The organism is Streptomyces sp. NPDC058576, assembly GCF_042718715.1.
Taxonomy (GTDB): Bacteria; Actinomycetota; Actinomycetes; order Streptomycetales; family Streptomycetaceae; genus Streptomyces.
Genome location: NZ_JBHXPF010000008.1, coordinates 152,063 through 206,255, shown reverse-complemented (window position 1 = coordinate 206,255; position 54,193 = coordinate 152,063). Strand labels below are relative to the sequence as shown.

The window sequence follows — 54,193 nt, the reverse complement described above, 5'->3', positions numbered from 1 at the left end:
GGCTTGTCGGTGGGGGCCGCACGGCCTCCGGCCGGTGGGGCCCGCTCCGGAGCTCTTCCTACCCCAGGACTAGGCGGGCACGCTCGCCACACCCTGCGCGAGGAACGGCTTCCCGTTCACCCGCTGCGAGACGCCCTCGCGGTCCAGGTACGGCGTGATGCCGCCCAGGTGGAAGGGCCAGCCCGCACCGGTGATCAGGCACAGGTCGATGTCCTGGGCCTCGGCGACGACGCCCTCGTCCAGCATCAGGCCGATCTCCTGCGCCACCGCGTCGAGCACGCGGTCACGGGTCTGCTCCTCGGTGAGGACGGTGTCGCCCTGCTTGAGGAGGGCGGCGACCTCGGGGTCGAGGACCGGCGCTCCGGAGTCGTAGACGTAGAAGCCGCGCTTGCCCGCCTTGACGACGGCCGCGAGGTTCTGCGAGACGGTGAAGCGCTCCGGGAAGGAGCGGTTCAGGGTCTCGGAGACGTGCAGGCCGATGGCCGGGCCCACCAGCTCCAGGAGCACCAGCGGGGACATCGGCAGGCCGAGCGGCTCGACGGCCTTCTCCGCGACCTCGACCGGGGTGCCCTCGTCGATGACGTTCTGGATCTCGCCCATGAAGCGGGTGAGGATGCGGTTGACGACGAACGCCGGGGCGTCCTTCACCAGGACCGCGGTCTTCTTCAGCTTGCGGGCCACACCGAACGCGGTGGCCAGCGAGGCGTCGTCCGTCTGCTCGCCGCGCACGATCTCCAGGAGCGGCAGGATCGCGACCGGGTTGAAGAAGTGGAAGCCGACGACCCGCTCGGGGTTCTTCAGCTTCGACGCCATCTCGGTCACCGACAGCGAGGAGGTGTTGGTGGCGAGGATCGCGTGCGCCGGGGCGACCGCCTCGACCTCCGCGAACACCTGCTGCTTGACGCCGATCTCCTCGAAGACGGCCTCGATGATGAAGTCCGCGTCCGCGAAGCCCTCGGCCTTGTCGAGGACACCGGAGACCAGGCCCTTGAGGCGGTTGGCCTTGTCCTGGTTGATGCGGCCCTTGCCGAGCAGCTTCTCGATCTCGGCGTGGACGTAGCCCACACCCTTGTCGACGCGCGCCTGGTCGATGTCCGTGAGGACGACCGGGACCTCCAGGCGGCGCAGGAACAGCAGCGCCAGCTGCGAGGCCATCAGGCCCGCGCCGACGACGCCGACCTTGGTGACCGGGCGGGCCAGGTTCTTGTCCGGGGCGCCGGCCGGGCGCTTGGCGCGCTTCTGGACCAGGTTGAAGGCGTAGATGCCGCTGCGCAGCTCGCCGCCCATGATCAGGTCCGCCAGCGCCTGGTCCTCGGCGTCGAAGCCGGCGGACAGGTCGCCGTCCTTCGCCGCAGCGATGATGTCCAGCGCGCGGTACGCGGCCGGGGCCGCACCGTGCACCTTGGAGTCGGCGATGGCCCGGCCCCGGGCGACGGCCTGGTCCCAGGCGTCGCCGCGGTCGACCTCGGCGCGCTGGACCGCGACCGTGCCCTTGAGGACGTTCGCGGTCCAGATCAGCGACTGCTCCAGGAAGTCCGCACCCTCGAAGATCGCGTCCGCGATGCCGAGTTCGAAGACCTGCTTGCCCTTGAGCTGACGGTTCTGGTTGAGCGAGTTCTCGATGATCACCGAGACCGCGCGGTCCGCGCCGATCAGGTTCGGGAGCAGCGCGCAGCCGCCCCAGCCGGGGACCAGACCGAGGAAGACCTCGGGCAGCGAGAACGCCGGGAGCGCCTTGGAGACGGTGCGGTAGGTGCAGTGCAGACCGACCTCGACACCGCCGCCCATGGCCGCGCCGTTGTAGTACGCGAAGGTGGGGACCGCGAGGCCGGAGAGGCGGCGGAAGACGTCGTGGCCGCCCTTGCCGATGGCCAGCGCGTCCTCGTGACGGCTCAGCAGCTCGACGCCCTTGAGGTCGGCGCCGACCGCGAAGATGAACGGCTTGCCGGTGATGCCGACACCGGTGATGGTGCCCTCGGACGCCTCCTTCTCGACCTGGTCGATCGCGGCGTTCAGGTTCGCCAGCGACTGCGGTCCGAAGGTGGTCGGCTTGGTGTGGTCCAGGCCGTTGTCCAGCGTGATGAGCGCGAACCGCCCGGCACCGGACGGCAGGTCCAGGTGGCGTACGTGCGCCTGCGTGACGACCTCGCCGGGGAACAGCTCGGCCGCACCCTTCAGAAGCTCAGTGGTGGAGCTCACTTGTTGCCTCCGTCAGCGTTGAAGTGCGGGTTCTCCCAGACGACCGTCGCGCCCATGCCGAAGCCGACGCACATCGTCGTCAGGCCGTAGCGGACCTCGGGCTGCTCCTCGAACTGCCGGGCCAGCTGCGTCATGAGCCGGACACCGGAGGAGGCCAGCGGGTGGCCGTAGGCGATCGCGCCGCCGTACTGGTTGACGCGGGCGTCGTCGTCGGCGATGCCGTAGTGCTCCAGGAAGGCGAGCACCTGCACGGCGAACGCCTCGTTGATCTCGAAGAGACCGATGTCGGAGATGGAGAGGCCGGCCTGGGCCAGCGCCTTCTCGGTCGCCGGGATCGGGCCATAGCCCATGACCTCCGGCTCGACGCCCGCGAAGGCGTAGGAGACGAGGCGCATCTTGACCGGGAGGCCCAGCTCGCGGGCGACGTCCTCGGCGGCGAGCAGGGAGGCGGTGGCGCCGTCGTTGAGACCCGCGGCGTTACCGGCCGTGACCCGGCCGTGGGCACGGAAGGGGGTCTTCAGACCGGCCAGGGACTCCAGCGTGGTGCCGGGGCGCATCGGCTCGTCGGCGGTGACCAGGCCCCAGCCCGTCTCGCCCGCCTCGGCGTTGGTGCGGCGCACCGACACCGGTACCAGGTCCTGCTGGATCTTGCCGTTGGCGTACGCCTTGGCGGCCTTCTCCTGCGAACGCACCGCGTACGCGTCGGCGCGCTGCTTGGTGATCGTGGGGTAGCGGTCGTGCAGGTTCTCCGCCGTCATGCCCATGAACAGGGCGGACTCGTCGACCAGCTTCTCCGACACGAAGCGCGGGTTCGGGTCGACGCCCTCGCCCATCGGGTGGCGGCCCATGTGCTCGACGCCACCGGCCACGACGACGTCGTACGCGCCGAAGGCGATCGAACCGGCCGTCGAGGTGACGGCGGTCAGCGCGCCCGCGCACATGCGGTCGATCGAGTAGCCGGGGACGGACTGCGGCAGACCGGCCAGGATTCCGGCGGTGCGGCCCAGCGTGAGGCCCTGGTCCCCGATCTGCGTGGTCGCGGCGATGGCGACCTCGTCGATCTTCTTGGGGTCCAGGTCCGGGTTGCGGCGCAGCAGCTCCCGGATGGCCTTCACGACGAGGTCGTCGGCGCGGGTCTCGTGGTAAATGCCCTTCGGGCCCGCTTTGCCGAACGGGGTGCGGACGCCGTCGACGAAGACGACGTCCCGGATGGTACGAGGCACGGTGGCTCTCCTCCAGGGTGCGGGATGGCACTGCTGCGGGGCGCGCCACGGGGGTGCGCCGCCTGCCCATCATGCTACTTGCGGGTAACCAGACTGCCCACCCCCCACGGCCGGAGCGTCGAAGGTCACACCGGTCCGGCGGGCGGCACAGGGCTCCCCGGACGCCCCGGCCGTACGTTCCCGACCGGGCCCCTCACCGCATGGTCGCAGCGATCGGCCCGGAGGACCGCACCACCTCCGCGACGAACCGGCCCCGCCCGATGCCCAGCCGCCGCAACGCCGGACCATGGTCCACCGCCACCACCAGCGAGGCCACGGCCAGGGCGGCACGCCACCCGGAGGTCACCAGAACCCGTACCGGCGGCGGCAGCGGGCGCAGGCCCCGGCGCAGGCGGTGGCAGTGGAAGGGCACGTGCCGCTCCTCGTCGGCCAGGATCCGCCCCGCCACCTCCCGGGTCAGCGCGTCCTCGCCGCCCTCCCGCAGGGCCCGGTAGTACCGCAGCGCGATCACCTCCGCGATCATGAGGACCAGCAGTTCGAGGCGGAGTCCCAGGGCTCGGCGCAGCGCCACGAAAACCCGGTCGCTCCAGTGCGAGGCGATCACGGGCGCGCCGCCCGAGGCCAGCAGGAGCGCCAGCAACCTGGCGTGATTTCGCTCCTCCGCGACGAACATCCGCACCGCCGACGCGTACTCCGCGTCACCGGCCGCCTCCGCTTCGGTGATCAGCCCGGCCCCGTCGCCGTCCTCGCCGACCTGGAAACGCTGCAGACTGCGCCGGATCGCGGGGTGCGGCGGCACGCCGGTCTGCCAGTCCGGATCGCCTCGTTCCGCCCGGTCAAGCCGCGCTTCCTCGAAGGCGCGTATCCATTCGCCGTACGCCGTGGTGTCCATGTCCGTCCCCCGTGACTCCGATGAATCCTCTGGCTCCGATGGCTCCGATGGTTCTTGTGGTTCCCGCGGTTCCTGCCGGGCAGGGAAAACCCCCCGGCCGACGGCCGAGGGGTGTTCGCGAGTGCCGGCGTGGGGTCAGGCGGTGGCGTCCAGCGCCCGGACCAGGAGCGGGGCGACCTGCTGGATCTGCCAGTTCCGTGCCCCGTATCCGGCGAGGGTGTCCTCGACGGCGCCCGGGGTCGGGTTCTTCGGCGGCTCCCAGCAGACCCGGCGCACGGTGTCCGGCGTGATCAGGTTCTCCTGGGGCATGTGGAGGCGCTCGGCCAGCTCGGAGACGGCGGTGCGGGCGGCCGAGAGCCGGGCGGCGGCGGCCGGGTCCTTGTCGGCCCAGGAGCGCGGGGGAGGCGGTCCGGCCGGCTGCTGGCCGGGCTGCGGGAGCGCCGACTCGGGCAGCGCCTTGGCCCGCTCCACGGCAGCCTGCCACTGCTCCAGCTGACGCCGGCCCATGCGGTGGCCGAATCCCGGCAGCGCGGTCAGGGCCTGCACATCGACCGGCAGCGCGAGCGCGGCCTCGACGATCGCGGCGTCGCCGAGCACCTTGCCCGGCGAGACGTCGCGGCGCTGGGCGACCTGGTCACGGGTGGTCCACAGTTCCCGGACGACGGCCATCTGACGGCGGCGGCGCACCTTGTGCATGCCCGAGGTGCGGCGCCAGGGGTCCTTGCGGGGCGGGGCCGGCGGCGCGGAGGCGATGGCGTCGAACTCCTCCCGGGCCCACTCCAGCTTGCCCTGCCGCTCCAGCTCCTCCTCCAGCGCGTCGCGCAGGTCGATCAGGAGCTCCACGTCGAGTGCGGCGTAGCGCAGCCAGGGCTCGGGCAGCGGACGGGTGGACCAGTCGACCGCGGAGTGGCCCTTCTCCAGGGCGTACCCGAGGACGTTCTCCACCATCGCGCCGAGGCCGACGCGCGGGAAGCCCGCGAGCCGTCCCGCCAGCTCGGTGTCGAAGAGCGAGGTGGGGGTCATGCCTATGTCGCGCAGGCACGGCAGGTCCTGGGTCGCCGCGTGCAGGATCCACTCCGTGCCGCCCAGGGCGGAGCCGAGGCCGGAGAGGTCGGGGCAGCCGACCGGGTCGACCAGGGCGCTGCCCGCGCCCTCGCGGCGCAGCTGTACGAGGTAGGCGCGCTGGCCGTAGCGGTATCCTGAGGCGCGCTCGGCGTCGACGGCCACCGGGCCGGTGCCCGCGGCGAAGGCCGCGATCACCCGGGCGAGGGCGTCGTCGGACGTCACCACCGGGGGAATGCCCTCGCGCGGCTCCAGCAAGGGGATCGGCGCCGGGGCGACGTCGTCCGGGGGAGCGCCCCCGGTGGTTCGCAGTGAAGTGTCTGCTGCGGTCTCTTGGGCGTCGGTCACGTGTCAAGGGTATCTGTGTATGCAGGGAGCCCGTCGACGGAACGTTCCGTCGACGGGCGGCCATGCGCGTATTCCAGCCGGAGACGCATCGGTGCACGTCCCGGCGGGGTGCGGTCAGTGGATGATGCCCGTCCGCAGGGCGACCGCGACCATGCCGGCCCGGTCTCCGGTGCCGAGCTTGCGGGCGATGCGGGCGAGGTGCGACTTGACGGTCAGGGCGGAGAGGCCCATCGAGACGCCGATGGCCTTGTTGGACTGGCCTTCGGCGACCAGGCGGAGCACCTCCACCTCACGTCCGGACAGTTCGCGGTAGCCGCCCGGGTGGCTCGGGGAACCGGGAGGCCTGCGGTGCATACGGGCCGCGTTGGCGCCGATGGGGGCGACGCCGGGGCGGGTGGGGTGACCGATGTTGGTTCGGGTGCCGGTGACGACGTAGCCCTTCACGCCGCCCGCGAGGGCGTTGCGAACGGCGCCGATGTCGTCGGCGGCGGAGAGGGCGAGACCGTTGGGCCAGCCTGCGGCGCGGGTCTCGGACAGCAGGGTCAGCCCGGAACCGTCGGGCAGGTGGACGTCGGCAATGCAGATGTCGCGCGGGTTGCCGACGCGGGGACGTGCCTCCGCGATGGACGACGCCTCGATGACGTCACGTACTCCGAGGGCCCACAGATGGCGGGTGACGGTGGAACGGACGCGCGGGTCGGCCACGACGACCATGGCCGTCGGCTTGTTCGGGCGGTAGGCGACCAGGCTTGCGGGCTGCTCAAGGAGAACGGACACCAGGCCTCCTGGGGGGAGTGGCGGGACGGGCCGGCTCGGGGGATGAAGCCGGGGGCGAACCGTGCTTGAAGGGTCATTGACCTCTTCGGCAGCGGACCCGTCCTCCTTTAGGGGAAGATCACGATTTGGTGAGTAACAATTCGGGCAAATAGGACGTGCGATCGATTGTACGAAAAGAGAGTCGGCGCTTGTGCGATACGGGTGACGGAGTGTTACGAAACCTGCGGCCCGCGCCGCTGCGGCAGCGTCACCACCGCCGCGTCCGCCGGATCCGACGGCGGCAGTCCCGCGATCTGGCACAGCAGATCGCCCCAGGCCATCAGGTGCGACGCCGCGTCCGGCGCTCCGCCCCGCCCCTCGCGCGGCGTCCACGAGGCGCGGATCTCGATCTGCGTCGCCGGACGGCGCGCGGACAGCGCACCGAAGTAGTGCGATCCGGCGCGTGTCACCGTCCCCCCGGCCTCTCCGTACGACAGGCCCCGCGCGTCCAGCGCACCCGTCAGCCAGGACCAGCACACCTCCGGGAGCAGCGGGTCCGCCGCCATCTCCGGCTCCAGCTCCGCCCGGACCAGCGTCACCAGCCGGAACGTGCCCTGCCAGGCGTCGTGCCCCGCGGGGTCGTGCAGCAGGACCAGTCTGCCGTCCGCGAGATCGTCCTCGCCGTCCACCACCGCCGCCTCCAGGGCGTACGCGTGCGGAGCGAGGCGCTGGGGCGGCCTGGTCGCCTCCACCTCCAACTCCGGGCGCAGCCGCGCGGAGCGCAGCGCGTCGACCGCCGCCAGGAACGCGGGCGGCACGGAAGGACCCTCCGCACGGTCCTCGCTGTCAACGCCGTCGGAATGATCGGAAAACTGTCCCTGAGCCGGAGCCATGCGGGGAAGAGTAGGCGGAAGGCGGGCCTCGCGCAGGGAGAGACACCCGTGCGGGGCCGGGCTCCTACGCATTGCGTGCGAAGATTCTGTGCGTGAGTGCCAACGACAGCCCTTCGGGCCAGCAGACGACGACCTCCGCCAGCCTCGACGCGGTCCGCCACGCCACCCACGACTCGGCGTTCCTGAAGGCCTGCCGGCGCGAACCGGTGCCGCACACGCCGGTCTGGTTCATGCGCCAGGCGGGGCGTTCGCTGCCCGAGTACCTGAAGGTCCGCGAGGGCATCGCGATGCTCGACTCCTGCATGATGCCGGAGCTGGTCACCGAGATCACGCTGCAGCCCGTACGCCGCCACAAGGTCGACGCCGCGATCTACTTCAGCGACATCGTCGTGCCCCTGAAGGCCATCGGCATCGACCTCGACATCAAGCCCGGCGTCGGCCCCGTCATCGCCCAGCCGATCCGCACCCGCGCTGACCTCGCCCGGCTGCGCGACCTCACCCCCGAGGACGTCCCGTACGTCACCGAGGCCATCGGGATGCTCACCGCCGAGCTCGGCGCCACCCCGCTCATCGGCTTCGCCGGAGCCCCCTTCACACTGGCCAGCTACCTCGTCGAGGGCGGCCCCTCGCGCAACCACGAGCGCACCAAGGCCATGATGTACGGCGACCCGCAGCTCTGGGCCGACCTCGTGGACCGGCTCGCGGAGATCACCGGCGCGTTCCTCAAGGTCCAGATCGAGGCCGGCGCCTCCGCCGTCCAGCTCTTCGACTCCTGGGTCGGCGCGCTGGCCCCCGCCGACTACCGCCGCGCGGTGCTCCCCGCCTCCGCGAAGGTCTTCGACGCCATCGCCCCCTACGGCGTCCCCCGCATCCACTTCGGCGTCGGCACCGGCGAACTGCTCGGCCTGATGGGCGAGGCCGGAGCGGACGTCGTCGGCGTCGACTGGCGGGTCCCGCTGGACGAGGCCGCCCGCCGTGTCGGCCCCGGCAAGGCGCTCCAGGGCAACCTCGACCCGGCCGTGCTGTACGCGCCGACCCCGGCCGTCGAGGAGAAGACCCGCGAGGTGCTGGACGCCGCCGCCGGGCTCGAGGGCCACATCTTCAACCTGGGCCACGGCGTCATGCCGACCATGGACCCGGACGCGCTCACCCGCCTCGTGGGTCACGTCCACGAGCAGACCGCGCGCTGAAGCGCCGAGCGCACGGGGGCCGGCCGGGAGAGGCCGGCCCCCGTGCGCTCAGCTCCCCGCGCCCCGCACCGCCGCGACCGTCTTGCGGGCGGCCACCAGCACCGGGTCCCAGACCGGCGAGAACGGCGGGGCGTAGCCGAGGTCGAGCGCCGTCATCTGCTCCACCGTCATCCCGGCCGTCAGCGCCACCGCCGCCACGTCCACCCGCTTCGCCGACCCCTCGCGGCCGACGATCTGCACCCCGAGCAGCCGGCCCGTACGCAGCTCCGCGATCATCTTCACCGTCATCGGCTTCGCCCCCGGGTAGTACCCCGCCCGCTGCGTCGACTCGATCGTCGCCGTGACATAGCGCAGCCCGACCGCGCGGGCGTCCTTCTCCCGCAGCCCGGTCCGGGCGATCTCCAGGTCGCAGACCTTGCTCACCGCCGTACCGACCACGCCCGGGAACGTGCCGTAGCCGCCCCCGACGTTGGAACCGATCACCTGGCCGTGCTTGTTGGCGTGGGTGCCCAGCGCGACGTGCCGGGTGCGGCCCGCCACCAGGTCCAGGACCTCCACGCAGTCGCCGCCCGCCCAGATGTTCTCGTGGCCCACCACCCGCATCGCCAGGTCCGTGAGCAGTCCGCCGTGCGGGCCCACCGGCAGTCCCGCGTCGCGCGCGAGCGCCGTCTCCGGCTCCACGCCGATGCCGAGGACCACCACGTCCGCCGGATACGTCCCCGCGTCCGTCGCCACCTCGCTCACCCGGCCGTCCGGACCGGTGAGGATCTTGGTCACGGCCGCCCCGTTGACCGTGGTGATGCCCAGCCCGTCCATCGCCTCGTGGACGAGCCGCCCCATGTCCGCATCGAGCGTCGCCATCGGCTGCTCGCCCCGGTTGAGGACGGTCACCTCGAAGCCCCGCTTGAGCATCGCCTCGGCCATCTCGACGCCGATGTACCCCGCGCCCACCACGACCGCCCGGCGGGTCTCCCCGGAACCCAGGGCGTCCAGCGAGTCCAGGAGCGCCTGCCCGTCGTCCAGGGTCTGCACCCCGTGCACCCCGGCCGCGTCCATCCCGGGCAGCGCCGGGCGCACCGGACGGGCCCCGGTGGCGATCACCAGCTTGTCGAAGCCCGTCCAGTACGTCTGCCCGCTCTCCCGGTCCAGCGCCTTCACCCGCCGCCCGGCCACGTCCAGCTCGGTCACCTCGGTCCGCATCCGCAGATCGATGTCCCGCTCCCGGTGCTCCTCGGGGGTGCGGGCGATCAGGTCGTCCCTGGCCTCGACGTCGCCGCTCACCCAGTACGGGATGCCGCACGCGGAGTACGAGGTGAAGTGCCCGCGCTCGAAGGCGACGATCTCCAGGTCGTCCGGCCCCTTCAGCCTGCGGGCCTGTGACGCGGCGGACATGCCCGCCGCGTCACCGCCGATGACCACCAGTCGCTCCGCTGCCATGCCGGGTCCCTTTCGCCGGTTCGCCGCATCGGCGAGTCAAGGCCCCACGCTACGACGCCGCAGCGGTTCAGGAGGCCGGGGCGCCGTCCTTCCCGGCCACGGGCGCCGCAACCGCCGGCGCGGTACGACGGGCCGCCGCGCGCTTCCGCAGCACCCTCCAGGCCACCACGGCCAGGGCGGCGGTGAGCAGGAACGGGAACGCGGCCCCGAACGCCACCGCGATCCACCGCAGCATCGTCACGAACGCGTCCCAGCCGCCGCCCAGCGCGTCCAGGAAACCGGGGTCGTCCTCCTTCTCGCCGTCGTCGCCCGGGGCGTCCGGCGGCGTCAGGTCCAGGGTGATCGTCGCCAGCGAGGTGCGGTCCTTCAGGCTCGCCTGCTGCGCCAGCAGCGACTCCAGGTCCGACTGACGGCTGCTCAGCTCGCCCTCCAGAGCGACCACATCGTTGATCTTCTCCGCCTTGTCCATCAGCTCCCGCACCCGCGCCACGCTCGCGCGCTGGGTGGAGATCCGGCTGTCCACGTCGACCACCTGGTCGGTGACGTCCTTCGCGTTCGAGGCACGCGACAGCAGCTTTCCGGAACCTGACAGCTCCCGCAGCACCTCCTGGAACCGCTCCTGCGGCACCCGCAGAACCAGGTGCGAGGTCTCGTAGGTGTCGTCGAGCCGCTCGGTGTTCTCCGACGCCACCAGACCCCCCGCGCCCTCGGCCACGCCGCGCGCGGCGGCCACCGCCTTCGGCACGCTCTTCACCTCGACGGAGAGCGTGGCCGTACGGATGACATGGGTGCCCCCGGGCTTCGGCGCCGCCTTCTTCCCGGCCGCCTTCCCGTCCGCCTGCTGCTCGGCGGCGGAGGCCGCCGCCCCGTTCTCGTCCGCGAACCCCTCGCGCGGCGCGGACTTTCCGTCCGCCGCCTTCGCCCCGTCGCCCGACGCGTCGCCCGCCGCCCCGCAGCCGCCGACGGCGAGCAGGAGGCCGAGCGCCCCGGCGACGAGCGCGGCCCTCCCCCGGACGAAGGATCGATCGATTCTGCTCTCCACACGCATAACTGGTCCCCCCAGGAAGTCGGTTGATGGTGACTGTTCGACGCGGCGGCCTCGCCGCGGGTTGCCGCCCGCCGGTTTCGAAGTGGTCACGGTCGGGCCGCGGTACGGGTTTGAGAGAGTGGACCCATGCAGCGTTCTCAACAGCGTGCGGAAACGCCCCCGGGCCACGTCGTCGTCGTCGGCGGCGGCATCGCCGGCCTGGCGGCCGCCCACCGCCTGGTCGCCACCGGACTGCGGGTCACCCTCCTGGAGGCCACGGACCGGCTCGGCGGCAAGCTCATGACCGGCGAGATCGCGGGCGTCCAGGTCGACCTGGGGGCCGAGTCGATGCTCGCCCGGCGCCCCGAGGCGGTCGCCCTGGCCGAGGCGGTGGGTCTCGCCGACCGCCTCCAGCCGCCCGCCACCGCCACCGCGTCGCTCTGGACGCGCGACGCGCTGCGCCCCATGCCCAAGGGCCACGTCATGGGCGTTCCGGGCGACCCGGCGGTCCTCGGCGAGGTGCTGTCGCCCGAGGGCCTGGCCCGGATCGCCGAGGAGCGCGACCTCACCCCGACGCCCGTCGGCGACGACGTCGCGGTCGGCGCGTACGTCGCCGACCGGCTCGGCCGCGAGGTCGTGGACCGGCTGGTGGAGCCCCTTCTCGGCGGGGTCTACGCGGGCGACGCCTACCGGATCTCGATGCGCGCCGCCGTCCCCCAGCTCTTCGAGGCCGTGAAGGAGGGGGGCCCGCTGCTGGACGCCGTCCGCCGCATCCAGGAACGGGCCGCCGCCCGGCAGCAGACCGGCCCCGTCTTCCAGGGCATCGCGGGCGGCATCGGCACCCTTCCGGCCGCCGTGGGCGACGCCGTCCGGGCCGGCGGCGGCGAGATCCTCGCCGAGACCCCCGTCCTCGGTCTCACCCGTACGGAGACGGGCTGGGCCGTCCGCACCGACACCGGGACCATCGCCGCCGACGGCATCGTCCTGGCCACCCCCGCCTGGTCCGCCGGCACCCTGCTGGCCGCCGAGTCCCCGGCCGCCTCCGCCGAGCTGTCCGGCGTCGAGTACGCCTCGATGGCCCTGGTCACCCTCGCCTTCCGGCGCACCGACATCGAGCGGTACGAGACGTTGCGCGACCGCTCCGGCTTCCTCGTACCGCCGGTCGACGGGCACACGATCAAGGCGTCCACGTTCTCCAGCAACAAGTGGCAGTGGGTCGCCGACGCCGCCCCCGACCTGTTCGTGCTCCGCACCTCCGTCGGCCGGTACGGCGAGGAGGACCACCTCCACCGGGAGGACGAGGAACTCGTCGCCGTCTCCCTGCGCGACCTCGCCGCCGCCACCGGCCTCACCGCCCGGCCCGTCGACACCGAGGTCACCCGCTGGATCGGCGGCCTGCCGCAGTACCCGGTCGGCCACCTCGCCCGGGTCGCCCGTATCCGCGACGAGGTCGCCAAGCTGCCCGCGCTGCGGGTCTGCGGCGCGGTCTACGACGGGGTCGGCATCCCCGCCTGCGTCGCGAGCGCGCATCGCGCGGCCGACGAGATCGCGAGCGAGATCATCGCCACGCCGACCCTGGTTCGGGGCACGGGGAGCGAGGCGGGACAATAGCCGTATGAGTGCTCCTGAGACTGTGACATCAAGCAAGAGTCCGAACGCCGGCAAGAAGGCCAAGGACCTCAACGAGGTCATCCGCTACACCCTGTGGTCGGTCTTCAAACTGCGCGACGTGCTCCCGCTGGACCGCGCGGGACACGCCGACGAGGTCCAGGAGCTGTTCGACCAGCTCGCGGCGAAGGACATCACCGTCCGGGGCACCTACGACCTCTCCGGGCTGCGCGCGGACGCGGACATCATGATCTGGTGGCACGCCGAGACCTCGGACGAGCTCCAGGAGGCGTACAACCTCTTCCGGCGCACCAAGCTCGGCCGCGCGCTCGACCCGGTCTGGTCGAACATGGCGCTGCACCGCCCCGCCGAGTTCAACAAGTCGCACATCCCGGCGTTCCTCGCCGACGAGACGCCGCGCGACTACATCAGCGTCTACCCCTTCGTCCGGTCCTACGACTGGTACCTGCTGCCCGACGAGGACCGCCGCCGCATGCTCGCGGACCACGGCAAGATGGCCCGGGGCTACCCGGACGTCCGCGCCAACACCGTCGCCTCGTTCTCGCTGGGCGACTACGAGTGGATCCTCGCCTTCGAGGCGGACGAGCTGTACCGCATCGTCGACCTGATGCGTCACCTGCGCGCCTCCGAGGCACGGCTCCACGTGCGCGAGGAGGTCCCGTTCTACACGGGCCGCAGGAAGAGCGTCGCAGACCTGGTGGCCGGGCTCGCATAACCAGCGAGTCCCGCACCACCCCAACCCGGAAGATCAGAGGGACGGGCACCGGGCACCGACCGTGCCGCCCGCCTCTCCAGCGACACCGGGTTCGGCTTCGGGGGCCGTCGCACCGTGAAGGTGCGGCGGCCCCCGCTCCGTACGCCCGCGACGTCAGTCCAGCGAGACCGGGTTGGGCTCCGGGTGCGCGGCGCAGTCCGCACCCCGCCCCGGCACCTCGCCGGTCAGCAGGTACCGGCGCAGATGGTCGTCGACGCAGGCGTTCCCGGCCCCGCCGATGCCGTGCGTCCCCGCGTCCCGTTCGGTCACCAGCGAGGACCCGGGCAGCCGCTTCCGCAGCTCCAGCGCCCCCTGGTACGGGGTCGCCGCGTCCCGCTCCGCCGCGAGGATCAGCACCGGCGGCAGTTCGCCCCACCCCACCCGGACGTCCACCGGCCGCTGCCGGGGCGCGGGCCAGAACGCGCACGGCAGATTGGTGAAGGCGTTGTCCCAGGCCTCGAACGGCGCGACGCGCGCCAGCTCCGTGTGGTCGCGGTCCCACACCTCGAAGTCCTCCGGCCAGGACGCGTCGTTGCACTCGACGGCCGTGTACACCGCCTGGGCGTTCTCGTTGTCCTTCGCCGCCACCGCACGCGGGGAGGCCTGCGCGACCAGCGGCTCCGGGTTGCCCCGGACGTACTCCGACAGGGCCGTCGCCCGCATCGCCCAGTAGTCGTCGTAGTACCCCGCCCCCAGGAACGCCGAGTGCAGCTGCCCCGGTCCGACCTTGCCGCCCGCCGGCTTCACCGCCAGCTCGGCGCGCACCTCGTCGTAGGCCTTCTGCACCGCCTCCGGGGTGGTCCCCAGGCGGTACACGTCGTCGTGCTTGGCCACCCAGCGGCGGAAGTCCTCCCAGCGCGCCTCGAAGGCCAGCGACTGGCCCATGTTGGAGCGGTACCAGATCTGCTCCGGGTCCGGATCGACCGCCGAGTCGAAGACCATGCGCCGTACGTGGGAGGGGAACAGCGTCGCGTACAGCGCCCCGAAGTACGTCCCGTACGACGCGCCCATGAACGTCAGGCGCGGCTCACCGAGCGCGGCCCGCAGGACGTCCAGGTCCCGGGCGTTGTTCAGCGAGGTGTAGTGCCGCAGGGTCTCGCCCGCGTGCTCCGCGCACCCCTGCGCGTACGCCTTCGCACGGGCGACGCGCCGCTCCTTGTACTCCCGCGTCGGGTGCGTCGGCGCCTCGGTCGGGCCCTTCGTGTACGCGGCGGGGTCCTGGCAGCTCAGCGGGGCGGAGGAGCCGTTGACGCCGCGCGGGGCGTAGCCGACCAGGTCGTACGCCTCGGCGATCTCCTTCCACTCCGGCAACTCCCCGGCGAGCGGGAAGGTGACGCTGGACGCGCCGGGCCCGCCCGGGTTGTAGACGAAGGCGCCCTGCCGCTCCTCGGCCGGACCGGTGGCGGGCGTGCGGCTGACGGTCAGTTCGAGCTGCCGCCCGTCCGGCTTCGCGTAGTCCAGGGGCACCTTCACCGTGCCGCACTTCAACGAGTCCGGGAGCATCTCCTCCTCGGGGCAGGAGACGAAGTCGATCCCGGCGGCGGTGGCACGCGCGGCGGCGATCGCGGTGCCCCGGTCCTCGGCGGATCCCGGGCGCTCCCAGGCCCCCGCGGGAGCGGCGGCCAAGGCGGACAGGACCAGGGAGCCGATCGATGTGTAGAGCGCAGCAGTTCTCACGCGCGGGGGCCTCTCTGCGGATGCGGAGAGGCATGGTCGGGCGAGCGGGCGCCGATGTCCAGCCCCGCCCCGGCATGTCCGGGAGGACCACCCTGATGGGCGGTCAACCACGGTGCCGCGCAGCCCGGTTCGCTCGGTTCAGGACCCGCCGCCGCAGCCTCCGCCCCCGCCTCCGCCGCCCCCGCCCCCACAGCTGGACCCGCCGCCGCCGCCTCCGCTGCTGCCGCCGCACCCGGAGCCCGAGGAGCACCCGGACCCGCCGCCGCAGCTCGATCCGGAACCGCCCCCGGTCGACCCTCCGCAACTGGAGCCGCCGGGGCCGGAGGCGGCGCACCAGACCGTCGTGGCGGCGAAGGCGGTGGCTCCCGTCGCCATGGACCCGGCGACGGGCGCGGAGGACCGGCGGCGCGGAGCGCTCAGCCGTGCCGCCGCGACCAGTTGCTCCCCGAGCGCCGGGTCCGGCAGGGCGCGCAGTCCCCGGGTGGCGACCAGATGGGAGGGGGTCACCACATGGGCGTAGGCGGTGCGGAAGGCCAGGGCGGCGCGGCGGCCCGACTTCGTGATGCGGCTCGCGGAGGAGGCCGCGACGATCAGCCCGCTGAATCCGCCGATCAGGATCGCGGGCAGCATCTTCACGATGAACGGGACCGGGAAGTCCAGGGAGTCGTCCAGGGCGTACTGGATGAACGTGAGCACCAGGCTCAAGGGCAGCGCTACCAGGCACGCCACCCCCTGGATCAGCCCCCACCTGCGCAGCGGGCGGATCCGATGGGGCGGTACGAGCAGCCCGCGCGCCGCGAGTCCGTCGCCGGTCTCCTGGACCGCCGGGTGCCGCATCACTCTTTCCCGCAGGACGTGCAGGGCGCCGTTCGGCGCGGCGGCCAGCTCCTGGAGCACCGCACGCTCCACCGGGTCGTTCGCCCGCGGATGCCGTACGGAGATGATGCCGGGACCGCCGATGAGCACCCGGCCGTCCGCGTGGAGCGCGGTCAGGGCGGTGTCCACGACCCGGGCCGGACCGCCGTTCAGGAACGCGACCTCGTACAGGTCGTGGAGTTCGGGGCGGGGGCTCGCGGAGGGGCGGCGGGACCGTTCGGCCACCGCCCTGACGACGAGCAGCACCGACGAGAGGACGACCGCGAGGGTCGCCAGCAGAGCGAGAACGTTCACAGCGGTCACTTCCCCACGAGGGCGGCACGGGCCGCCCGGACCAGACGGGTGGTACGGCGTGGCGGCCTGGCGCCCGCCCGGTCCCGCCACCAGTACGTCAGCCGGCGTCGCGCCGCCGGATCGGTGGGCCCGCCCGTGATGAGCACGTGCTCAGCGAAGTCCAGGGCGTCGCGCCGGTAGCCGCCGGACATCGGACGGCTCCCGGCGTACGCCAGGAACGCGGCGCGGTAGCCGTCGCCGAGGATCTCCGGCAGCTCCGGCGCGACCTTCGCGACGACGTCCGCGCGCTTGGCGGCCAACGCCCGGCTCTGCACCCGCAGCCGCCGGTGGTCGAAGCCCTCGGGGGCCGGCGTTCCGGCCACGAGAGCGGAGAGCAGCGCGGTCTGCGCGACGGCGGTACGGTCACGGGTCCCGGCCGGCACGGGGACGGCCGCCGCTGCCTTACGGGGTCCGGCGGCTGCGGCGTCGTCGGGCGCGGGGGCCGGGTCCGCCGGGGGAGCCGCCTGCCGTAGCGTCGCCCGGATCGCGTCCAGTTCGCCCGCCAGCTCCGCGGCCGGCGGGAAGGCGTCGTCCCGCTCCAGCAGCACGCCCGGCGGGTCGACCCGGGAGCGCAGCTCGGCCAGCACCTCCAGGACGGGGGCGGACACCGGGTGGGCGTGCGTGTCGTGCCAGACGCCGTTCTTCTCGACCCCGCCCGCCACATGGACGTACGCGATGGCCTCCACCGGCAGCTCGTCCAGTGCCTTCGCCGGGTCCTGGCCCAGGTTGACGTGGTTGGTGTGCAGATTGGCCACGTCGATCAGCAGCCGCACCCCGGTCCGCTCGACCAGCTCCGCCAGGAACTGCCCCTCGGTCAGCTCCTCGTCCGGCCAGGAGATCAGCGCCGCGATGTTCTCCAGCGCCAGCGGCACCGGCAGTGAGTCCTGCGCGATCCGCACGTTCTCGCACAGCACGTCCAGCGCGTCCCAGGTGCGGGGCACCGGCAGCAGATGCCCCGCCTCCAGCCTCGGCGAGGCGGTCAGCGGCCCCCCGGCCCGTACGAACGCGATGTGCTCGGTCACGAGCGGCGTCCCCAGCAGTTCGGCGCGCGCCGCGAGGCCGGCGAGGCGACCGAGGTCGGGCCGGTCCGCGCCGCCGAGCCCGAGTGCCACCCCGTGCGGCACGACGGTCACGCCGCGCTCCCGGAGCCGTACCAGCGAGTCCGGGAGATGGTCGGCGCAGAGGTTCTCCGCGACCGCCTCGACCCAGTCGATCCCGCTCAGCGCCTCCACCTCGGCCGCGATCTCCGGCCGCCAACCGATACCGATGCCCAGTTCCATGGTGCCCCCCGTCCCCCTGCTCACCTCGTTCTGTCCAGGGGTCATGGCCCCGACGCGCGGCGATGAACCCGACCGGGGGGACGTTCAGAGCTTCATTTGAGGTTCCGTGACCGCCGCCGCCGTTACGGCATCGGCATCATCGTGGGCGGCACCGGGCGTGAGGTGAAGGACTGGTCGCCGGTCGGAGTCGCGGGTACCGGGGCCAGGGGGGCCTGCCCGTCCCGGGGCATCGACGGGCCCGAGGGACTGGCCGTCGACCCGCTCGCCGCCTCGCGCGCCAGCGCGTCGAAGTCGACGAACCCGGTGGCCTCCAGCATGGTGATGTGGTCCAGCACGGTCTGGTTGGCGTCGCTCGCCAGCTGCCGGATCAGCGTGTTCCGGGTGGTGTGGCGGACCTGGCCGATCAGGCCGAAGACCTTGCCGTGGGCGGCCCGCAGGATATTGGCGAACTTCCGCTCGTACGCGTCCCCGCTCGCCGCCGTCAGCTCCCGCAGCCACTCCTGCTGCTGGGCGGTCGGCTGGTTGGGCAGCTCCACCCCGAGCTTCGCGGCCACGTCCCGGGCCCGCCGGTCCAGGTCCGTGTGCCCGACGACCAGATGGTCCCCGGCGGCCTTCGTCGCCTCACTGGGCGCCCGTTCGATCGCCTGCTGCCCGGCGGGCAGCTCCCACAGTCCGGCGAGCCGCACCTTGACCAGGAAGTCCCGGTCGGTCGCGGAGAGCGGGCCCCACTGGGTGGCGACGCTGGAGGCGTTCAGGTTCGCCTCGCCGGTGCCCGAGCGGTCCGCGTAGGACCAGACGGGGAACGCGATCGCGCCGAGTGTGGCGACCAGTGCCGCGATGATGAGGGCCGTTCCGTTGATGCGTCGCAACAAGGTGTCTCCCGGGACGAGGCGTGACAGCGTCGATCGGACGGGCGTCGATCAACCGCCAAGCGACTGGCTGTGCAGGCTACTTGGCGGTAACGCCGGTGGGGCAGTACCGGGAGATACGGAAAGGGAGGCAGAAACACTCAGCGCGCGGGCGATCGGTTCCAGGTCACCTTTCCGGCCGGCGGCGCAGCGCCGGGTGGTCGGCGATCACCGTGCGGGAGCTCGGCGCGATCTCCGTGAACCCCGCGTCGCGCACCACGGGCAGGCCGCTCGCGGTCAGCTCCCGCCAGTGCTCCGGGGCGGCCGTGGCCACGGAGAGCGGGAACCCCGCCTCGCGCCAGGCCTTGCGCTCGGTGTCGGACAGCTCCCACCAGGCCAGCTGGGCGCCGTGGCCGACCTGCGCCATCGTCTTGCCCGCCGACATCTCCAGCTCCGGGCTGAGCCACAGCACCGGGCCCTCCGGGTCCGGGGCGGCGGGCGGCCCGGGGTCGTCCAGCTCGGTGCCCGACACCTGGAGTTTGGCCAGCTCCTTGGGCCAGCCGTCCAGCGGGATCGGCGGGAACACCCGTACCTCCGCGCCGTCCTCGCCCGTCACCGTGATGCCGTCCAGCGCCGCGGCCTTGCGCCACTCCGCGCCGCGCGCCCGGCGCACCACCTTGCGGATCCGGGCGTCCTCCCAGTCCCGCATCGCCCCGGCCCACGCGCCCTCGCCGAGGGACCGCTCGTCGGACAGGATCGTGAGCACCGCGCGGGCGGCGGTGCGCAGGGCGTCCGTTCGGGCGGGCGGGTCCGTCTTCTCCAGGTGCACCACGAGCGGGAGCACGTACTGCGGGGCTTCGTCCCGGTCGGTCGGACCGTTGTGGAAGGGGCTCTGGGGGGTGTCGTCGCTGCTCACCGTCCCAGTCTGCCAGGCGGTGGCTGGTCACCCGCTTGGCGGAACGAACGGGTCCGGGTGAGGATGCTCCCCATGAAGAGCGATCTCTTTTCCAGCGAGCACATGGCCCAGCAGGCAAGCGCCCCCGGCATGTCGCTGCAGAACGCCAAGTCGATCAAGTACGCCGTCAACGGGGAGATGCACGCCCGCCAGGGCTCGATGATCGCCTTCCGCGGCAACCTCCAGTTCGAGCGCAAGGGCCAGGGCATCGGCGGCATGCTCAAGCGTGCCGTCACCGGCGAGGGCCTGGCGCTGATGGCCGTCCGGGGCCAGGGCGAGGCGTGGTTCGCGCATGAGGCGGCGAACTGCTTCATCGTGGAGCTGGACCAGGGTGACTCGATCACCATCAACGGCCGTAACGTCCTGTGCTTCGACCCCACGCTCTCCTACGAGATCAAGACCGTGAAGGGCGCCGGAATGGTCGGCGGCGGCCTCTTCAACAGCGTCTTCACGGGCTACGGCAAGCTCGGCCTGATGTGCGAGGGCACCCCGATCGTGATCCCCGTGACGGCCGCCCAGCCGGTGTCCGTGGACACGGACGCGGTCGTCGGCTGGAGCCAGCAGCTCACGACCAGCCTGAACCGCTCCCAGAGCGTCGGCTCGATGGTGCGCGGCGGATCCGGCGAGGCCGTGCAGCTGGTGCTCCAGGGCGAGGGCTTCGTCATCGTGCGGCCCAGCGAGGCCAGGCCCGAGAAGACCTCCAACTGAGCCCGGACCCGCCGCCCGACGCGGTGAGTAGGCTCGTGGATGTGGAAAAGGACAGGGACGAGGCGTACTGCGCGACCCCGGGGCCGATCGCACCGGCCGGACCGGCGGCGCCGGGCGGCGCGGCCGAGGGGCATTCGTACGCCGAGTGCGTGCTGTGCCGCGAGCCGACCGAGTACCCGGCGGCCACGAAGGGCGCCACGCTCTGTCCGGTCTGCGCCTGGCAGGAGGCGGGCCGCACGGCCTGCTCGGGCTGACGGCCTGCTCCGCGACCGGCCTGCCTGCCTGCCTGTCTGTCTGCTTGCCTGCCGCCCACGCCCGTGCTCAGGCGCTGTCCTCCATCAGCTCCGACACCTTCACCAGGCGGTAGCCGCGCTCGCGCAGCTCCGGCACGATCCGGCGTACCGCGGCCTCGGTGGCGGGGGCGGCGCTGCGGGTGCAGTGCATCACCACGAGCGACCCCGGCCGCACCCCGTCCAGCACCTGCTCGGCCACCGCGTCCGCGTCCGTGGCGAAGGCGTCGCCGCTGACCACGTCCCACTGCACGGCCGTCACGTTCGCCGGGGCCAGCGCACGCAGCGCCGTGTCGTCGTAGCAGCCGCCGGGGAAGCGGAAGTACGGCACCACGTTGCGCACTCCTGCCTTCCGGAACGCCGTGAAGGCACGTTCGACGTCGCGGGTCATCGCGGTCTTCCCGACCACCGGCAGGCCGTAACAGGGGGCGCTGAAGGCGTGGTGGCTGTAGGAGTGGTTGGCGACCTCGAACAGGGGATCGGCGCCGATGGCCTTCGCCTGCGCCGGGTACTCCTCGGCCCAGCGCCCGGTCATGAAGACGGTGGAGGGCACCTTCAGCCGGCGCAGCAGCGCGACCAGTTCCGGGTTGTCGAACCGCTCGCCGGAGGCTGCCCGGGGGCCCTGATCGGCCGTCATGTCCGCGTCGAACGTGAGCGCCACGACCTTCTCCGCGGCGGTGCCCGAGGCGTTCCCGCCCGTCGGTCTCCGCTCGAAGACCGGGGTGCGGCCCGCCGGGCCGGGGGCCATGGTGGGCGGCTTGTCGGGAGCGGCGGAAGCCGAAGCGGGAGCCGTGGGCGGGGGACCGGGTGCGGGGGCGGGGCCCCCGCACCCGGTCAGAGCGCTACCCGTCAGCACCCCCGCCACCGTCAGGGCCGTCGTCGTCCGCCTCGCCCGCATCGTCCGCGCAGTAGTGATCACTCACGGAAAATATCTGACAATACGGTCATATGTGTCGACGGCGCTCCGGCGCCCGTCCCGTGGCGGCGACTACCTCAGCACCACGGCCCCGTCACCGCGAACGTCGTCCCCGGCGTGTAGCAGTTCACGTACATCGTCGAGCCGTCCGGCGAGAACGTGACCCCCGCGAACTCGCCCCACTCCGGCTCCTCGGGCGTCCCGATGTTCTGCCGCCCGCGCGCCATCGTGTACACCTCGCCGCGCCGGGTCACCCCGAGCACGTGCTGCGCGCCGCCGCCGTCCTCGCAGACCATCAGCCCGCCGTCGGCCGCCAGGCAGATGTTGTCGGGGGACTCGCCGGGCAGCTGGATGTCGGTGTCCGGGCCGAAGATCACCACCAGGGTCAGCCGCCGCTTCTTCGGCTCGTAGCGCCACACCTGCCCGTAGTGGTCGGCCGCCGAGCCCTCGTCGCGGTGGGCGAAGCTGGAGACGAAGTAGACGGACGAGCCGCCCCAGTAGCACCCCTCCAGCTTCTGGGCGTGCGTGATGCCCTTCGAGCCGAAGTCCTGGAGCCGGATCGGGGTCTCGGCCGCCAGCGGATCCGGTACGGGCACCCACTCGATCCGGTCGAAGCTCGTGCCGGTCTCCTGGACGACGGAGAGGTCGGGCACGCCCGGCACCCGCATCGCCTCCAGCGCCCCGCCCGCCCGGAGCGAACCGGTGCCGCCGAGCGGCTTCTCGGGCAGGAAGCGGTAGAAGAGCCCGAACGGCTTGTCGAACGCGTCCTCCGTCTCGTACACGATCCCGGACTTCGGGTCGACGGCGATCGCCTCGTGCTGGAAGCGGCCCATCGCGGTGAGCGGGACGGCCCCGGTGCGGCGCGGATCGGCGCCGTCCACCTCGAAGATGAAGCCGTGGTCCTTGGTGTACCCGTTGGTCCCGGCCTTGTCCTCGTTCTCCTCGCAGGTCAGCCAGGTGCGCCAGGGGGTGGGCCCGCCCGCGCAGTTGACCGCCGTGCCGGCGATGGCGACGCGCTCGCCGAGCACCTTGTTGCGGCCGTCCAGCTCCAGCGACGTACAGCCGCCCTTGGCCGCCGGGTCGTACGTCAGCCCCGGAATCGTCGGCACGCCGATCTCGGCCGTGTGCCGGTTCTCGTGATTGCGGACGAGGTGGACCCGGCCGTGGCGGCCGGGCAGAGCGGCCATGCCGTCGTGGTTGCCCGGCACCCGGCCCTCACCGGAGCGCAGCGGCTCGCCCTCCCGGGACAGCACCCGGTAGCGGAATCCTTTCGGCAGGTCGAGCAGACCGTCCGGATCGGGGACGAGGGGGCCGTAGCCGTCGTGGCCGCGCGCGGCTGCCGTGCCCGCGAAGAGTTCGGAGAAGGCCCCCGTGAAGGCGATCGCGGCGGCTGCGCCGCTGCCTGCCAGGACCTGACGTCGGGTTGCGGTGGGGCGGGGTGCGGTTGACATGAGGTGACTCCCTGTTGGCGGACAGGTGAAGTGACCCGCACGTGTGTAGCACGCACAGAGGCGCGGGGGGAACCATGCGCACCCCCCGCGCCTCGTGTTGCTGCTGGGACGTCCCTGTTGGGAGCAGCCGTACGCCGACGGTCAGGCCGGCCGTACGCCGACGGTCAGGCCAGCGAGGCCGACAGCGTGATCGTCGTGCCCGTCAGCGCCTGGCTGACCGGGCAGTTGGCCTTGGCGTCCTCGGCGGCCTTCACGAAGGCATCCTCGTCGAGACCGGGGACCGTGCCCTCGACCGTGAGGTGGATGCCGGTGATGCCGGTGCCGGGCTGGAAGGTGACCTCGGCCTTCGTCTCCAGCTTGGTGGGCGGGGTGCCGGCGCCCGCGAGGCCGTGGGAGAGCGCCATCGAGAAGCAGCTGGAGTGCGCGGCCGCGATCAGCTCCTCCGGGCTGGTCTTGCCGTTCGCCGCCTCGGAGCGGGACGGCCAGGAGACCTGGTACTCACCGATGCCGGAGGAGTCGAGGGAGACGACCCCCTTGCCCTCGATCAGGTTGCCTTCCCAGACCGTGTGCGCCTGACGCGTGGTAGCCATGCTGGATCCCTTCGAACGGTGTGCGCGGTTGTACGGGACAACGGGACGTACGAGGCACGCGCACGCCGTCGTGCGCCGCGCCCCCGGTCGCGTTACGCCCCCGAACCTACTGCGCCACCAGCCCCTTCGCGTCACGTGCCAGCGCCGTCAGCCGGGAGATCGCCCGGAAGTACTTCTTCCGGTACCCCCCGTTCAGCATCTCGTCGCTGAAGAGCTGGTCGAACGGCAGCCCGGAGGCGAGCACCGGGACCTCCCGGTCGTACAGCCGGTCGGCCAGCACCACCAGGCGCAACGCGGTCGACTGGTCGGGCACCGCCGTCACTCCGGTCAGGCAGACCGCGCCCAGCTCGTCGGTCAGCGCGCCGTACCGGCTCGGGTGCACCTTCGCCAGGTGATCCAGCAGCCCCGGGAAGTCGTCCAGCGACGCGCCCGGCGTGGCGTACGCGGCCCGGGTGACCTGCTCGTCGGTGTACGGCGGCGGGGCCTCGGGCAGACCCCGGTGCCGGTAGTCCTCGCCGTCGATGCGCAGCGGGCGGAAATGCGCGGACAGGCCCTGGATCTCGCGCAGGAAGTCGGCGGCGGCGAACCGGCCCTCGCCGAGCTTGCCCGGCAGCGTGTTCGAGGTCGCGGCGAGCGCCACCCCGGCCTCCACGAGCCGGCTGAGCAGCGAGGACACCAGCACCGTGTCGCCGGGATCGTCCAGCTCGAACTCGTCGATGCACAGGAGGCGGTGACCGCTGAGCGTGGCCACGGTCTGCTGGAAGCCCAGCGCGCCCACCAGGTTGGTCAGCTCCACGAACGTGCCGAACGCCTTCAGCGACGGCTCCGCGGGCGTGGCGTGCCAGAGGGAGGCCAGCAGGTGGGTCTTGCCGACGCCGTAGCCGCCGTCGAGGTAGACGCCGCGCGGCCCGGCCGGAGCGGCCGGCTTCTTGCTCCCGAACCACTTGCGGCGGCCGGAACCTGTCGCGTGCGCGCCGCCGAGCCCGGCGGCGAAGCCCGCGAGGACCGTCACCGCCTCGCTCTGGCTGGGCTGGTTCGGATCGGGTACGTACGTGTCGAAGCGCACCGAATCGAAGCGCGGCGGGGGCACCATCTCGGCGACCAGACGGTCTGCGGGGACGTGCGGCTCGCGGGCGCACAGGGACAGCGGGGCCGTTTCGGCAAGGGGGCTCGGCCCCGGAAACGCGGTGGATGACGACACGACCAGCCACCCTAAGGCCCATGCCAGACTGCAACCCATGCGAAGCCTGTTCCCTGTGACGGACCTGACAAAGAGCGCTTCGGGAGGGGAGCACCCGAACGGGCCGCTCACCGACCGCGAGTGGAGCCTCGACGAGCTGGCGGAGGCGTACGCCTACCCCGTCGGCCTCCCCGCCGGGACCCCCTGGCTGCGCGCCAACATGGTCTCCACCCTCGACGGGGCGGCCCAGCACGACGGCCGCTCCCAGGGCATCTCCTGCGCCTCCGACATGCGGATCTTCGGCACCCTGCGGGGCCTGGCCGACGTGGTGATCGCCGGGGCCGAGACCGTACGCCTGGAGGGGTACCGTCCGGCCCGCGCCCGGGAGGCGTTCGCCGCGCGCCGGGCGGCCGCCGGGCAGGGGCCCGCGCCCGCCGTCGCGGTGGTGACCGGCTCGATGGACCTGGACTTCTCGCTGCCGCTGTTCACCGAGCCGCTCGTCCCGACGCTCGTGATGACCGGCGCCGGGGCCCCCGCCGACCGGATCGAGGCGGCCCGGAAGGCCGGGGCCGAGGTGGTGATCGCGGGCGAGGGCGCCCGGGTGGACCCGGTCCGGGTGGTGCGGGAGCTGGCCGACCGGGGGCTGCGGCGGCAGCTCACCGAGGGCGGACCCCGGCTGCTCGGCCAGTTCGTGGCGGCCGGCGTGCTGGACGAGCTCTGCCTGACGATCTCCCCGATGCTCACAGCGGGTGACGCTCAGCGCATCGCCGGGGGTCCCGGGGTCGCGGTGCCGGAACGTTTTTTCCTCGCATCGCTGCTGGAGGAGGCCGGGTTCCTCTTCACTCGGTACCGTCGGACTGACAGTTAGCGGAATTTACCGTTCCGCTTAGCTTCGGCTGGGCACACTTACCCCTGCAGACCCCGTGGAAGCACGGGGAAGGATGGTTTCAGCAAACGACCGTCGACGGTCGAGCCGGCAGTCGACGAGACGAAGAAGCGGAAGGGCGCCTGTCGTGTTCACAAGCGTTTTGATGATCGAGAAGCCGCTCACTCCCGAGGACGTGGATTTCGTCACCACCCTCCACGGCGAGGAGCGGATCTCGTTCGTCGTTCTGTTGCAGCCGCGCGGTGACCAGGCCGATGTCCTGCTGCGCGCGATCGACGACGTGGCGATGGGGGAACTGAAGGAAGCGGTCCGCGAGGGCGAGGAGCCGGAGGGCAGCGAGGCCCGCGAAACCGCCGAGATCGGCCTCGAATACTCCCTGCGGGCCCTGCGCCAGGCCGGCTCCGAAGCCGTCGGACAGGTGATCGAGGATCACCCCCTGGACAAACTGACGACCGTCGTCGAGGAGGCGGGCGCGGACGAGGTCATCGTCCTGACCGCCCCGCACTACGTGGAGGAGTTCTTCCACCGCGACTGGGCCTCCCGGGCCCGGCACAAGGTGGGCGTCCCGGTGCTCAAGCTCTTCGCGCACAGCGAATAGGCTGAAGCCGCGCGGTCCGGGCTGGCCCTCGGCCGCCCACTCGGAACCCGAACCACGACCGCAGGAGCACAGATGGCACCCGGCATTCCCGCCGCCATGGAACGACCCCACTTCATCGGCATCGGCGGCGCCGGAATGTCGGGCATCGCGAAGATCCTCGCCCAGCGCGGAGCGAAGGTGGCGGGCAGCGACGCCAAGGAGTCCGCCACGGTCGAGTCGCTGCGGGCGCTGGGGGCGACCGTGCACATCGGGCACGAGGCCCGGCACCTGGCCGAGGACGCGTCCTGCGTGGTCGTCTCCAGCGCCATCCGCGCCGACAACCCGGAGCTGCTCCGGGCGAACGAGCTGGCCGTCCCGGTCGTCCACCGCTCGGACGCCCTGGCCTCCCTGATGAACGGCCTGCGGGCCATCGCGGTGGCGGGTACCCACGGCAAGACGACCACCACCTCCATGCTGGCCGTCGCCCTCTCCTCGCTGAGCCTGGCCCCCTCGTACGCCATCGGCGGCGACCTGGAGGGCCCCGGCACCAACGCCACGCACGGCGAGGGGGACATCTTCGTCGCGGAGGCGGACGAGAGCGACCGCAGCTTCCAGAAGTACGACCCCGAGGTCGCGATCGTCCTCAACGTCGAGCTGGACCACCACGCGAACTACGCCTCGATGGACGAGATCTACGACTCCTTCGAGACGTTCGTCGGCAAGGTCGTCCCCGGCGGCACCCTGGTCGTCTCCGCCGACCAGCCCGGCGCGGTCGAGCTGACCCGCCGGGTCCGGGACCTCTCCGACCTCAAGGTCGTCACCTACGGCTCCGCCGAGAACGCCGACGTCCGCGTCCACAAGGTCACCCCGCGCGGCCTGACCAGCGAGGTCACGGTCCTGCTCAACGGGAAGTTCCTCACCTTCACCGTCTCCGTCCCCGGCAGCCACTACGCCCACAACGCGGTCGCCGCGCTCGCCGCCGGCGTCGCCCTCGGCATCCCGGCGCACAACCTGGCCTCCGCGCTCGGCAGCTACACCGGGGTCAAGCGCCGCCTCCAGCTCAAGGGCGAGGCGGCGGGCGTGCAGGTCATCGACTCGTACGCGCACCACCCGACCGAGATGACCGCCGACCTGGAGGCCATGCGCGGCGCGGCCGCCGACGCCCGCATCCTGGTCGTCTTCCAGCCGCACCTGTTCTCCCGTACGCAGGAGCTGGGCACCGAGATGGGCCAGGCCCTCGCGCTGGCCGACGCCTCCGTGGTCCTGGACATCTACCCGGCCCGCGAGGACCCGATCCCCGGCATCACCAGCGCCCTGATCATCGACGCGGCGAAGGCGGCCGGGGCCGAGGTCACCGCCGTCCACGACCAGGCCGACGTACCCGCCGCGGTCGCGGGAATGGCGAAGCCCGGCGATCTCGTTCTCACCATGGGAGCGGGCGACGTCACCGACCTCGGCCCGCGCATCCTGGACCACCTGTCGAGTGCCCGGTAGCCGACCGGCCACCGAGCGAGCGACGATATCGCCGAGCTGAGGAGCAAGCCGTGCCGTACGACGTCGAGAAGCCGGACGAGCAGTGGCGGGAAGAGCTGACCCCCGCCGAGTACGCGGTGCTGCGCCAGGCCGGCACCGAACCCGCCTTCGTGGGTGAGTACACCGACACCAAGACGGCGGGCCTCTACTCCTGCCGGGCCTGCGGGGCGGAGCTGTTCCGCTCCGACACCAAGTTCGAGTCGCACTGCGGCTGGCCGTCCTTCTACGACCCGAAGGACACCGACGCGGTCGAGGTGGTCGAGGACCGCAGCCACGGCATGGTCCGCACCGAGGTGCGCTGCGCCCGCTGCGGCTCGCACCTGGGCCACGTCTTCAAGGGCGAGGGCTATCCGACCCCGACGGACCAGCGTTACTGCATCAACTCGATCTCGCTGACGCTGGCGCCGGACGAGAGCTGAGCGGGCGATCCCGGTGAGCCGGGGTGCTGCGGCCGGTCCGACGCCGCACCCCGGACACTGGCGACTTGAAGTGAGGTAATACGCGTCATACGCTACGTGCATGGCCAAGACGCGTATCAGCATCAGCCTCGACCAGCAGCAGGCGGAGCGGATCAGGCGGCACGCGGAACGGGCCGGGATGGACCTCTCGGCCTATCTGGTGCACGCCGCGACGCGTCAGATGGCGGAGAGCGACGCCATAGAGGAGCAGTTCGCCGGGGTGGACGCGCTGATCGCGCAGGCGGAATCAGAGGCCGGTGCCCTCGCCGAGGAGCCGGAGGGACGCCCTGAAGAGCTGACCGAACAGCAGCGGCGTGACGTCGAGACGGCACTGGCGCTGGTGGCCGGCACCGACCGTCAGGGCGCGCGGACGCGGGGGCACGCCGCGTGAGCGGACGAGTGCCCGTGTACGACTCGGGCATGCTGATCGCGCTCGCCGACCGCAAGGCCAAGGCGGTCGCTCTCCACGAGGGAATGCGTACGTCCGCGCACCGCGCTGTGGTGCTCGGTCCCGTCCTGGCGCAGGTGTGGCGCCCGCGTCCGTCGCTGGTCCACGCTCTGGCCGTCGCGCTGAAGGACTGTACGGTGCCGCAGGCCCGGTCTTCCGAGCCGCCGATACGGGAGACGAAGGCGGGTCGCCCGGAGTGCCTCGCGTGTGCGACCGGCCCGGACATCACCGACTGGCGGCGCATCGGGACAGTGCTCGGGCAGGCGGTGCTGCCGACGAAGAAGAGGCCGGACGTGGTGGACGCATGGGTCGCCCTGGCCGCCGCCCGGCACGGCAGCGCGGTGATCTTCACCAGCGACCCGGGCGACCTGCTGGCGTATCTGGCGGTTCTGCGGCCACCGGACGTGCATGTGGTTCCTGTATAAGCCCGGAGAGGACAGCGCTGGACCCGGCGGGATCGTGCTGATCGCTCCCGTGCGGCCCCCCAGCCCCGTCTCAGACCGCGTCCGTGTCCGACCGCAGCAGCGGGTGAATGACCCCCGGGAAGACGGTCGCCTGCACGACCTCCTCGGCCGACCCGCCCTGGACGACGGTCTCCGCGACGCCCCAGGGCCGCCCGGCCAGGTGGACGGTGAGGGTGTACGAGGAGGAGCAGCCGGTGCACTCGTAGCGGTCGGCCCAGGTCTCGACCTCGGTGGTGGAGCCCGGGTAGCGCTTCACGTGGCGGTGGCGGGCGTGGCAGTGGTCGCAGGTCTCGCCCGGCTCACAGGTGCCGCCGCAGGGGCAGGGCACGTCGAAGGAGTCGGCGGGCGTCCAGCGCTGCACGAGGACGGCGTCGCGGGTGGCGGCGGTGTCCTTCATGGCCTTGAGGTTGCGGGCGGCGACGTTGTACGACTCGCCGGTGGCGGCCATCCGGTCGCGGATGACGTCCTTGCGTCCACGGTTGGTCGTCATGGTGGTGCTCCTCCTGGGTTCACGCAGCCCGTCAGGAGGCTCACGAGTCGTACCGGTACCCCTCTTACGGTACCGGCCCGGCCCGGACGCTCCCGACCGCGCGGCCCGTCCGACGGCGTCGTGCGGGCACCGTCGTGCGGAGGGGCCGCCCGTACTACCCCGTGCGGCGGAGGGGGATCATCACGCGGTGCGACGTGCCGGGCCGGGCGGTGCGAAAGATTTCGGGTCATGACGACGACGGATTCCACCCCGCCCGCTCCCGGCGTGCTGCCACCGGCCCGGCCGGTTCCGCCGCCCCCGCGGTGGGCGGTGCGCGCCGCCCATGTCGCGGCCTGGTCGACCGTCCCCTCCGGGGTGTGGCGGGTCGCGCTCGTGCTCGGCGTGCCCGTGGGGGTGATGGAGCGCGAGGAGTTCCTCGCCGCGTTCCCCGACCACTCCCCGCTGATCGCCCTGGCCTACGTCCTGCTGATCGGCGCGGTCGCCGAGTTCGCCTCGTACCTCACCCTCGGCCTGGTACGGCCCTGGGGCGAGGTGGTCCCGCGTGGGATTCCGTTCCTCGGCGGACGCCCGGTCGACCACGGGCTCGCGGTCCTCGCCGCTTCCCTCGGGGCCCTCGCGGTCACGGCCCTGTGGTGGGTCTTCTTCTTCGGCGGCCTGCTGACGGGCCCCGGGCCGGACCCCGGCATATCGGCCGGTGAAGCCTTCTTCATCGCCTCCTACGCCCCGCTCCTGCTGTGGGGCCCGCTCCTGGCGGCGGTGACGTGGTCGTACCACCGACGGCACCGGGCCCGCGCGGGGGCGTGACCGGGCCCGCGCATGCCGCGGTGCCGGACCGGGGCGGTACGTTGCTGCCATGTGCATATCGACAGGTGAGGCGGCGTTCTCCGGCACGATCCTGTACTGCGGGCGCCAACACCACGATGAGCACGGACTCATCCATGTCCTGGGCTACCAGAACACGGCGGTCAACCTGGCGGACGGCCCGAACGCCATGCTGCTGCACGTGCCGACGAGGCACCTCACACCGTGCCACTTTCTCTCGGCGGGGCGCTCCGGTGACGTCCTGCGCCGCATGGTCTCCGCCGTGCAGGACGCCGCTGCGGCGGCCGACGACATCGTGTGGATGGGTGCGGAACCGCGGGCCGTCCAGGTCTTCGACCACGACGTCTACACGGTCCTCCTGGCGGACGACCCCACAGCCGTCCCCGCCGCGCTCTCGCAGGTGCCGCCGCACCGGCGCCCCGATCTCGACCCGGAGCTCCTGCGCTTCTACGCCGAGCACTTCCCCGACCACACCATCGTCGTGTGCTGCTTCGACAACGCCGAAGCGCGGCGCGCCAAGCCCCTGTTGCTGTGGTACGAGCCCCTTGACCCCGACCGTCTGACCGGGCCGGCCCTGGACAGCCACACCGGTAAGGCACCGGACCTCGACGCCGCCGTGCCGGTGGACCACTGGGTTCTGTTCTCCACCGACGAGGCCGCCGCCGACTGGGGCGCGCCCGTCGAGTACTCCGGGGGCGTGCGCCACAGCCTGCGCGATTTCCTCCCCGCCACCGTCATCGGCCGGCACTACGGAGACGGGGAGACGCTGCCGAACGGGGACTTCACCATCAGCCACGGCGACCTGCTCAGTGGCGACCCCGACCGGATCGAGCGCCGGCAGCCGTCCCGCCGCTGACGGCTGCTCACCCCTGGACCGCGTACGAGAGGAAGCGCGTCCAGGCCGTCGGGGCGAGGGCGAGCTGGGAGTCGCGGACGTGGACGGTGGAGGGGCAGGCGGCGACCTCGACGCCGGAGTGGCCGGATCCGCCGCGCTGTAGCTGGACGTGTGCCACTCCAGGGCGACCTCCACGCAGGAGTCGCCGCATCCGCCGCTGTAGCTGCTCCTGAACCAGGCCAGGGGTGTGGTGCTCATCTCGCTCCTCGCATACGCCGCATCAGGCTCTTGGAGTCGTCCAACGAGAGAGCCTGTGAACGCATACTGGCACTCCGCATCTGGAGCGCGCTGATCACTTTGAGGTCGGCGACGAACTGTCCGTGCTCCTGCCCTTCCAGATAGCCGAACCACTGGTGGTCCGGCGTCTCCAGCAGCTGCATCGGCCCATGCAGCCCCGCGTGGTGATGCCGCACCAGCGGCATGATCTGGACGTCCACATTGCGTCGCTCGGACAGGTCGAGGATGTGGTCGAGCAGCTCCTCGGTGACCTCCTTGCCGCCCAAGTCCCGCAGGAACAGGTGCTCTTCGAGGATGAAGCTGAAGGAGGTGTTCGGCCGCTCGCGCAGCAGTTGCTGACGATCCAGCCGAGCCGCGAGCTGGGCCTCGATCTGCTCGTCGCCGAGCGGCGGCAACTGGTCGGTGAACAGCGTCCGCGCGTACGTCGGTGTCTACAACAGCCCCGGAATCAACCGGCACTCGTACGTGTACAGACTCAGTGCCGACAGCTCCAGATCCGCCCACGGCCGGAACCAACTCGCCAGCCCCTTCCGCCGTGTCAGATGCTTCGCCGCCGCCAGGATCACCCCGCCTCGAGAATGCTGTCCGCCCGCTCCGCGAAGTCCCGGGGCGGCGGCGGCCCTGCTCGACGGAGGCGACGGTCTCGGGGGAGTACCCGACGAGCGGAGCGTACTGTTCCTGCGTCAGCCGCGCCCGCTTGCGGAAGGTCTTGACGACCTCCCCGAACATCTTGAGGCTGTACTGCGGTTCGGGCTCGGTACTGCGCCCGCTCCCATTGCCGAAGGTCCCGTACGCCGTGCTGTCGATGTTGTCCGTGCCGTGCGTCATGTACGGCCACCTCCCCGTGGGCCTGTCCTGGTTCGCAACCCGTCCATACTCACGGAACGTGACCCAACTTCCCGTCGCCCGGAGGTCCACCCGCCTCACCGAGGACACTGGTAGTCCACCGCGGTTGGCGCATGCCGAAGGCCTGCCTGGCGATGTAACTCCAGGTGTCCTCGTGACACTCCAGTTGCACGAACGAAACCGTGCCCGCCGTGTTCAGCATGTCATGGTGCTCTCCGTGCAACTGCCCGTACAGGTCGGAGCTGCGCTTCTCCTTCTCCTTCTGGCTCCGCTCCGCCTCGGCGCGGGCCTCCTGGTCGGACTTCTTCTGTTCCGCCTTGACTCGTGCCTGCTCGGCTTCGTTGTCCGAGGGCACGCGCGGTCCTCCTCACGCCAGCGCTTCTCCTGCTCCCAGCGCTCTGCCTCGATGGCTCGCTTCTGCTCCTGGCCGGCCTTCTACTGATCGAGCAGCGACTTGATCTAAACCCCTCCTCGGTTCGGTGACTCCGATGATCCCGTCGCTGTCTGGCCCTACGAGGGTGATCAATGGAATGAATGGGTTCATGTCAGGTCAAGTTCATGGTCCTGTCCGGCCTGTCACCCCGGAACGACCGTCAGCTGAGGGTCCAGAGGCGGGGCCGGTCCCGGCCAGCGAAGGGCTGGAAAACGGCGCGTCACATGGAGTGCTTAGGGGGAGATACGGCCGGTTGCATCTCTGAGTGACCAGGGGGTTACGTGAAGTGGAAAGACGCGTTCGAGAACGCGATGGAGGAACTGAAGGCGATACGGGCCCTGCTGGCACCGGTCGGCCGTCTCGATGACCCCACGGTCGGGCTGACCGCGCTGCACGGCGAGCTCACCCAGACACGCCTGAAGATCCTGGAGACGATCCAGGGAGGCATCACCGGCCTGCGGGAGGAGAACCGCGAGGTACGCCGCCGCCAGGACCGGATGATCAGCGATCTCAACGAGACCCGCGGCGAGCTCCGGCAGCTACTCGAACTCGCCGACATCATCCGCCCTCTCGCGGAGCTCCAGAGGCCGGCCGAGAACTCCGGCGACGTCACCGGCACCTACCCGTCCTCCGAGCCGGATCCGGCAACCGGCCCGACCGCGCCCACGGCGGCGCAGCCGCCCGCCTCACCCGACACCGACTCCCAGGGGGGAACCATGGAGTACAACGAGCGCCAGGCGCAGCCCGAGCACCGAGGCCAGGACGACCTGCTCAAGCAGAGAATCGAGGCCGCCTACCAAGGCAACAACACCCCTGCGGCCCCGCCGGCTGCCGCCTCGCCGTCGGCCTCCGGCCGGGAGGAGGACCCGCGGGTCACCCACGGGGTCCTGCTGCTGAAGGCCGCCGGGGTGGCCTCTGTGGATCTGGTCGCGCACCGCGACACCTGGGAGTGGCTCACCGCCCTGGCCGTCGACCACGACCACTTCCGCACCCCGCCCTCGGTCGAGGACGTCAAGGAAGGACGCGTCCAGACCGTCCTGTCCGGCCGCTCCCTCATCGGCCTGCTCATCAAGCTGTGGGACACCCGCCACGCCGCCACCCCGCTGGAGGCGGACTGGGCACTGGCCACGACCACCTACAACCGCATCGCCGCCGATCTCACCAGCGTCGACGGCGAAGGCCAGACCATCCGCATCGTCCTGGACGATGGCCTCCCCCACACCGACAACGACTGAACCGCTGCACGCCGGTGGTCGGCGGTTCGTGCCGGAGTCGGCGGTGACCAGCTGGCCGTGGCACAGCCGGCGGCCCGCACCGATTACCGATCGGTGCGGGCCGCCGGGCGTTCAGAGTGCGGAGGCGAAGCCCCAGCCGAGGTTCGGCTCCTGACGGTGTGCGGGGAACGCTCCGGTAGGTGTCATGGGCCGGAGCGTGCGCCCTGCCAGCCGGTGGAAACAGGCGCAGACGACGCCTACCAGGATGGCCTCAGAGTGCGGGGTAGGGCATTCGCGACAGCTCGTATTCAACGACAGTGACCGTTTCGCCGTTCACGATCTTCCGCAAATCTTCAGGGAACGGATAGGCGAAGTCGAGATCGGTGGAGAGCAGGTCACCGCGAAGACACGCCATGTGGTTGCTGACGTTCTGGCGGCGCCGGTTTTCTGCGTACCGGCAGTGGACTTGAGGTGCTGACGGGCCAGGAATGACGGACGTCGGGGAGATGCTGAACACTTCGCCTTCGAGATCGGCGCTCAGCCGAAGACCACGCTCACGGATGGACTCGCTCCAACATGTCCCCTATATGGCGTCGACGGTGTATCAAAGCGCGGTGTAGGCGCGACGGTGCTTGACCCGGTTCATAGGCACACGTCTTACCAGGGCTCCGGCGGTCGGAGGTGGAACTCAGTGCCGACATGTGCGAAAGCTCTGGCCGGACGCCCTATCCCATCCCCTGCTGGATCGCCTAGAACAGTAGCCCGACGATCCCCGCCCCGGTGGCGTAGGCGGCGCCGCGCAGGGCGCTGGACAGCAGGGCGTGGCGGCGGCGGGCCAGCCAGTTGCGTACGGGCCGTTTCTCCGAGGAGCCGTCCGGGGGTTCGGGCTGAACGCGCACGATCGTGGAGTCGACCGCGACGACCCAGCCCAGGTCACCGTCGGCATCCGCTTGAGCGAGCAGCGCGGCGAAGACACGTTCCCAGGTGCCGCGCCTGACGGGCCAGTGCGCGGCGGGCTCTGGTATGTCGCGAGCCTGTCAGCTCATCCGCACTTCAGCTCTTTCTGGGCGAAGGCAGTGAACTGCTTGAGGAGGCCGGGGAGGGCCTCGCGTGCGTTCTTTCCTCCCGCATCAGTCACGTGAATGCGCAGCTCCACGAACTTTCCGGTGGAGGGGCCGGCCCCGGGGAGGGGCCTGCACGGCACGTACGAGGCCGCACCGGTATCCCAGGCGATTCCTTTCACCCCCGTGCGCACGGAGTCTGGCTTGCGTGCCGCCCACGAACTCCAGTCGATGAAGTCTTCTTCGTCCTCGAAATCGGCGAAGGCGCGGAAGCCGTAGTTTCCGTCGACGTACAGGATGCAGCTCGTGGACGAATTGTGTTCAGCAAACTGGAAGGGGTCGATCTCCTGGCTCAGCTTGTCGCCCTGTGGCAGGAGGGGCTGCACAGCCGTTCTGTCGAAGGCGTTCCAGCAAAATTGATTCGGTATCTCCGGAATGGACTTGGTTTTTGCCTCGGAGCATCCGTTCGTGAGGGTCCCCAAGGAAAGGAAAAGCGCGAGTGGGGCCATGACTCTTGCGGGGCGGCGCATGGTGTTACTCCCTCAGGGGCGTGTCTTTTCCGCCATGTCGCGCCCGATGGCGTGCGCGCTCGCGGTTGCCGTGGTGGCGGAGCCTATGTAGTCGTTGTACTGTGCAGGCGTCAGGCCCGCTGCTTTGCCACCGGTGGTGACGGCGGCCGTAGCTGCATCTCTGGTGGCCCTCTCTGCTTCCGCGTAATCCTTCCCGGATTCGAGAGAGACTTCATCCAGGTCGTTGTTCTTTGCGTTTTCCACTACCGATTCAGTGACGTCTTCCTGGATCCAGGTGATGGCATCCCCGCCCACGGGCAGCATTTCGAAGTACTTGGTACCGGCAAGGTCGATGATCCGGTTCGTCCACTTCGCGTTGTCCTCGACGCCTTTGTTGTACTCCTCGTTCTTGTGCAGCTCCAGTTCGACGGTTGCGTGCGCCCTCGCTTCTGACATCATCCCTGCGATCTCCCCGCCCGGATGAACGGCATTACGAATCGCCTCCCCCATGTCCGCATGGCGTTCGGGGTGGCGGAACGCGTCGCCCACGAGCGCCGTCGTGTAGGCCTGCTGCGCGTGGGTGATCGCACCATAGGCGTCCGGGTCCTGGCCGACCGAGCCGAGGAACCGGGTCATCAAGTGTTTCTCGAATTCCGCCGGTTCGCCGAACGGCTTGATCTGGCCCGCCGCGTTCTCAGCGCTCGCCTGCAAGTCCGGCATGTACTCCGCGGCCATGTCGCCGAACTGCGGGGCCAGAGCGCTCAGCGGGCCGGGCGGGTCCCCGGCCTTGGCCGAGACCAGTTCCGGATTCGTGCCGATCTTTTCGACGACCTTCTCCATGACGCCGCTCATGTCCTTGGAGTGACGCACCGGCGGTGCGTCGTCGTCGCCGGGGATGCGGCCTGTGACCGCTGCCTCCAAGGCATTGCCCATGGCCTTCTGGCCGAGCGTGGTGCCGCTGTCGGCCGTCGTGTCGTACCAATCGTCCGCAGGCTTCTTGTCGAGCATGTAGTCGACCACGCTCTGCGCGTCCTTGCCGCTGGTCTCCACGTCCAGCATGGTGACGATGCCATCGTTGTTGGTGTCCGACCGCAGGCTTTCGTTGAAGAACTCCGCCGACGCCGCAGGATGTCTGCTCATCGCCTCCATGAGGCCGGTGACCGGGTTGAAGCCCTTGCCACCGTCCGCGCCGAGGTTGAACGCCATGTCCTGGTTGTACGGCAGATTTCGGGACCAGATCTGGGGATCCTTCCTGTCCATGGCGATCATGTCCCGGCCGACCGACGTCAGGAACTGCTGGTCGTACGTGCCTTCCCGCAGCAGCGCCCCGAGGGACTGGTAGCCGTACACCTTCGCGCCGACGCCCGCGAACCCGGAGACGTCGATCTCCTGGCGGCCCGCCTTCAGCAGCTGGTTTGTCCAGGTGGCGTCCAGGTGGTTCGGCACCGAAGAGGTGGTGGCCAGGCCGAGCATTGCCCCCATGTCGCTCTGGATGTTGCGGACGATTCCCACGCGGTCCGCTCCCGCCGGGCCGAGGGACGTGGAGTCCAGGGACATCCGCGTGTACGCCTCCAGCGTCCCCTCCGCGCCCAGCCTGCGGTAGAAGGCGGTGGCGAACTCGGGGTCGCGGCGATTGTCGTCGATGATGTCTTCGAGTTTGCGTAGCGCCTCGACGTTGCGGGCCGTGCCGCCCTCTCCCGTGACCGTCTTCAACAGCTCCGCCGCGTGACCCGCCTGCTCCGCGTCGAGGGTCTTGTAGGCGGGCTCACTGAAGTCGTGCTTGCTCTTCATGTTCGCTTCGAGGGCGCGTTTCAAGGACTCGTCGGCATCGGAGCAGTCCTCGACGATCCGGTCGACCTTCCGCTGCCAGGACGCCACGGCCTCTTTCTGCTTCCGTAGAGCCTCCGGATAGTCCGGATCCCGCCGCGAGGTCTGATCGTCCTCCAGGTCGTGCCGTGCCGACACCTTGCCCTTGGCGCTGATCACCACACCTGCTGCTGGCCCCTCTTCGTCCCGTATGCCGATCAGCGTCTTCTTGGCGTACGCGAAGGAAGTGTGGGCATCCACCAACAGGGACTTGATGCCCCGGGCCTGGGACACGGCGTCATCGAACTCCGCGGCCGTCTTCCCGATGAACTCCTTGGTGACGCCGGCGTTGACGCCTTCCCACCGAGCCTTGCCCGCTTTCGCCTTCATGCCGGTCCGGGCGTCCTCAGCAAGCTTCTCCAGCCTGGTCACCATCGTGGTCCAGTCATCGGCCGCCGTCTTCAGCTTGCCGACAGGTGCGTGCACCACGTCGTCGAAAGTCAGCACGGTTCCCCCATGAACGGCTGGTCGGAGCAGGGTGAGACGGAGCCGCCTCGCCGGGTGCCAAACCTATCCGGTGTGCGCAGGAGCAACGTATGCGCGTGCGATTTCGCGCCAGTCGCGGTGCCGGGCGGTTCGTCCCCCGGCCTACCCCCGCCGCACCCGCCCCGCGATCCGGCGGCCCAGGCGGCCCAGCGTGCTCGACCGGTTCCAGTCCCGGAAGGCGTCGGCCCGGCCGCTGCTGCCCGTGCGGCCCACCGTCGACTCGACCTCCGCGACGTCCTCGGCCGACATGGCGCGGACGGCGGGGCGCAGGACCTCGTCCAGGAGGGCGGCGGCCACCGGGGGCCAGGCCTTGCCCGCGTGCGGGTGGGCGGTCCAGACGGTGAAGCAGTCCGCCGCGTAGGCGGGCTGGGCGCGCAGCCGGGTCCGTACGGTCTCCGTCCGGGCGGTGCGGTCGTACGCCGCGATCAGCTCGGCGTCGTCGCCGTGGACGAAGTCGTACAGCTCCGCCCCCGGGCGGTCCGGGGCCAGCAGCCGTTCGACCAGGGCCGCGTGCGCCCGCTCCCGGAGTGCCGGTTCGACCGGTTCCGCCTGGGCGCACAGGGTGCGGACCGTCTCGGCCCAGCCGGGTTCCGGCGCCCCGGCGCGCAGTTCGCGGACCAGGTCCAGCAATAGGAGGCCCGCCCGCTCCCGCCCGCCGATCTCCCCGGGGAAGCCGCGCAGCAGGTCATGGGCGAGGGCGGCCGCCTCGTCGGTGCTCGCAGCGGACGGACCGGCGGAGGGCGTCCCGGTGGCGGACGGCTCCGCGGCGGACGCGCCCAGTGCCGCGTCGACCAGGCGCGCCCACGTACCGGCCACGCGGTGCGAGTCCGAGGTGGCCGCGTCCAGCAGGAGGCGGGCCTCCTCCACCGTCGGGGCCCGGTCCTCCCACACCAGGCCCACCCCCGTGCGCAGGACCAGCGGCTCGGCGAACGGGGAGAGGCCGGCCGCGCGCAGCACCCGGTGCCACACCGCCGCCCGGTCACCGCCCAGCGTCGCCATCGCCCCCGACACCTCGGCGCACATCCGCAGATGCGGCAGCACCTGCGTCCCCGTGAACGGCAGCGCCACCCGCTCCAGGAACCGGGCCACCGCCCCCGGGTCCTGCGGAGCGATCCGGTCCAGCGCGCCGAGCAACGCCGTCCGCACCTCGAACTGCTCGTCCAGCAGCTCCAGCAGGGTTGCCGCAAAGCTCGGAGCGCCCGCGGCCCCTTCCTCTTCCCGTACCGCCGCCTCCGCCAGCAGTGCGGGCGCCAGCCGGTCCACGACGCTCGGCAGCGACTCCGTGCCGTCCACGCCCAGCAGCCGTGCCACCCGCAGCAGTTGTACGGTCCGTGCCACCGAACGGGACCCGGTCGTGTCGCCCAGCTCGGTCAGGATCTCCGGGCCGAGCCGCTCCGCGACCTTCGCCCCCTCCGGGCCCACGAACGCGTCCCGGCGCGGCAGTTCCAGCGAGCCGTTGCCGCCCCGTACCGCCTCCGTGACCAGCATCGCCGCCAGCGGGGCGGTCACCGACGCCGGGCAGCGGCCCTCCAGTGCACCGAACAGCCGCCCGGCGGCGTCGAATTCGGAGCTCGTACGGTCGTCGATGCCGGGGGAGGTGAGGGCCTCGACCAACTGGCCCGTGCGCTTGGCGTCCAGGGTGTAGGGGCGGTCGGCGGCCCAGCCGGCCGCCGCCGCACGTCCGTCCGGGCCGAGCGCGATCCCCGCGCACAGGGCCGTCACCGCCAACGGCCCCGCGGTGAATGGCTCCCCGGGCAGTTCCCGCGCCTCCTGGAACAGCTCCGGCGACCGGCTCCGCCAGATCCGGGCCGCCGTCGTCGCCCACACGTCGTCCGTACCGCCGCCTGCCGGTGACTGCCCCGCGCACACGTGCACCCGCAGGCCCGCCGCCCGGGCCGCCTCCGCGTCCTCCGGCAGTACCCCCGCCACCCGCGCCGCCGAACTCCCCGGCCGCCGGGTGTACGTGGTGAACGTCAGCCGCTCCGCGCTCTCCCTCGGCAGGGTCACGGACGCGAGACCCAGCCACCGGGCCACGTCCGCGCACTGCCGCTCCACCAGCACCACCGGCGGGCCGCCGGCCGCCTCCGCGTCGCTCGCCCGGCGCAGATCCGCCAGGACGGCGGCGAGCCAGGGGCCGCGCGACACGGCGAAGTCGTCCAGGCCCTCGGAGACCGCCGTGGCCCCCGGCGGCAGCGTCAGCGGGTCCGGTATCGCGCCGCCGGGCGTCGCCGCCACCCAGTGCGGGGAGCGCCACGCCTCGACCGGCAGCCGGTCGCCCGGCAACGGCACCCCCGGCGGCAGATGCACCGCGTGCGCGTGGAACCGGATCCCCGACCCCGTACCGCCGCCCGTGTCCCGTGCCGGGGCCGACCGGGACACCAGGCGGCTGCCGTCGGAGAGGGCGGCGTACGTGAACGCCTGCGGCAGCGAGCGCAGTTCGCCGTCCGACGGGCGGTCGGGAACGCCTGCGGGCAGCTCGTAGCGCACCAAGGGCTCGATCTCCGCCAGCAGGGCCCCGGACACCCCGGGACCGACCGCCGTGAACCGGCCCGCCGCTCCCTCGTCCCCCGGCGCGGCGGAGGTGTAGTGCACCTGTGCAAGGCTCATCTGTCGGCCCTCTTCGTCCTGCCGCGCCCGGTCCCCGTGCCCACCCCGTACGGCTGGGTCGGGGGGAGGAGTCCGCAGCCGCGGGGGCGACGTTATCAAGGACGGGCAGGTAATCCCTACGCTGCGTCAGGCGCGGGCCCGAGGGCGGTGGGGCCAGGTCGTCGGGATGAGCGTGGTGAGGCTTTCCGCAGTGGTTGGCGGAGGTGGCCGACAGCTACACGCTCATCCCGCAGGACCGGCCGGACGCTCTCGTCGGGCACCTCCGGGCGTTCCTTGCGGAGACCGCCTGACGGGGGCCGGGGCGGCTGTGTGACGGGGCGCCCGCATGTCCCGATGAGGCAACAGTCCCCGGGCACCACCACCACGGCGGGGCGGCGAACTTATGATCGACGCGGCGTCGAGGAGGAACGGGGAAACGCTGTGAGCCGTCACGTGCCGTTAAGAGGAGGGCGGCTCGCGCTGCCCCTGACCCTGGTGACCGTGCTGCTCGCCGGTTGCTCCGGTACGGCGGACGACCCCGGGAGGGCCGAGAAGCGCGACGCGTCCGCCAGTGCGACGGCGCGTGCCCCTGCGAACGGCGGCGCGGAATCCGGACCGTCCGCCGAGGCGACCGGGACCCTCGACCCCGACCCGGCCCGGCTGCCCGGAACCCGGGCGGCGGCGCTCGACCTCATCCGCCGCGTCATCGCCGACCCCGACAGTTTCGGCTCCGGCGTGGTGAAGCGGAGCCCGTACGAGAGCGGCCCCGCGACCTGGCCCGTCCTCGGCAAGGACTGCGTCTGGCAGCAGCAGAAGCCCGGCCACGGTGTCCTGGCGACGCGCAGCCGGTCGTTCGAACTGCCCGCCTCGGCGGGGAAGGGCCCGGTGCGGCTCGCCGCGACCGTCACCGTCCACCGCACCGCCGGGGACGCGGCCTGGGAGGTGGCGGAGTCGATCGAGGAGTCGATGCGCTGCCCCACCCAGCAGTTGCGCGAGGGCGAGCTGATCGGCTCCCTCGTCGCGGGCGCGCTGTTCGGCGGCGAGGCCAACCAGAACAACTCCGACGACTTCCTGAGCGAGACGGGGCTTTACCAGAGTTCCGAGGTCGGCGGGCCGCACTACTACGCCTGGCAGCAGGCGCAGGTCCTGCAGTTCACCGTCGCCGTCACCGGCAAGGGGGCGAAGGGTCGCACCGAGCGGGAGATCGACGATTTGGTCGTCCAGGCGCAGGCCGCCATGCTGGTGCAGCTCGGATCCGCCGTCGAGAAGCAGAGCTGAGGCCGGGCGATGGACGATCTGCGACCCACCGACCCCGCCCGGATCGGCGGACACCGGCTCCTCGGCCGCCTCGGAGCAGGCGGCATGGGCGTCGTCTACCTCGGGCGCACCGACGCCGGAGCGCTCGCCGCGATCAAGGTGATCCTGCCCGAGCACGCCGGGGACGAGGACTTCCGGGCCCGCTTCCGCCGCGAGGCCGAAGCCGCCCGCCGGGTCGACAGCCCGTGGGCCGTGCCCGTCACCGGGGCCGACACCGAGGCCGAACGCCCCTGGCTCGCGACCGAGTTCGTGCCCGGGCCGACGCTCTCCGACGTCGTCGCCCGGCGCGGGCCGCTGCCCGTGCGCAGCGTGAGAGTCCTCGGCCGGCTGCTCGCCCGCGCCTTGGCCGCCGTGCACGCCGCCGGGCTCGTCCACCGCGACGTCAAACCGGGCAACGTCCTGCTGACGGCCGGCGGCCCCCGGCTGATCGACTTCGGGATCGCCCGCACCGCCGACGCCACCGCGCTCACCGCCACCGGACTGATCGTCGGCACCCCCGGCTTCCTCCCGCCCGAGCAGGTGTCGGGGAGCGCGGAGTCGGCGTCCGGGAGCTTTGAGCAGGTGTCGGGGAGCGCGGAGTCGGCGTCCGGGAGCTTTGAGCAGGTGTCGGGGGACGCCGAGGCGGCGTCCGGGAGCCGCGAGCAGGCGGCCGGGAACACCGAGAGGGCGTCCGGGAGTCCGGTCGGGTCCGCCGGGGACGTCTTCTCGCTCGGCTGCCTCCTCGCGTACGCGGCCACCGGCCGGCCGCCCTTCGGCAGCGGCGCGGTCGACGCCGTGCTCTACCGCACCGTCCACGACGCACCCGACCTTGACGGCATCCACGACGCCTCCCTGCGCGCCCTGCTGGAGCGGTGCCTCGCCAAGAACCCCGGCGAACGTCCGGCCGCCGCCGAGCTCGACGCCCTGATCGCCGAGGACGCACCCGCCGGAGCCTCCGCCGACTGGCTGCCCGAGGACGTCGTCCGGATCATCGCGGACCGGGCCGCCGCGCTGCTGGCCCTGCCCGACATCGAGGCCACCGTGGCCGTCACCGATAAGCCCGGGCCCCCGCAACCCGGCCCCGCCCGGCGGCGGTTCCTGCTGTTCGCGGCCGGCGGCGCCCTCGCCCTCGGCGCCGGAGCCTTCGCCGCCGTACGTCTCACCCGCGGCGAGTCCGGCACCGGCGGCGGGGACGGGGCTCCCGGCGGCAGCCGCTGGATCATCGGCGTGCACGCCGACCTCACCGGACCCGGGAGCGCCGCCGGGCGCGCCCAGGAACGCGGCGCCCGGCTCGCCGTCGACCGCTTCAACTCCCTCGACGACCAGCCCTTCCGGCTCGCCGTGAAGGTCCTCGACGACCAAGGCGACGCCCGTCGGTCCGCCCAGGTCGCCGAGGAGTTCGCCCGCGACCCGGAGGTCCTCGCGGTCATCGGCCCCACGAGCGACGAGGCGGCCGGGGCGGCCCTGTCCGCGTACGACGAGGCGGTGCTGCCGGTCCTGACGGTGTCGGCCCTCCAGATCACCTTCCCGCGACGGGCCAACGCCTCCTTCTTCCAGGCCGCCCCCTCCTACGCCTCGCTCGGGGTCCCGGTCGTCAACCGCCTCCTGCTGCGCCCCGACGTCGAGCGGCTGGGCGTCCTCGTCGACCGGGCCGGCGGTCAGGCGGCCTACCAGGCGGGGTACGCGACCAACCTGCTGACGCCCCAGCTCACCACCGGCACCACCCACCCCCGGGTGGTGCCCGCCGGCACCACCGTCTTCGACCCGGTCCTCACCGATCTCCTGTCCAACCGGAGCGACGCCCTCTTCTACGCCGGTGACGCGGCCGGCGCCGCCCGGGTCGCCCGCATCCTGGCCGACCTCTCCTTCGCCGGACCGTGCATGGCCCAGCACACCGTCATGGGGCCGGAGTTCCTGGAGAAGGCGGGTGCGGCGGCCGACGGCTGGGAGTTCGTCGCACCGTTCACCGACGCGAGCGCCCCGGCCAGCGCGACCTTCGCCGCCGCCCACCGCAAACGTTTCGGCGCCGCGCCCGCCGCCTGGTCGGCCGAGGCGTACGACGTGGCCGGGCTCGTCGCCCGCGAACTGGCCGCCGTCGCCGAGGCCGCGGCCAAGGGGGCATCCGCGAGCGCCACGGCCTCGACCGGCGCCACGCCCTCCGGCGACGGCCGGCCCACCCGGGCCGCGCTCTCCGCCGCGATCGCCGCCGCACGGTACGAGGGGGTCTCGCGCTCCTACGCGTTCGACGAGGAGCGCCAGCAACTCGTCGGCCAGGACGCCCACCTGTACCGGGTGGAGGACGGCCGTATCCGCTACCTCGGCCCGGCCCCGAAGCCGAAGAGCTGACGTGCGGCCCCTCACCTCCGAGGACCCCCGCACCGTCGGCCCCTACCGCACCCTCGTCCGGCTCGGCGCGGGCGGCATGGGCGTGGTCTACCTGGCGCGCTCGGCGGGCGGGGCGCTCGCAGCCGTCAAGGTGATCCGGGCCGAGCACGCCGCCGACCCCGGCTTCCGGGACCGTTTCCGCCGGGAGGCCGAGGCCGCCGCGCGGATCACCGGCCCGTGGGTGGTCCCGGTGCTCGGCGCGGACACCGAGGCCCGGGAACCGTGGCTGGCCACCGCGTTCGTCCCCGGGCCCCCGCTGAGCGAGGTGGTGGGGGCCGGCGGCCCGTTGCCCACGGCCACCGTCCGGGCGCTCGGGAGCCGGCTCGCCGAGGCCCTCGCCGCGGTCCACGAGACCGGGCTGATCCACCGCGACGTCAAACCCGGCAACGTGCTCCTCGCCCTCGACGGCCCCCGCCTCATCGACTTCGGGATCGCCCGCCACGAGGGGGCCACCGCGCTGACCGCCACCGGCGCGGTGATCGGAACGCCCGGCTACCTGGCTCCCGAGCAGGCGTCGGCCGGGCCACCGGGGCCGCCGTGCGACGTGTTCTCGCTCGGCTGCGTCCTCGTGTACGCGGCGACCGGGCGCGGGCCGTTCGGCGAGGGCGGCGGGGCGGGTGCCCTGTTCCGTACGGTCCACGAGGAGGCGGACCTGACCGGCGTCCCACCTGGACTGGTCCCCGTGGTCACCGCCTGCCTCGCCAAGGACCCGGCCGCCCGGCCCACCGCGAGCCGGGTCCGCGACGCCTTGGCGGCGGGCGGTGAGGCGACCCCGGACCCCCGCGAAGCTCTCCGCACGGTCCCGAACCCGGTCCCGGGCGAGTCTTCGGGCCTGGCCCTGGACGCGGCCCGGCTGGGCGCGCTGGAGTCCGGGGAGGCCCTCGACCCGGGCCGGCTGGGCACGCCGGAGTCCGGCACGGCTCCGGACGCGGCCCGGCTGGGCGCGCTGGAGTCCGGGGAGGCCCTCGACCCGGGCCGGCTGGGCACGCCGGAGTCCGGCACGGCTCCGGACCCGGGCGAGGCTTCCGCCCCCGCCCTAGCCCCCTGGCCGATGCCCGCCGGGCTGCCCGCGTCGATCGCCGAGCGGTCCGCCGCCGCCCTTGCGCTGCCGGACCCCGAGCCGCTCCCCGCCACGCTCACCCCGGCCGGTGACGAAGCGAGCGGGGGCGGAGCCGTCGGCCGTACAGGCGGTCCCACCCGTCGCAGGGTCCTGACCGCCGGCGCGGCCGGGGCCGTCGTCCTCGCCGGCGGGTCCACCGCGGCCTGGATCGCCCTGCGGGACAGCGGTCGGGAGGCGGGCGGTCCCTCGGCGGGAGCCGGGGCGACGACCACGTACACGATCGGCCTCCACGCCGACCTCAGCGGACCCGGCCGGGCCACCGGACTGGCCCACCAGCGCGGCGCCCAGCTCGCCGTCGCCGACCACAACGCCCGCGAGGAGAAGGCGTTCCGGCTCGCCCTGCGCACCGAGGACGACGCGGGCGACCCGGCCGCGGCGCTCCGGGCGGCCGGGCGGCTGGCGGCGGACACCGCGGTCGTCGCGGTCCTCGGGCCGACCGCGGACGTCCTGCGCGAGGAGGTCGTCCGGCGGTACGGCGCGGCGCGGCTGGCCACCGTCGTCGTCGCGGCGGGCTCCAGCACCGTCGAGACCGGCACCGGCCTCCACCTCTGCGTGACCCGCCCCCTGGACCGTATGCTCGCGCCCGGCCTCATCGGCTACCTCACCCGCACCAGCCCCGCCACCCGCATCCTCCTCGTCGAGGACGCGGCCGACACCGGACTCGGCGCGGAGATCGGGCGCACCTTCCGCAACGCCGCCCTGACCGGTGCCACCCTTCTCGAACACCCCCTGGCCCGGGGCGACGCGGGCTTCGGCGCGGTCGTCCGCAAGGCCGTGAGCAGCCGGGCGGACGGGCTGGTGCTCGCGGGCGGCGACGCGTCCCGGGCCGCCCGGCTGGCCACCGCGCTGGCGGACGAGGGCTTCACCGGGGCCCGGGTCGCCGCCGGACCCGCCCTCGGGCCCGCCTTCCTCGACGGGGCGGGCGAGGCCGCGGAGGGCTGGGTCTTCGCCGAGGCGTACGCCGACCCGGCCGCCCTCCCAGCGGCCGAGGCGTTCACCGCCGCCCACCGCGAGCGCTTCGGCGCACCCCCGGCGACCTGGGCGGCCGAGGCGTACGACGCGGTCGGCCTGATCGCCCGCGCCGCCGGGACCACCAGCGCCTCGGGCGAGGTCCGCAACGGCATCGGCGGGCGGCTCGTGCGGACCGAGCACCGGGGCATCGTGCGCCCCCTCGCCTTCCACGCCTCGACCCGGCAGGTGCGGTACGAGAACGGGATCTTCCTCTACCGGATCGAGCAGGGCCGCCCCCGCTTCCTGGGCCCGTACGGCGAGCTGTAGGGCCTGTCGTGGAAAAGGCGCGCGGGGGGGGGCGGCCGGCCGGTTTGCCCAAGCCCCGGGCGCGGGCACAAAAGGCCGGGGACCCGCCCCGGCGCGGGGCCCCGGCCGGGTGTGCTTGGGGGCTTACCAAAACCGCCGGGCGGCGCGGCCCCCCTCCACTGTGCCCCCCCAGGCCCTGGCCGAGGAAACGAAGGCCGGAGAACGGCAGCGGTCCGTGAAGCCACGGCCAGGTGTGAAGATCTCCTGCGGCGGCGCTTAAGAAATCCTCGATGGACCCGGGGCCCCGCCGTACGGCAGCCTTCTCGGTGACGGCCGGGGACGGCGCGTGGAGCCCTTCGAGATGCTCCGTCCCGTCCCGCCGAACCCCCACCATGGTGGGGGACACCCAAGATCCACCCCGGGCCGCAGGGTTCCTCCGACATGCCCCGAGGCCCGGGGTATCCACTCGCGTACCGACGTCAGGGAGCCACAGCCGTGAAGGCACTCGTCAAGCAGAAGGCCGAGCCCGGACTGTGGCTGATGGACGTGCCGGAGCCGGAGTACGGCCCCGGCGACGTCCTGATCAAGGTCCTGCGCACCGGCATCTGCGGCACCGACCTGCACATCCGCGCCTATGACGGCTGGGCCCAGCAGGCGGTCACCACCCCGCTGGTCCTCGGCCACGAGTTCGTCGGCGAGGTCGCGGCCCTCGGCTCCGACGTCGCCGACGTCGCGGTCGGCGATCTGGTCAGCGGCGAGGGCCACCTCGTCTGCGGCAAGTGCCGCAACTGTCTCGCCGGCCGCCGCCACCTCTGCCGCTCCACGATCGGACTCGGCGTCGGCCGCGACGGGGCGTTCGCGGAGTACGTCGTCCTGCCCGCCTCGAACGTGTGGGTGCACCGGGTCCCCGTCGACCTCGACATCGCCGCGATCTTCGACCCGTTCGGCAACGCCGTGCACACCGCGCTGTCCTTCCCGCTGGTCGGCGAGGACGTCCTGATCACCGGCGCCGGCCCGATCGGCATCATGGCCGCCGCCGTCGCCAAGCACGCCGGCGCCCGCAACGTCGTCATCACCGACGTCAGCGAGGCCCGCCTCGCCCTCGCCCGCAAGGTCGGCGTCAGCCTCGCCCTGAACGTCGCGGAGAGCACCATCGCGGACGGGCAGCGGGAACTCGGCCTGCGCGAGGGCTTCGACATCGGCCTGGAGATGTCCGGCCGCCCCGAGGCGATGCGCGACATGGTCGCGAACATGACGCACGGCGGCCGGATCGCGATGCTCGGCCTGCCCGCCGAGGACTTCGCCGTCGACTGGTCCCGCATCGTCACCTCGATGATCACCATCAAGGGGATCTACGGCCGCGAGATGTACGAGACCTGGTACGCCATGTCCGTCCTGCTGGAGGGCGGCCTCGACCTCGCCCCCGTGATCACGGGCCGGTACGGCTTCCGCGACTTCGAGGCGGCCTTCGACGACGCCGCGAGCGGCCTCGGCGGCAAGGTCATCCTCGACTGGACCGTCTGACCTTCCGACCGCTCCGCTTCCCTTGATCCCTTAAGGAATCCCGCATGTTCGACTCCGTACGCGACGATCTGCGCACCACCCTCGACGAGATCCGGGCCGCCGGGCTGCACAAGCCCGAGCGCGTGATCGGCACCCCGCAGTCCGCGACCGTGTCCGTCACCTCCGGCGGGCGCCCCGGCGAGGTCCTCAACTTCTGCGCCAACAACTACCTGGGCCTCGCCGACCACCCCGAGGTGATCGCCGCCGCCCACGAGGCGCTGGACCGCTGGGGCTACGGGATGGCCTCGGTCCGCTTCATCTGCGGCACCCAGGAGGTCCACAAGGAGCTGGAGCAGCGCCTCTCCGCGTTCCTCGGCCAGGAGGACACGATCCTCTACTCCTCCTGCTTCGACGCCAACGGCGGCGTCTTCGAGACGCTGCTCGGCCCCGAGGACGCGGTCATCTCCGACGCCCTCAACCACGCCTCCATCATCGACGGCATCCGGCTCTCCAAGGCCAAGCGCCACCGCTACGCCAACCGCGACATGGCCGACCTGGAGACGCAGCTCAAGGAGGCGTCCGGGGCCCGCCGCCGCCTGATCGTCACCGACGGCGTCTTCTCCATGGACGGTTACGTCGCCCCGCTCCAGGAGATCTGCGACCTGGCCGACCGCTACGACGCCATGGTCATGGTCGACGACTCGCACGCCGTCGGCTTCGTCGGCCCCGGCGGACGCGGCACGCCCGAACTGCACGGCGTCATGGACCGGGTCGACATCATCACCGGCACCCTCGGCAAGGCGCTCGGCGGAGCCTCCGGCGGTTACGTCGCGGCCCGCGCGGAGATCGTCGCCCTGCTGCGCCAGCGCTCGCGCCCCTACCTCTTCTCCAACACCCTCGCCCCGGTCATCGCCGCCGCCTCCCTCAAGGTCATCGACCTGCTGGAGTCCGCCGGCGACCTCCGCGAGCAGCTCGCCGCCAACACCGAGCTGTTCCGCACCCGGATGACCGAGGAGGGCTTCGACATCCTCCCCGGCGACCACGCCATCGCGCCCGTCATGATCGGGGACGCGGGCAAGGCGGGCCGGATGGCGGAACTGCTCCTGGAGCGCGGCGTGTACGTGATCGGGTTCTCGTACCCCGTCGTCCCGCAGGGCGCGGCCCGCATCCGCGTCCAGCTCTCGGCCGCGCACTCCACCGCCGACGTGAACCGCGCCGTGGACGCGTTCGTCGACGCGCGGGCCGCCCTGGAGGCGTAACGGGTCACCGGGTCGGGCGGTCCGTCGCGACCTGGGACAATGGGCACATGATCGATGCGCGGCGGCTGCGAATCCTCCGTGCGGTGGCCGACCACCGCACCGTGACCGCGGCCGCCGCCGCGTTGTACCTGACCCCCTCCGCCGTCTCCCAGCAGCTCGCCGCCCTGGAGCAGGAGACCGGCCACCGCCTCGTCGAACGCGGGGCGCGCGGCGCCCGGCTCACCGCCGCCGGGGAGATCCTGCTCAGCCACACCAATCTGGTCCTGGCCCAGCTGGAGCGGGCCGAGGCGGAGCTGGCCGACTACAGCGCGGGCGTCGCCGGCACGGTCACGGTCGCCGCGTTCGCCACCGGCATCGGCCTGGTCCTGGCCCCCGCCCTCACCGAGCTGGCCCGCACCGCGCCCGGCATCCGGGTCAAGGTCCAGGACGCGGAGGGCGACGCGAGCGTCCCCATGGTGCTGGACCGGCAGGTCGACGTGGCGGTCGCCGTCGAATACCGGGGCGCGCCCGCCGAGGACGACCGCCGCCTCACCCGGGTCCCGCTGTACTCGGAGCCGTTCGACGCGGTGCTGCCGGTGGGCCACCGCCTCGCGGACCAGGCCCAGGTGGCGGTCGCCGACCTGGCGGAGGACCCGTGGATCGGACCGTACCCGGGCAACCCCTGCCACGACGTGGTGGTCCTGGCCTGCGAGTACGCCGGGTTCGCGCCGCGCCTGGAACACTCCTCGGACGACTTCCACGCCGTGGTCGCCCTGGCCGGGGCGGACGCCGGAGTGGCCCTGGTGCCCCGCTCCGCGCTGCGCGCGATGGAACCGGCCGGCGTCGTCGTCCGCCCGGTCGAGGGCAGCGCCCCCACCCGCCGGGTCTTCGCCGCCGTACGCCAGGGGGCCGAGGGCCATCCGCTGATCCGGCCGGTGCTGGACGCGATGGAGGCGGTGGCCGTACGGGAAGCGGACGCGGCGGCCCGGGCCTGACCCCCACCGCCCCCGCCCATGGCCCCCGCCGCCTGAAGCCGTGTCCCCGCTCAGGCGGTGCGAGGGGACGTACGCCGGAACCTTCGCCCCCGCCGCCCCGCCGGAGCGGTTCCGGGCGGCCCCGGGTCGTAGGAGATCTGCCAGCAGACCAGCGCCACCAGGATCCAGATCGTCGCCCAGGCCGGCAGCGCCACGCCGAGCGGGGCCAGCGCGACGGACACCGCCACGCAGGGCAGCGCCCAGCCCAGGAGCCAGACCCGGTCGGACCGGTCCGCGAGCGGCAGCGCCGCGACCAGGCCCGCCGCGAAGTACCCGGCCATCGCCCCGCACAGCAGCCAGTGCTGGCCCTTCGGCAGGACGTCGTCGACATGCGCGACGGCCGAGCCCAGCGCGGTCGCCAACGCGACCAGGAAGCCGGTCATCACCGCGTGCAGCAGCATCGCCAGCCTCGGCGCGAGCACGCCCTTGCGCAGATGGGGGATGCCGTTGGTGCCGTAGAGCAGGCTCAGCGTGCAGATCGCGGCCAGCAGCGCGAACGCCCCGAGGCCGGTGGCGGCGAGCGGCCCGTCCCAGCTGTCGTGCTCGGACGCGGCGCCGATGATCTGGATGACGCCCTCGCCCAGCACGATGATCACGTACAGCCCGAGCCGTTCGCCCATGTGCGCGGCGTCGATCCGTGACTCGCCGATCCGGGGCGGTCCGGCGACCGGGCCGTGCGCGGGGCCAGGCGGCGGGCGGCCGTCGCGGCGGCGCGCGGCCCGTTCGCCCGCCCGCCGCAGCGTGCGGTCGCGGGTGGAGACCAGCAGCGTGACGATGTCCAGCGCGATGCCGAGCGCCCAGAGCCAGTAGCGCAGCGGGCTGTCCACGAAGAGCGAGACGAGCCAGGGCACCGCGCCCGCGCCGAACTGGGCCAGCGGCCAGTCCACCACGACGCTGCCCCGCCGCCAGACCTGGCCCGCCTGCCAGCGCAGCGCGACATAGGCGATGACGAAGGCGATCGCGTGGCTGGTTCGGACCGTGTGCACGGAGGCCGCCATCACGGCCATGCCGAACATCGCGATCAGCAGCGTGCGGACCCGGGTCTCGGATGCCGCGATGTCCCCGTAGACGGCGAACCCGGCCCAGCTGGTCCAGAAGGCCAGGTAGAGGACCGCGTACAGGGCGAGGTCCGCCAGGTGGGGGCCGTCGTGCAGCAGATGGGCCAGCTGGCCCGCCCCGGCGACGACGACGAGGTCGAAGAACAGCTCGTTCCAGCCGGCGTGCCGCTCGGCCGGCGCGGCCCTCTCCGTGGACTCCTCGGACTCCATGGACCCATCGTCATCGGACGGTGTCGGGCCGCGCCTCGGCTGTGGGCCGAATGGCGACGGCTCAGGCGGCGGGCTGGAGCAGGTCCCACCGGTTGCCGTACAGGTCCTCGAAGACCGCGACCGAGCCGTAACTCTCGTGGCGCGGCTCCTCCAGGAAGCGGACCCCGGCCGCGCGCATCCGCTCGTGATCGGCCGAGAAGTCCTCCGTGTGCAGGAAGAAGCCGACCCGGCCGCCGGTCTGCGCCCCCACCGCCGCGCTCTGCTCCTCGTCCTTCGCACGGGCCAGCAGCAGCCCCGTGCCGGGCGCGGCCCCGCGCGGGCGCACCACCACCCAGCGGGAGCCGTCGCCCCGGTCGGTGTCCTCCACCAGGTCGAAGCCGAGCGCGTCGCGGTAGAACACGAGCGCCTCGTCGTAGTCGCGGACGACCAGGGTGACCAGGGCGATCTGGGACATGGCGGGCCCTTCCAGAGGTTTCACGGGTTCTGCGGTGGTGAGGTTATACGTAACACTAGCGTCCGGGGCCCCGACCCCGGGCACAATGCGCCGCATGGACATCGTGGACGCTACGAGCACCGGCGGCCGGGCCGCGCTGATCGACCGGGCCCGCGTGCTCGCGGACGCCGGACAGCGGCGCGTCCTCGGGATCGCGGGCCCGCCCGGAGCCGGGAAGTCCACTCTGGCGGACCGGCTGGTCGCGGCCCTGGACGGACGCGCCGCCCTCGTCCCGATGGACGGCTTCCACCTCGCCGCCGCCGAGCTGGACCGACTCGGCCGCGCCGACCGCAAGGGCGCGCCCGACACCTTCGACGCGGCCGGGTACGCGGCCCTGCTGCGGCGGCTGCGCGCACCCGACCCGGTGCACGCGGTCTACGCCCCGGCCTTCGACCGGTCCCTGGAGGAGCCGGTCGCGGGGTCGCTTCCCGTACCGCCGGACGTCCCGCTCGTCGTCACCGAGGGCAACTACCTGCTGCTCGACGACGGCCCCTGGGCCCCGGTGCGCGGGCTGCTGGACGAGGTGTGGTTCGTGGACCTCGATCCGGAGGTCCGGGTGCGCCGGCTCGTCGACCGGCATGTGCACCACGGGAGGCCCCGGCGTGACGCGGAGAAGTGGGTGGCCCGGTCCGACGAGGCGAACGCCCGGCTGGTGGAGCGGGGCCGGGACCGGGCGGATCTGGTCGTGCGGCTGCCCGGCGGGCGGCGCCGGACGGGCGGCGGCTGACAGCCCCGGCCGTAAGCCGGTCGCGTCCGTCCCGCGGGGCGGGCAGGATGCTGTGTGCCGTGTCGCACCGCCAGGAGGCCTGATGTCCAGCCCGAGCCCGTTCGCCCAGCAGTCCGCACCGCCCCCGCCCTTCACCGCCGACGACTACCGGGCCCGGATGGCACGGGCCGCCGAGTCCGCCGCCGAGGCCGGGCTCGCCGGGGTGATCGTCGCGCCGGGGCCCGACCTCGTCCACCTCACCGGCTACCGCCCTGTGAGCACCGAGCGCCTCACCCTCCTCGTGCTGCGGGCCGGCCACGACCCGGTGCTGGTCGTCCCGACCCTGGAGGCCCCCGACGCGGCGGCCGCCACCGGGGCGCCCGCCCTCGCCCTGCGGGACTGGACCGACGGCAAGGACCCGTACGCGGTGACCGCCCCGCTGCTGGACGCCCAGGGGCGCTTCGCCGTCAGCGACAACGCCTGGGCGATGCATCTGCTCGGCCTCCAGCGGGAGTTGCCCGGCACCACCTACACCGCGCTCACCGAAGCCCTCCCGATGCTCCGCGCCGTGAAGGACGCGGCCGAGCTGGAGAGGCTCACCGCCGCCGGGGCCGCCGCCGACGCCACGTACGCGGAGATCCTGAAGACACGCTTCTCCGGCCGCCGGGAGGTCGATGTGGCCACCGATCTCGCCGCCCTGCTCAGGGAGTTCGGGCACTCCCAAGTGGACTTCACCGTCGTCGGATCCGGCCCCAACGGGGCCAACCCGCACCACGAGGCGGGCGAACGCACCATCGAGCGCGGCGACATGGTCGTCCTCGACTTCGGCGGCCTGAAGCACGGTTACGGCTCCGACACCTCCCGTACGGTCCACGTCGGTGAGCCCACCGCCGAGGAGCAGCGGGTCCACGACATCGTCCGCGAGGCCCAGCAGGCCGGCTGCGCCGCCGTCCGGCCCGGCGTCGCCTGCCAGGAGATCGACCGGGCCGCCCGCGCGGTGATCACCGAGTTCGGCTACGGCGACCGGTTCATCCACCGCACCGGCCACGGCATCGGCGTCACCACACACGAGCCGCCCTACATGATCGAGGGCGAGGAGCAGCCGCTGGTGCCCGGCATGTGCTTCTCCGTGGAGCCCGGCATCTACCTCCCGGGCCGCTTCGGCGTCCGGATCGAGGACATCGTGGCGGTGACCGAGGACGGCGGGCGGCGGCTCAACACCACCGCCCGCGAGCTGGCCGTCGTGGAGTAGGACGCCCCGGAGCCGGTGGGCGAGGAGGGCCCGGGCCGCCCGGCTGAGCCGTCGGGCGGCTCGCGGTCCCGGAAGCGGTGCGGGACGTCGTACGGGAGGGGCAGCGGCCGGGCGCCCGCCGCGTCCGGCCGCTCGGCCCGCTCCGCCGTCGGCTCCCGGTCAGTCGTCCGCCAGCACCACGCACGACTCCGGCGGCAGGTGCAGCACCCCGTCCGCCCCCGGCGCCTCCACCGGCTCCCACGCGGCCAACACCCGGCCGCCGGAACGGCGGTGGCGTCCGAGACCGAGCGGGATCGCCGCCGGCTTGTCCGCCAGG

Annotated in this window: 49 protein-coding genes and 2 pseudogenes (1 of these 51 only partly in view); 22 read left to right on the top strand and 29 right to left on the bottom strand. The window is 72.6% G+C overall.

The genetic code is table 11. The annotated features are described in order from the left end of the window. Positions 1–69 precede the first annotated feature (69 nt). From ACFWRV_RS09765 to ACFWRV_RS09740, 6 genes are all read right to left on the bottom strand, one after another. Positions 70–2,199, bottom strand: a complete 2,130-nt coding sequence (locus tag ACFWRV_RS09765) for a 3-hydroxyacyl-CoA dehydrogenase NAD-binding domain-containing protein (protein ID WP_384330850.1) — start codon at positions 2,197–2,199, stop codon at positions 70–72. Further along, entirely contained in the window at positions 2,196–3,422 is a 1,227-nt protein-coding gene (locus tag ACFWRV_RS09760) for an acetyl-CoA C-acyltransferase (protein ID WP_109163063.1), read from the bottom strand. The genes ACFWRV_RS09765 and ACFWRV_RS09760 overlap by 4 nt, the downstream gene beginning before the upstream one ends. 193 nt (positions 3,423–3,615) lie before the next feature. Then, entirely contained in the window at positions 3,616–4,314 is a 699-nt protein-coding gene (locus tag ACFWRV_RS09755) for a ferritin-like domain-containing protein (RefSeq protein ID WP_384330846.1), read from the bottom strand. Positions 4,315–4,449: 135 nt separating this feature from the next. Further along, positions 4,450–5,724 (bottom strand): HRDC domain-containing protein, encoded by a 1,275-nt coding sequence (locus tag ACFWRV_RS09750; RefSeq protein ID WP_384330843.1) that lies wholly within the window; start codon positions 5,722–5,724, stop codon positions 4,450–4,452. Positions 5,725–5,838: 114 nt separating this feature from the next. Then, the gene (locus ACFWRV_RS09745; RefSeq protein ID WP_003965521.1) at positions 5,839–6,501 is read right to left on the bottom strand and encodes a response regulator transcription factor; all 663 of its coding nucleotides are present in this window, start codon (positions 6,499–6,501) and stop codon (positions 5,839–5,841) included. A gap of 212 nt (positions 6,502–6,713) precedes the next feature. Beyond that, positions 6,714–7,373: a DUF3000 domain-containing protein gene (locus ACFWRV_RS09740; protein ID WP_384330840.1), complete on the bottom strand. Its 660-nt coding sequence runs from the start codon at positions 7,371–7,373 to the stop codon at positions 6,714–6,716. A 92-nt stretch (positions 7,374–7,465) separates the two neighbouring features. On the opposite strand from ACFWRV_RS09740, the gene hemE reads away from it, so the two are divergent. Then, positions 7,466–8,563 (top strand): uroporphyrinogen decarboxylase, encoded by a 1,098-nt coding sequence (gene hemE / locus ACFWRV_RS09735; protein WP_384330837.1) that lies wholly within the window; start codon positions 7,466–7,468, stop codon positions 8,561–8,563. 48 nt (positions 8,564–8,611) lie between these two features. Here hemE and ACFWRV_RS09730 read toward each other — a convergent pair whose 3' ends face one another. Both ACFWRV_RS09730 and ACFWRV_RS09725 read right to left on the bottom strand, forming a co-directional pair. Then, positions 8,612–10,000: an FAD-dependent oxidoreductase gene (locus ACFWRV_RS09730; RefSeq protein WP_384330834.1), complete on the bottom strand. Its 1,389-nt coding sequence runs from the start codon at positions 9,998–10,000 to the stop codon at positions 8,612–8,614. Positions 10,001–10,067: 67 nt separating this feature from the next. Beyond that, positions 10,068–11,048, bottom strand: coding sequence for a DUF4349 domain-containing protein (locus ACFWRV_RS09725; RefSeq protein WP_384330831.1), 981 nt, complete (start codon positions 11,046–11,048; stop codon positions 10,068–10,070). Positions 11,049–11,174: 126 nt separating this feature from the next. On the opposite strand from ACFWRV_RS09725, the gene hemG reads away from it, so the two are divergent. Beyond that, a complete protein-coding gene (hemG, locus tag ACFWRV_RS09720) occupies positions 11,175–12,638 on the top strand; it encodes a protoporphyrinogen oxidase (protein WP_384330828.1) in 1,464 nt (487 codons plus the stop codon). A 4-nt stretch (positions 12,639–12,642) separates the two neighbouring features. Further along, entirely contained in the window at positions 12,643–13,371 is a 729-nt protein-coding gene (gene hemQ, locus ACFWRV_RS09715; RefSeq protein WP_384330825.1) for a hydrogen peroxide-dependent heme synthase, read from the top strand. 153 nt (positions 13,372–13,524) lie between these two features. Here hemQ and ACFWRV_RS09710 read toward each other — a convergent pair whose 3' ends face one another. From ACFWRV_RS09710 to ACFWRV_RS09690, 5 genes are all read right to left on the bottom strand, one after another. Next, entirely contained in the window at positions 13,525–15,087 is a 1,563-nt protein-coding gene (locus ACFWRV_RS09710) for an alpha/beta hydrolase (protein WP_384330822.1), read from the bottom strand. A 138-nt stretch (positions 15,088–15,225) separates the two neighbouring features. Next, positions 15,226–16,257, bottom strand: coding sequence for a TIGR04222 domain-containing membrane protein (locus ACFWRV_RS09705; protein ID WP_384330819.1), 1,032 nt, complete (start codon positions 16,255–16,257; stop codon positions 15,226–15,228). A 5-nt stretch (positions 16,258–16,262) separates the two neighbouring features. Continuing rightward, complete coding sequence (locus tag ACFWRV_RS09700) at positions 16,263–17,576, bottom strand: DUF692 domain-containing protein (protein WP_384330816.1); 1,314 nt, start codon at positions 17,574–17,576, stop codon at positions 16,263–16,265. A gap of 122 nt (positions 17,577–17,698) precedes the next feature. Continuing rightward, positions 17,699–18,445, bottom strand: coding sequence for a DUF4142 domain-containing protein (locus tag ACFWRV_RS09695; RefSeq protein WP_176734541.1), 747 nt, complete (start codon positions 18,443–18,445; stop codon positions 17,699–17,701). Between the two features lie 166 nt (positions 18,446–18,611). After that, positions 18,612–19,340 (bottom strand): aminoacyl-tRNA hydrolase, encoded by a 729-nt coding sequence (locus ACFWRV_RS09690; protein ID WP_384330813.1) that lies wholly within the window; start codon positions 19,338–19,340, stop codon positions 18,612–18,614. Positions 19,341–19,412: 72 nt separating this feature from the next. Between ACFWRV_RS09690 and ACFWRV_RS09685 the strand changes: the two genes are divergently transcribed. Further along, a complete protein-coding gene (locus tag ACFWRV_RS09685) occupies positions 19,413–20,087 on the top strand; it encodes an AIM24 family protein (protein WP_384330810.1) in 675 nt (224 codons plus the stop codon). 41 nt (positions 20,088–20,128) lie between these two features. Next, positions 20,129–20,341: a hypothetical protein gene (locus ACFWRV_RS09680; RefSeq protein WP_384330807.1), complete on the top strand. Its 213-nt coding sequence runs from the start codon at positions 20,129–20,131 to the stop codon at positions 20,339–20,341. A 67-nt stretch (positions 20,342–20,408) separates the two neighbouring features. On the opposite strand, the gene ACFWRV_RS09675 is transcribed toward ACFWRV_RS09680, so the two are convergent. From ACFWRV_RS09675 to zapE, 4 genes are all read right to left on the bottom strand, one after another. Beyond that, complete coding sequence (locus ACFWRV_RS09675; RefSeq protein ID WP_384330871.1) at positions 20,409–21,275, bottom strand: polysaccharide deacetylase family protein; 867 nt, start codon at positions 21,273–21,275, stop codon at positions 20,409–20,411. 95 nt (positions 21,276–21,370) lie between these two features. Continuing rightward, entirely contained in the window at positions 21,371–22,744 is a 1,374-nt protein-coding gene (locus ACFWRV_RS09670; protein WP_384330804.1) for an alkaline phosphatase PhoX, read from the bottom strand. Positions 22,745–22,908: 164 nt separating this feature from the next. Continuing rightward, entirely contained in the window at positions 22,909–23,334 is a 426-nt protein-coding gene (locus ACFWRV_RS09665) for an OsmC family protein (protein ID WP_384330801.1), read from the bottom strand. Between the two features lie 106 nt (positions 23,335–23,440). After that, complete coding sequence (zapE, locus tag ACFWRV_RS09660) at positions 23,441–24,535, bottom strand: cell division protein ZapE (protein ID WP_384330798.1); 1,095 nt, start codon at positions 24,533–24,535, stop codon at positions 23,441–23,443. 37 nt (positions 24,536–24,572) lie between these two features. On the opposite strand from zapE, the gene ACFWRV_RS09655 reads away from it, so the two are divergent. From ACFWRV_RS09655 to ACFWRV_RS09630, 6 genes are all read left to right on the top strand, one after another. Continuing rightward, positions 24,573–25,382, top strand: a complete 810-nt coding sequence (locus ACFWRV_RS09655; RefSeq protein WP_384330795.1) for a pyrimidine reductase family protein — start codon at positions 24,573–24,575, stop codon at positions 25,380–25,382. A 163-nt stretch (positions 25,383–25,545) separates the two neighbouring features. Next, positions 25,546–25,998: an indole-3-glycerol phosphate synthase gene (locus ACFWRV_RS09650; RefSeq protein ID WP_384330792.1), complete on the top strand. Its 453-nt coding sequence runs from the start codon at positions 25,546–25,548 to the stop codon at positions 25,996–25,998. Between the two features lie 72 nt (positions 25,999–26,070). Then, positions 26,071–27,471: a UDP-N-acetylmuramate--L-alanine ligase gene (murC, locus tag ACFWRV_RS09645; RefSeq protein WP_384330789.1), complete on the top strand. Its 1,401-nt coding sequence runs from the start codon at positions 26,071–26,073 to the stop codon at positions 27,469–27,471. Positions 27,472–27,521: 50 nt separating this feature from the next. Next, complete coding sequence (gene msrB / locus ACFWRV_RS09640) at positions 27,522–27,929, top strand: peptide-methionine (R)-S-oxide reductase MsrB (protein ID WP_384330786.1); 408 nt, start codon at positions 27,522–27,524, stop codon at positions 27,927–27,929. Between the two features lie 100 nt (positions 27,930–28,029). Continuing rightward, on the top strand, positions 28,030–28,359 hold the full coding sequence (locus ACFWRV_RS09635; RefSeq protein WP_384330783.1) for a hypothetical protein: 330 nt from the start codon (positions 28,030–28,032) through the stop codon (positions 28,357–28,359). Further along, a complete protein-coding gene (locus tag ACFWRV_RS09630) occupies positions 28,356–28,841 on the top strand; it encodes a hypothetical protein (protein ID WP_384330780.1) in 486 nt (161 codons plus the stop codon). The genes ACFWRV_RS09635 and ACFWRV_RS09630 overlap by 4 nt, the downstream gene beginning before the upstream one ends. A 70-nt stretch (positions 28,842–28,911) precedes the next feature. On the opposite strand, the gene ACFWRV_RS09625 is transcribed toward ACFWRV_RS09630, so the two are convergent. Continuing rightward, on the bottom strand, positions 28,912–29,370 hold the full coding sequence (locus tag ACFWRV_RS09625) for a hypothetical protein (RefSeq protein ID WP_384330777.1): 459 nt from the start codon (positions 29,368–29,370) through the stop codon (positions 28,912–28,914). Positions 29,371–29,598: 228 nt separating this feature from the next. On the opposite strand from ACFWRV_RS09625, the gene ACFWRV_RS09620 reads away from it, so the two are divergent. Next, positions 29,599–30,174 (top strand): hypothetical protein, encoded by a 576-nt coding sequence (locus ACFWRV_RS09620; protein WP_384330774.1) that lies wholly within the window; start codon positions 29,599–29,601, stop codon positions 30,172–30,174. Positions 30,175–30,223: 49 nt separating this feature from the next. Next, positions 30,224–31,048: a hypothetical protein gene (locus ACFWRV_RS09615; RefSeq protein ID WP_384330772.1), complete on the top strand. Its 825-nt coding sequence runs from the start codon at positions 30,224–30,226 to the stop codon at positions 31,046–31,048. 7 nt (positions 31,049–31,055) lie between these two features. Here the strand turns inward: ACFWRV_RS09615 and ACFWRV_RS09610 are convergent. The 3 genes and pseudogenes from ACFWRV_RS09610 to ACFWRV_RS09600 all read right to left on the bottom strand — a co-directional run bounded on the left by ACFWRV_RS09610 (position 31,056) and on the right by ACFWRV_RS09600 (position 32,525). Then, a pseudogene (locus ACFWRV_RS09610) lies at positions 31,056–31,285 on the bottom strand (DUF397 domain-containing protein). Then, positions 31,282–32,152, bottom strand: a pseudogene (locus ACFWRV_RS09605) (Scr1 family TA system antitoxin-like transcriptional regulator). Before ACFWRV_RS09605 ends, ACFWRV_RS09610 begins: the two co-directional pseudogenes overlap by 4 nt. Before the next feature lie 49 nt (positions 32,153–32,201). After that, on the bottom strand, positions 32,202–32,525 hold the full coding sequence (locus ACFWRV_RS09600; RefSeq protein ID WP_384330769.1) for a hypothetical protein: 324 nt from the start codon (positions 32,523–32,525) through the stop codon (positions 32,202–32,204). Between the two features lie 389 nt (positions 32,526–32,914). Between ACFWRV_RS09600 and ACFWRV_RS09595 the strand changes: the two genes are divergently transcribed. After that, the gene (locus ACFWRV_RS09595; RefSeq protein WP_384330868.1) at positions 32,915–33,838 is read left to right on the top strand and encodes a hypothetical protein; all 924 of its coding nucleotides are present in this window, start codon (positions 32,915–32,917) and stop codon (positions 33,836–33,838) included. 250 nt (positions 33,839–34,088) lie between these two features. Here ACFWRV_RS09595 and ACFWRV_RS09590 read toward each other — a convergent pair whose 3' ends face one another. From ACFWRV_RS09590 to ACFWRV_RS09570, 5 genes are all read right to left on the bottom strand, one after another. Continuing rightward, positions 34,089–34,334: a hypothetical protein gene (locus ACFWRV_RS09590; RefSeq protein ID WP_384330766.1), complete on the bottom strand. Its 246-nt coding sequence runs from the start codon at positions 34,332–34,334 to the stop codon at positions 34,089–34,091. A 232-nt stretch (positions 34,335–34,566) separates the two neighbouring features. Then, complete coding sequence (locus ACFWRV_RS09585) at positions 34,567–34,716, bottom strand: hypothetical protein (RefSeq protein ID WP_384330763.1); 150 nt, start codon at positions 34,714–34,716, stop codon at positions 34,567–34,569. Between the two features lie 143 nt (positions 34,717–34,859). Then, complete coding sequence (locus ACFWRV_RS09580) at positions 34,860–35,408, bottom strand: hypothetical protein (RefSeq protein ID WP_384330760.1); 549 nt, start codon at positions 35,406–35,408, stop codon at positions 34,860–34,862. A 12-nt stretch (positions 35,409–35,420) separates the two neighbouring features. Continuing rightward, positions 35,421–37,700 (bottom strand): hypothetical protein, encoded by a 2,280-nt coding sequence (locus tag ACFWRV_RS09575; protein WP_384330757.1) that lies wholly within the window; start codon positions 37,698–37,700, stop codon positions 35,421–35,423. 141 nt (positions 37,701–37,841) lie between these two features. Further along, positions 37,842–40,346: a GTPase-associated protein 1-related protein gene (locus tag ACFWRV_RS09570; protein ID WP_384330754.1), complete on the bottom strand. Its 2,505-nt coding sequence runs from the start codon at positions 40,344–40,346 to the stop codon at positions 37,842–37,844. Positions 40,347–40,766: 420 nt separating this feature from the next. On the opposite strand from ACFWRV_RS09570, the gene ACFWRV_RS09565 reads away from it, so the two are divergent. The 6 genes from ACFWRV_RS09565 (at position 40,767) to ACFWRV_RS09540 (ending at position 50,119) form a co-directional block, all read left to right on the top strand. Then, positions 40,767–41,603 carry a hypothetical protein gene (locus ACFWRV_RS09565; protein WP_384330751.1) on the top strand — a complete coding sequence of 279 codons (837 nt, stop codon included), beginning with the start codon at positions 40,767–40,769 and terminating at the stop codon, positions 41,601–41,603. A gap of 9 nt (positions 41,604–41,612) precedes the next feature. Beyond that, positions 41,613–43,967, top strand: coding sequence for a bifunctional serine/threonine-protein kinase/ABC transporter substrate-binding protein (locus ACFWRV_RS09560; RefSeq protein WP_384330748.1), 2,355 nt, complete (start codon positions 41,613–41,615; stop codon positions 43,965–43,967). Position 43,968: 1 nt separating this feature from the next. Beyond that, positions 43,969–46,404: an ABC transporter substrate-binding protein gene (locus ACFWRV_RS09555; RefSeq protein WP_384330745.1), complete on the top strand. Its 2,436-nt coding sequence runs from the start codon at positions 43,969–43,971 to the stop codon at positions 46,402–46,404. Between the two features lie 474 nt (positions 46,405–46,878). Next, a complete protein-coding gene (gene tdh / locus ACFWRV_RS09550) occupies positions 46,879–47,907 on the top strand; it encodes an L-threonine 3-dehydrogenase (RefSeq protein WP_384330742.1) in 1,029 nt (342 codons plus the stop codon). A 44-nt stretch (positions 47,908–47,951) separates the two neighbouring features. Beyond that, positions 47,952–49,145 (top strand): glycine C-acetyltransferase, encoded by a 1,194-nt coding sequence (locus ACFWRV_RS09545; RefSeq protein WP_384330739.1) that lies wholly within the window; start codon positions 47,952–47,954, stop codon positions 49,143–49,145. Between the two features lie 47 nt (positions 49,146–49,192). Next, entirely contained in the window at positions 49,193–50,119 is a 927-nt protein-coding gene (locus ACFWRV_RS09540; RefSeq protein WP_384330737.1) for a LysR family transcriptional regulator, read from the top strand. A 50-nt stretch (positions 50,120–50,169) separates the two neighbouring features. Here ACFWRV_RS09540 and ACFWRV_RS09535 read toward each other — a convergent pair whose 3' ends face one another. Both ACFWRV_RS09535 and ACFWRV_RS09530 read right to left on the bottom strand, forming a co-directional pair. After that, positions 50,170–51,426, bottom strand: a complete 1,257-nt coding sequence (locus ACFWRV_RS09535; protein WP_384330733.1) for a low temperature requirement protein A — start codon at positions 51,424–51,426, stop codon at positions 50,170–50,172. A gap of 61 nt (positions 51,427–51,487) precedes the next feature. Beyond that, on the bottom strand, positions 51,488–51,880 hold the full coding sequence (locus tag ACFWRV_RS09530; RefSeq protein WP_384330730.1) for a VOC family protein: 393 nt from the start codon (positions 51,878–51,880) through the stop codon (positions 51,488–51,490). A gap of 94 nt (positions 51,881–51,974) precedes the next feature. On the opposite strand from ACFWRV_RS09530, the gene ACFWRV_RS09525 reads away from it, so the two are divergent. Together ACFWRV_RS09525 and ACFWRV_RS09520 are read left to right on the top strand one after the other, a co-directional pair. After that, on the top strand, positions 51,975–52,646 hold the full coding sequence (locus ACFWRV_RS09525) for a nucleoside/nucleotide kinase family protein (protein WP_384330727.1): 672 nt from the start codon (positions 51,975–51,977) through the stop codon (positions 52,644–52,646). An 82-nt stretch (positions 52,647–52,728) separates the two neighbouring features. Then, on the top strand, positions 52,729–53,877 hold the full coding sequence (locus ACFWRV_RS09520) for a M24 family metallopeptidase (RefSeq protein ID WP_384330724.1): 1,149 nt from the start codon (positions 52,729–52,731) through the stop codon (positions 53,875–53,877). Between the two features lie 159 nt (positions 53,878–54,036). On the opposite strand, the gene treZ is transcribed toward ACFWRV_RS09520, so the two are convergent. Beyond that, positions 54,037–54,193, bottom strand: the final stretch of a protein-coding gene (gene treZ, locus ACFWRV_RS09515) for a malto-oligosyltrehalose trehalohydrolase (RefSeq protein ID WP_384330721.1). The gene runs 1,604 nt beyond the window's last position; the window shows 157 of its 1,761 coding nt (coding positions 1,605–1,761); the start codon falls outside the window, past its right edge; its stop codon occupies positions 54,037–54,039.

Coding starts and splice junctions, on each gene's coding strand:
- ACFWRV_RS09755 (WP_384330846.1), bottom strand. CDS start 4,314: ATGGACACCACGGCGTACGGCGAATGGATACGCGCCTTCGAGGAAGCG.
- ACFWRV_RS09740 (WP_384330840.1), bottom strand. CDS start 7,373: ATGGCTCCGGCTCAGGGACAGTTTTCCGATCATTCCGACGGCGTTGAC.
- ACFWRV_RS09730 (WP_384330834.1), bottom strand. CDS start 10,000: ATGGCAGCGGAGCGACTGGTGGTCATCGGCGGTGACGCGGCGGGCATG.
- ACFWRV_RS09725 (WP_384330831.1), bottom strand. CDS start 11,048: ATGCGTGTGGAGAGCAGAATCGATCGATCCTTCGTCCGGGGGAGGGCC.
- hemG (WP_384330828.1), top strand. CDS start 11,175: ATGCAGCGTTCTCAACAGCGTGCGGAAACGCCCCCGGGCCACGTCGTC.
- hemQ (WP_384330825.1), top strand. CDS start 12,643: ATGAGTGCTCCTGAGACTGTGACATCAAGCAAGAGTCCGAACGCCGGC.
- ACFWRV_RS09700 (WP_384330816.1), bottom strand. CDS start 17,576: ATGGAACTGGGCATCGGTATCGGTTGGCGGCCGGAGATCGCGGCCGAG.
- ACFWRV_RS09685 (WP_384330810.1), top strand. CDS start 19,413: ATGAAGAGCGATCTCTTTTCCAGCGAGCACATGGCCCAGCAGGCAAGC.
- ACFWRV_RS09675 (WP_384330871.1), bottom strand. CDS start 21,275: ATGCGGGCGAGGCGGACGACGACGGCCCTGACGGTGGCGGGGGTGCTG.
- ACFWRV_RS09670 (WP_384330804.1), bottom strand. CDS start 22,744: ATGTCAACCGCACCCCGCCCCACCGCAACCCGACGTCAGGTCCTGGCA.
- ACFWRV_RS09665 (WP_384330801.1), bottom strand. CDS start 23,334: ATGGCTACCACGCGTCAGGCGCACACGGTCTGGGAAGGCAACCTGATC.
- ACFWRV_RS09655 (WP_384330795.1), top strand. CDS start 24,573: ATGCGAAGCCTGTTCCCTGTGACGGACCTGACAAAGAGCGCTTCGGGA.
- ACFWRV_RS09650 (WP_384330792.1), top strand. CDS start 25,546: ATGATCGAGAAGCCGCTCACTCCCGAGGACGTGGATTTCGTCACCACC.
- murC (WP_384330789.1), top strand. CDS start 26,071: ATGGCACCCGGCATTCCCGCCGCCATGGAACGACCCCACTTCATCGGC.
- ACFWRV_RS09635 (WP_384330783.1), top strand. CDS start 28,030: ATGGCCAAGACGCGTATCAGCATCAGCCTCGACCAGCAGCAGGCGGAG.
- ACFWRV_RS09625 (WP_384330777.1), bottom strand. CDS start 29,370: ATGACGACCAACCGTGGACGCAAGGACGTCATCCGCGACCGGATGGCC.
- ACFWRV_RS09620 (WP_384330774.1), top strand. CDS start 29,599: ATGACGACGACGGATTCCACCCCGCCCGCTCCCGGCGTGCTGCCACCG.
- ACFWRV_RS09615 (WP_384330772.1), top strand. CDS start 30,224: ATGTGCATATCGACAGGTGAGGCGGCGTTCTCCGGCACGATCCTGTAC.
- ACFWRV_RS09595 (WP_384330868.1), top strand. CDS start 32,915: ATGGAGGAACTGAAGGCGATACGGGCCCTGCTGGCACCGGTCGGCCGT.
- ACFWRV_RS09580 (WP_384330760.1), bottom strand. CDS start 35,408: ATGCGCCGCCCCGCAAGAGTCATGGCCCCACTCGCGCTTTTCCTTTCC.
- ACFWRV_RS09570 (WP_384330754.1), bottom strand. CDS start 40,346: ATGAGCCTTGCACAGGTGCACTACACCTCCGCCGCGCCGGGGGACGAG.
- ACFWRV_RS09560 (WP_384330748.1), top strand. CDS start 41,613: ATGGACGATCTGCGACCCACCGACCCCGCCCGGATCGGCGGACACCGG.
- ACFWRV_RS09545 (WP_384330739.1), top strand. CDS start 47,952: ATGTTCGACTCCGTACGCGACGATCTGCGCACCACCCTCGACGAGATC.
- ACFWRV_RS09540 (WP_384330737.1), top strand. CDS start 49,193: ATGATCGATGCGCGGCGGCTGCGAATCCTCCGTGCGGTGGCCGACCAC.
- ACFWRV_RS09535 (WP_384330733.1), bottom strand. CDS start 51,426: ATGGAGTCCGAGGAGTCCACGGAGAGGGCCGCGCCGGCCGAGCGGCAC.
- ACFWRV_RS09530 (WP_384330730.1), bottom strand. CDS start 51,880: ATGTCCCAGATCGCCCTGGTCACCCTGGTCGTCCGCGACTACGACGAG.
- ACFWRV_RS09525 (WP_384330727.1), top strand. CDS start 51,975: ATGGACATCGTGGACGCTACGAGCACCGGCGGCCGGGCCGCGCTGATC.
- ACFWRV_RS09520 (WP_384330724.1), top strand. CDS start 52,729: ATGTCCAGCCCGAGCCCGTTCGCCCAGCAGTCCGCACCGCCCCCGCCC.